At 47.1% G+C, this 56,614-nt stretch carries 57 protein-coding genes, 2 tRNA genes and 1 pseudogene (2 of these 60 cut by a window edge); 28 read left to right on the forward strand and 32 right to left on the reverse strand.

Annotation, left to right across the window (positions count from 1 at the left end):
• The 4 genes from ACM9J1_RS01035 to ACM9J1_RS01050 form a co-directional block, all read left to right on the forward strand.
• On the forward strand, positions 1-134 hold the end of the coding sequence (locus ACM9J1_RS01035) for a tyrosine-type recombinase/integrase (RefSeq protein ID WP_415579982.1). It extends 1,132 nt beyond the left edge of the window; the window shows 134 of its 1,266 coding nt (coding positions 1,133-1,266); the start codon falls outside the window, past its left edge; the stop codon is at positions 132-134.
• Positions 135-428: 294 nt separating this feature from the next.
• Complete coding sequence (locus ACM9J1_RS01040; protein ID WP_415579983.1) at positions 429-593, forward strand: helix-turn-helix domain-containing protein; 165 nt, start codon at positions 429-431, stop codon at positions 591-593.
• A 56-nt stretch (positions 594-649) separates the two neighbouring features.
• Positions 650-1,552 carry a hypothetical protein gene (locus tag ACM9J1_RS01045; RefSeq protein ID WP_415579985.1) on the forward strand — a complete coding sequence of 301 codons (903 nt, stop codon included), beginning with the start codon at positions 650-652 and terminating at the stop codon, positions 1,550-1,552.
• Between the two features lie 16 nt (positions 1,553-1,568).
• Complete coding sequence (locus ACM9J1_RS01050) at positions 1,569-2,054, forward strand: JAB domain-containing protein (RefSeq protein ID WP_415579986.1); 486 nt, start codon at positions 1,569-1,571, stop codon at positions 2,052-2,054.
• 57 nt (positions 2,055-2,111) lie between these two features.
• On the opposite strand, the gene ACM9J1_RS01055 is transcribed toward ACM9J1_RS01050, so the two are convergent.
• The gene (locus ACM9J1_RS01055) at positions 2,112-2,675 is read right to left on the reverse strand and encodes a hypothetical protein (protein WP_415579988.1); all 564 of its coding nucleotides are present in this window, start codon (positions 2,673-2,675) and stop codon (positions 2,112-2,114) included.
• Between the two features lie 301 nt (positions 2,676-2,976).
• Here ACM9J1_RS01055 and ACM9J1_RS01060 point away from each other — a divergent pair, with 301 nt between their 5' ends.
• The 8 genes from ACM9J1_RS01060 to ACM9J1_RS01095 all read left to right on the forward strand — a co-directional run bounded on the left by ACM9J1_RS01060 (position 2,977) and on the right by ACM9J1_RS01095 (position 16,481).
• Positions 2,977-4,287 carry a phage integrase SAM-like domain-containing protein gene (locus ACM9J1_RS01060; protein ID WP_415579990.1) on the forward strand — a complete coding sequence of 437 codons (1,311 nt, stop codon included), beginning with the start codon at positions 2,977-2,979 and terminating at the stop codon, positions 4,285-4,287.
• Positions 4,288-4,400: 113 nt separating this feature from the next.
• Positions 4,401-6,260 (forward strand): hypothetical protein, encoded by a 1,860-nt coding sequence (locus ACM9J1_RS01065; RefSeq protein WP_415579991.1) that lies wholly within the window; start codon positions 4,401-4,403, stop codon positions 6,258-6,260.
• 2 nt (positions 6,261-6,262) lie between these two features.
• A complete protein-coding gene (locus ACM9J1_RS01070; RefSeq protein ID WP_415579993.1) occupies positions 6,263-8,002 on the forward strand; it encodes a hypothetical protein in 1,740 nt (579 codons plus the stop codon).
• Positions 8,003-8,068: 66 nt separating this feature from the next.
• Positions 8,069-8,386, forward strand: coding sequence for a DUF6660 family protein (locus ACM9J1_RS01075; RefSeq protein ID WP_415579995.1), 318 nt, complete (start codon positions 8,069-8,071; stop codon positions 8,384-8,386).
• Between the two features lie 94 nt (positions 8,387-8,480).
• Positions 8,481-12,821 (forward strand): CusA/CzcA family heavy metal efflux RND transporter, encoded by a 4,341-nt coding sequence (locus ACM9J1_RS01080; RefSeq protein WP_415579996.1) that lies wholly within the window; start codon positions 8,481-8,483, stop codon positions 12,819-12,821.
• 1 nt (position 12,822) lies between these two features.
• Positions 12,823-14,142 carry an efflux RND transporter periplasmic adaptor subunit gene (locus tag ACM9J1_RS01085; protein WP_415579998.1) on the forward strand — a complete coding sequence of 440 codons (1,320 nt, stop codon included), beginning with the start codon at positions 12,823-12,825 and terminating at the stop codon, positions 14,140-14,142.
• 23 nt (positions 14,143-14,165) lie between these two features.
• Positions 14,166-14,522: a cation transporter gene (locus tag ACM9J1_RS01090; RefSeq protein WP_415579999.1), complete on the forward strand. Its 357-nt coding sequence runs from the start codon at positions 14,166-14,168 to the stop codon at positions 14,520-14,522.
• Positions 14,523-14,540: 18 nt separating this feature from the next.
• Complete coding sequence (locus ACM9J1_RS01095) at positions 14,541-16,481, forward strand: heavy metal translocating P-type ATPase (RefSeq protein ID WP_415580000.1); 1,941 nt, start codon at positions 14,541-14,543, stop codon at positions 16,479-16,481.
• Between the two features lie 32 nt (positions 16,482-16,513).
• Here the strand turns inward: ACM9J1_RS01095 and ACM9J1_RS01100 are convergent, their stop codons facing one another.
• The 3 genes from ACM9J1_RS01100 to ACM9J1_RS01110 form a co-directional block, all read right to left on the reverse strand.
• Positions 16,514-16,804, reverse strand: a complete 291-nt coding sequence (locus ACM9J1_RS01100; protein WP_415580001.1) for a hypothetical protein — start codon at positions 16,802-16,804, stop codon at positions 16,514-16,516.
• Positions 16,805-16,955: 151 nt separating this feature from the next.
• A complete protein-coding gene (locus ACM9J1_RS01105; protein WP_415580003.1) occupies positions 16,956-17,372 on the reverse strand; it encodes a VOC family protein in 417 nt (138 codons plus the stop codon).
• 36 nt (positions 17,373-17,408) lie between these two features.
• Entirely contained in the window at positions 17,409-17,654 is a 246-nt protein-coding gene (locus ACM9J1_RS01110; protein ID WP_415580005.1) for an XRE family transcriptional regulator, read from the reverse strand.
• A gap of 101 nt (positions 17,655-17,755) precedes the next feature.
• Between ACM9J1_RS01110 and ACM9J1_RS01115 the strand changes: the two genes are divergently transcribed.
• Complete coding sequence (locus ACM9J1_RS01115; RefSeq protein ID WP_415580006.1) at positions 17,756-18,220, forward strand: hypothetical protein; 465 nt, start codon at positions 17,756-17,758, stop codon at positions 18,218-18,220.
• Positions 18,221-18,777: 557 nt separating this feature from the next.
• Here the strand turns inward: ACM9J1_RS01115 and ACM9J1_RS01120 are convergent.
• The 4 genes from ACM9J1_RS01120 to ACM9J1_RS01135 form a co-directional block, all read right to left on the reverse strand.
• Positions 18,778-19,602 carry a hypothetical protein gene (locus ACM9J1_RS01120; protein WP_415580453.1) on the reverse strand — a complete coding sequence of 275 codons (825 nt, stop codon included), beginning with the start codon at positions 19,600-19,602 and terminating at the stop codon, positions 18,778-18,780.
• Positions 19,494-19,781 (reverse strand): helix-turn-helix domain-containing protein, encoded by a 288-nt coding sequence (locus tag ACM9J1_RS01125; protein WP_415580007.1) that lies wholly within the window; start codon positions 19,779-19,781, stop codon positions 19,494-19,496. The genes ACM9J1_RS01120 and ACM9J1_RS01125 overlap by 109 nt, the downstream gene beginning before the upstream one ends.
• Before the next feature lie 172 nt (positions 19,782-19,953).
• Positions 19,954-20,883 carry a hypothetical protein gene (locus ACM9J1_RS01130; RefSeq protein WP_415580008.1) on the reverse strand — a complete coding sequence of 310 codons (930 nt, stop codon included), beginning with the start codon at positions 20,881-20,883 and terminating at the stop codon, positions 19,954-19,956.
• 93 nt (positions 20,884-20,976) lie between these two features.
• Positions 20,977-21,061 (reverse strand) — tRNA-Ser (locus ACM9J1_RS01135).
• 166 nt (positions 21,062-21,227) lie between these two features.
• Here ACM9J1_RS01135 and ACM9J1_RS01140 point away from each other — a divergent pair.
• Positions 21,228-21,917, forward strand: coding sequence for an alpha/beta fold hydrolase (locus tag ACM9J1_RS01140; RefSeq protein WP_415580009.1), 690 nt, complete (start codon positions 21,228-21,230; stop codon positions 21,915-21,917).
• A gap of 206 nt (positions 21,918-22,123) precedes the next feature.
• Here ACM9J1_RS01140 and ACM9J1_RS01145 read toward each other — a convergent pair whose 3' ends face one another.
• The 4 genes from ACM9J1_RS01145 to ACM9J1_RS01160 form a co-directional block, all read right to left on the reverse strand.
• Positions 22,124-22,429 (reverse strand): hypothetical protein, encoded by a 306-nt coding sequence (locus tag ACM9J1_RS01145; protein ID WP_415580010.1) that lies wholly within the window; start codon positions 22,427-22,429, stop codon positions 22,124-22,126.
• A gap of 141 nt (positions 22,430-22,570) precedes the next feature.
• Positions 22,571-23,233 (reverse strand): response regulator, encoded by a 663-nt coding sequence (locus ACM9J1_RS01150; protein WP_415580011.1) that lies wholly within the window; start codon positions 23,231-23,233, stop codon positions 22,571-22,573.
• Positions 23,233-23,994, reverse strand: coding sequence for a sensor histidine kinase (locus ACM9J1_RS01155; protein ID WP_415580013.1), 762 nt, complete (start codon positions 23,992-23,994; stop codon positions 23,233-23,235). Before ACM9J1_RS01155 ends, ACM9J1_RS01150 begins: the two co-directional genes overlap by 1 nt.
• A 637-nt stretch (positions 23,995-24,631) precedes the next feature.
• Positions 24,632-24,946, reverse strand: coding sequence for a hypothetical protein (locus ACM9J1_RS01160; RefSeq protein ID WP_415580015.1), 315 nt, complete (start codon positions 24,944-24,946; stop codon positions 24,632-24,634).
• A 380-nt stretch (positions 24,947-25,326) separates the two neighbouring features.
• Between ACM9J1_RS01160 and ACM9J1_RS01165 the strand changes: the two genes are divergently transcribed.
• The 3 genes from ACM9J1_RS01165 to ACM9J1_RS01175 all read left to right on the forward strand — a co-directional run bounded on the left by ACM9J1_RS01165 (position 25,327) and on the right by ACM9J1_RS01175 (position 28,010).
• Positions 25,327-26,496, forward strand: a complete 1,170-nt coding sequence (locus ACM9J1_RS01165; RefSeq protein ID WP_415580016.1) for a PAS domain-containing sensor histidine kinase — start codon at positions 25,327-25,329, stop codon at positions 26,494-26,496.
• Between the two features lie 98 nt (positions 26,497-26,594).
• Entirely contained in the window at positions 26,595-27,038 is a 444-nt protein-coding gene (locus ACM9J1_RS01170; RefSeq protein WP_415580017.1) for a response regulator, read from the forward strand.
• 60 nt (positions 27,039-27,098) lie between these two features.
• A complete protein-coding gene (locus tag ACM9J1_RS01175; protein WP_415580018.1) occupies positions 27,099-28,010 on the forward strand; it encodes an NAD(P)/FAD-dependent oxidoreductase in 912 nt (303 codons plus the stop codon).
• Positions 28,011-28,050: 40 nt separating this feature from the next.
• On the opposite strand, the gene ACM9J1_RS01180 is transcribed toward ACM9J1_RS01175, so the two are convergent.
• A complete protein-coding gene (locus ACM9J1_RS01180) occupies positions 28,051-28,509 on the reverse strand; it encodes a DUF1801 domain-containing protein (protein WP_415580019.1) in 459 nt (152 codons plus the stop codon).
• Positions 28,510-28,664: 155 nt separating this feature from the next.
• Between ACM9J1_RS01180 and ACM9J1_RS01185 the strand changes: the two genes are divergently transcribed.
• The 4 genes from ACM9J1_RS01185 to ACM9J1_RS01200 all read left to right on the forward strand — a co-directional run bounded on the left by ACM9J1_RS01185 (position 28,665) and on the right by ACM9J1_RS01200 (position 31,936).
• Entirely contained in the window at positions 28,665-28,994 is a 330-nt protein-coding gene (locus tag ACM9J1_RS01185) for a hypothetical protein (protein WP_415580021.1), read from the forward strand.
• A 66-nt stretch (positions 28,995-29,060) separates the two neighbouring features.
• Complete coding sequence (locus ACM9J1_RS01190) at positions 29,061-29,828, forward strand: dienelactone hydrolase family protein (protein WP_415580023.1); 768 nt, start codon at positions 29,061-29,063, stop codon at positions 29,826-29,828.
• A 69-nt stretch (positions 29,829-29,897) separates the two neighbouring features.
• Positions 29,898-30,923: a DUF3667 domain-containing protein gene (locus tag ACM9J1_RS01195; RefSeq protein WP_415580025.1), complete on the forward strand. Its 1,026-nt coding sequence runs from the start codon at positions 29,898-29,900 to the stop codon at positions 30,921-30,923.
• Positions 30,923-31,936 (forward strand): M28 family metallopeptidase, encoded by a 1,014-nt coding sequence (locus ACM9J1_RS01200; RefSeq protein ID WP_415580027.1) that lies wholly within the window; start codon positions 30,923-30,925, stop codon positions 31,934-31,936. The genes ACM9J1_RS01195 and ACM9J1_RS01200 overlap by 1 nt, the downstream gene beginning before the upstream one ends.
• Here ACM9J1_RS01200 and ACM9J1_RS01205 read toward each other — a convergent pair whose 3' ends face one another.
• The 5 genes from ACM9J1_RS01205 to ACM9J1_RS01225 all read right to left on the reverse strand — a co-directional run bounded on the left by ACM9J1_RS01205 (position 31,937) and on the right by ACM9J1_RS01225 (position 34,896).
• Positions 31,937-32,197, reverse strand: coding sequence for a hypothetical protein (locus tag ACM9J1_RS01205; protein ID WP_415580028.1), 261 nt, complete (start codon positions 32,195-32,197; stop codon positions 31,937-31,939).
• Positions 32,198-32,577: 380 nt separating this feature from the next.
• A tRNA-His gene (locus tag ACM9J1_RS01210) sits at positions 32,578-32,653 on the reverse strand.
• Between the two features lie 64 nt (positions 32,654-32,717).
• Positions 32,718-33,434 carry a bacillithiol biosynthesis deacetylase BshB1 gene (bshB1, locus tag ACM9J1_RS01215; protein WP_415580030.1) on the reverse strand — a complete coding sequence of 239 codons (717 nt, stop codon included), beginning with the start codon at positions 33,432-33,434 and terminating at the stop codon, positions 32,718-32,720.
• Positions 33,431-34,477: an isochorismate synthase gene (locus ACM9J1_RS01220; protein ID WP_415580031.1), complete on the reverse strand. Its 1,047-nt coding sequence runs from the start codon at positions 34,475-34,477 to the stop codon at positions 33,431-33,433. Before ACM9J1_RS01220 ends, bshB1 begins: the two co-directional genes overlap by 4 nt.
• Positions 34,474-34,896, reverse strand: a complete 423-nt coding sequence (locus tag ACM9J1_RS01225; RefSeq protein ID WP_415580032.1) for a PaaI family thioesterase — start codon at positions 34,894-34,896, stop codon at positions 34,474-34,476. The genes ACM9J1_RS01220 and ACM9J1_RS01225 overlap by 4 nt, the downstream gene beginning before the upstream one ends.
• Before the next feature lie 168 nt (positions 34,897-35,064).
• Between ACM9J1_RS01225 and ACM9J1_RS01230 the strand changes: the two genes are divergently transcribed.
• From ACM9J1_RS01230 to ACM9J1_RS01250, 5 genes are all read left to right on the forward strand, one after another.
• Positions 35,065-36,576 carry a hypothetical protein gene (locus ACM9J1_RS01230; protein WP_415580033.1) on the forward strand — a complete coding sequence of 504 codons (1,512 nt, stop codon included), beginning with the start codon at positions 35,065-35,067 and terminating at the stop codon, positions 36,574-36,576.
• A gap of 244 nt (positions 36,577-36,820) precedes the next feature.
• Positions 36,821-38,515 carry a sensor histidine kinase gene (locus ACM9J1_RS01235; protein WP_415580034.1) on the forward strand — a complete coding sequence of 565 codons (1,695 nt, stop codon included), beginning with the start codon at positions 36,821-36,823 and terminating at the stop codon, positions 38,513-38,515.
• 12 nt (positions 38,516-38,527) lie between these two features.
• Positions 38,528-39,181: a response regulator transcription factor gene (locus tag ACM9J1_RS01240; protein ID WP_415580035.1), complete on the forward strand. Its 654-nt coding sequence runs from the start codon at positions 38,528-38,530 to the stop codon at positions 39,179-39,181.
• 80 nt (positions 39,182-39,261) lie between these two features.
• Entirely contained in the window at positions 39,262-40,011 is a 750-nt protein-coding gene (locus tag ACM9J1_RS01245; RefSeq protein ID WP_415580036.1) for a sensor histidine kinase, read from the forward strand.
• A gap of 284 nt (positions 40,012-40,295) precedes the next feature.
• The gene (locus ACM9J1_RS01250) at positions 40,296-41,267 is read left to right on the forward strand and encodes a fasciclin domain-containing protein (protein ID WP_415580037.1); all 972 of its coding nucleotides are present in this window, start codon (positions 40,296-40,298) and stop codon (positions 41,265-41,267) included.
• A gap of 331 nt (positions 41,268-41,598) precedes the next feature.
• On the opposite strand, the gene ACM9J1_RS01255 is transcribed toward ACM9J1_RS01250, so the two are convergent.
• From ACM9J1_RS01255 to ACM9J1_RS01305, 11 genes and pseudogenes are all read right to left on the reverse strand, one after another.
• The gene (locus ACM9J1_RS01255) at positions 41,599-42,168 is read right to left on the reverse strand and encodes an AraC family transcriptional regulator (RefSeq protein WP_415580039.1); all 570 of its coding nucleotides are present in this window, start codon (positions 42,166-42,168) and stop codon (positions 41,599-41,601) included.
• A gap of 75 nt (positions 42,169-42,243) precedes the next feature.
• Positions 42,244-42,528, reverse strand: coding sequence for a hypothetical protein (locus ACM9J1_RS01260; protein ID WP_415580040.1), 285 nt, complete (start codon positions 42,526-42,528; stop codon positions 42,244-42,246).
• Positions 42,529-42,627: 99 nt separating this feature from the next.
• Positions 42,628-43,755: a 3,4-dihydroxy-2-butanone-4-phosphate synthase gene (gene ribB / locus ACM9J1_RS01265; RefSeq protein WP_415580041.1), complete on the reverse strand. Its 1,128-nt coding sequence runs from the start codon at positions 43,753-43,755 to the stop codon at positions 42,628-42,630.
• Positions 43,756-44,305: 550 nt separating this feature from the next.
• Positions 44,306-45,724, reverse strand: a pseudogene (locus ACM9J1_RS01270) (LptF/LptG family permease); the annotation flags it as partial.
• 6 nt (positions 45,725-45,730) lie between these two features.
• Positions 45,731-46,396, reverse strand: coding sequence for an outer membrane lipoprotein periplasmic chaperone LolA1 (gene lolA1 / locus ACM9J1_RS01275; protein WP_415580042.1), 666 nt, complete (start codon positions 46,394-46,396; stop codon positions 45,731-45,733).
• 1 nt (position 46,397) lies between these two features.
• Entirely contained in the window at positions 46,398-48,896 is a 2,499-nt protein-coding gene (locus tag ACM9J1_RS01280; RefSeq protein ID WP_415580043.1) for a DNA translocase FtsK, read from the reverse strand.
• Between the two features lie 74 nt (positions 48,897-48,970).
• Positions 48,971-49,342 (reverse strand): diacylglycerol kinase, encoded by a 372-nt coding sequence (locus ACM9J1_RS01285; protein ID WP_415580044.1) that lies wholly within the window; start codon positions 49,340-49,342, stop codon positions 48,971-48,973.
• Positions 49,342-49,842 carry a thiol peroxidase gene (gene tpx, locus ACM9J1_RS01290; RefSeq protein WP_415580045.1) on the reverse strand — a complete coding sequence of 167 codons (501 nt, stop codon included), beginning with the start codon at positions 49,840-49,842 and terminating at the stop codon, positions 49,342-49,344. Before tpx ends, ACM9J1_RS01285 begins: the two co-directional genes overlap by 1 nt.
• 170 nt (positions 49,843-50,012) lie before the next feature.
• Positions 50,013-50,267, reverse strand: coding sequence for a DUF6952 family protein (locus ACM9J1_RS01295; RefSeq protein WP_415580046.1), 255 nt, complete (start codon positions 50,265-50,267; stop codon positions 50,013-50,015).
• A gap of 33 nt (positions 50,268-50,300) precedes the next feature.
• On the reverse strand, positions 50,301-50,609 hold the full coding sequence (locus ACM9J1_RS01300) for a thioredoxin family protein (protein WP_415580047.1): 309 nt from the start codon (positions 50,607-50,609) through the stop codon (positions 50,301-50,303).
• 76 nt (positions 50,610-50,685) lie between these two features.
• Positions 50,686-51,321 (reverse strand): peroxiredoxin, encoded by a 636-nt coding sequence (locus ACM9J1_RS01305; protein WP_415580048.1) that lies wholly within the window; start codon positions 51,319-51,321, stop codon positions 50,686-50,688.
• A gap of 155 nt (positions 51,322-51,476) precedes the next feature.
• Between ACM9J1_RS01305 and ACM9J1_RS01310 the strand changes: the two genes are divergently transcribed.
• A complete protein-coding gene (locus ACM9J1_RS01310) occupies positions 51,477-52,409 on the forward strand; it encodes a T9SS type A sorting domain-containing protein (RefSeq protein WP_415580049.1) in 933 nt (310 codons plus the stop codon).
• A gap of 3 nt (positions 52,410-52,412) precedes the next feature.
• Complete coding sequence (locus ACM9J1_RS01315) at positions 52,413-54,110, forward strand: amino acid permease (RefSeq protein WP_415580050.1); 1,698 nt, start codon at positions 52,413-52,415, stop codon at positions 54,108-54,110.
• On the opposite strand, the gene ACM9J1_RS01320 is transcribed toward ACM9J1_RS01315, so the two are convergent.
• The 3 genes in view from ACM9J1_RS01320 to ACM9J1_RS01330 are tightly spaced (at most 3 nt apart) and all read right to left on the reverse strand, a layout consistent with a single transcriptional unit that may run on beyond the window.
• Complete coding sequence (locus tag ACM9J1_RS01320; RefSeq protein WP_415580051.1) at positions 54,097-54,939, reverse strand: hypothetical protein; 843 nt, start codon at positions 54,937-54,939, stop codon at positions 54,097-54,099. The two genes, ACM9J1_RS01315 and ACM9J1_RS01320, sit on opposite strands and share 14 nt — an antisense overlap.
• The gene (locus ACM9J1_RS01325; RefSeq protein ID WP_415580052.1) at positions 54,936-55,772 is read right to left on the reverse strand and encodes a hypothetical protein; all 837 of its coding nucleotides are present in this window, start codon (positions 55,770-55,772) and stop codon (positions 54,936-54,938) included. Before ACM9J1_RS01325 ends, ACM9J1_RS01320 begins: the two co-directional genes overlap by 4 nt.
• A 3-nt stretch (positions 55,773-55,775) precedes the next feature.
• Positions 55,776-56,614, reverse strand: partial view of a T9SS type A sorting domain-containing protein gene (locus tag ACM9J1_RS01330; RefSeq protein ID WP_415580053.1) — the 3' portion only. It continues 406 nt past the right edge of the window; the window shows 839 of its 1,245 coding nt (coding positions 407-1,245); its start codon lies beyond the right edge, outside the window; it ends in the stop codon at positions 55,776-55,778.

The raw sequence follows: 56,614 nt of genomic DNA on the forward strand, positions 1-56,614 counted from the left end.
TTGACCCTGTCCGCAAGTCGGTCGAAGTGGCAACGCAAGCAATGCTCAAAGTTGCTGGTATTCGATTTCACTTTGCAAAAGCCTGTGTGCGAAAAAAATCCCAAAAAAATTTCTTTGCAACCACATTGCAATAAAAAATTTACTAATCCCTTTGTAATCTCAAATCGTCATTTGACGCTCGTGTGAGTGGTTCTTTGTTTACGGGCATTGTTTGTTTTTTATCAAACAAGTGAGTCAGCCCGATTTTGCAAAACCGATGCATAATAAGGATATGAGCCAAAGCAACAACACAGCTTTGGGTAGTTACTGATAGGGGGAAATAAATGCTAAAGACTAACAGGGAATATGAAACGACCGATTTAAATTTTGATGGCGGAAGTTTTGAGAGCAATCTTTGCAGAGAAGACGTAACGCAAAAAGATTCATTAATGAATCGAAAAGAAGCTGCACGGTATCTTAATTTCAAGCCCAACACGTTAGCGGTGTGGGACTGTACAAGGCGATATGATTTGAAGCCAATTAAGATTGGCCGTTCGGTACGCTACCGTAAATCGGTACTCGACCAGTTTTTGCTGACCTTCCTGACACCATAAGGTCAAAAGAAAACCAAATTTACTAAAATTATCAATCAAATTTATGAGGTATCTCCATGAACAGAGAAGAAGCCAACACTATTGTTATGTCTGAAATCCTGAAAAAGCTCGGTTACGAGCCAGTCAAAGACAGCGGAAACGAAACCTTTTTCATTTCGCCAATCAATGATAACAAGGCCGCCAGCTTTGTCGTCGATAAGCTGAATAATGCATGGTATGACCTGACGGAAGGGGCTAGCGGTGATGTTGTGGAGTTCGTGCGCTCCTACCTTAAATACAGCGGCGAAGATAACACAGATGCGGATATTTACCGCTGGCTCATGAATATGAGCGCACCGCAAACGCCAAGTGCGCCTGACATGTTTTCTTCGATAAATGACAATACAGCAATGCCAGCCCTTTGCTTTGAGAGAATTTCCGAACTTAGGTACCCTGCGCTTGTGAAGTATCTTGAATCAAAAGGTATTTCGATTGCGGTTGCCAAGAAATACCTGAACGAAATCTTGGTCAGAAACTTGCATACAGGTAAAAAATTCTATGCCTTTGGCCTCTCGACAGAGAGCGAAGGATTCGAGCTTCGCAATCGGGTATTTCGAGGCAGCATCGGTACGCAAAGCATTTCTTTTGTTCGCGGTACAAAAGTGCCAGCCGATGAAATCCATATTTTTGAAGATATGATGGATTTCATGTCAGCAGTCATGCACAATGGAGAAGACTTTCAAGGGGATGTGCTGATTTTAAACTCGGTATTCTGCCTGCCCATGTCCACCGCATACATCAGAAACTACTCGTACCGCAAAATCAATACATGGCTTAATAACGATACGGCTGGAGTCATGGCGACAAGAAACCTGAAAGACACAGCGGAAATTCTTAAAATCGGGTTTACACCAATGAACAAGATGTACGCACCTTTCAAAAGTGTCAATGCTTGGCACTTGCAAAAGGACTTACTTTAAGAGAGGAGAAAATGCGATGCCGAAACTAAAACAGGATTTTACGAAGGTGACTGAAGTACAACTTGTCTATCATAGCAAACAGAAACTGGAAGACAGACCTGTCATTAAGTCTTCGCTGGACGCATACAAACTTCTCTTTAATACTTGGGATGATGGTAAACTTGAACTTCAGGAGCAGTTTAAAATCGTCCTGCTGGATAGAAAAAACAGCGTCTTGGGCGTATCAACTATTGCTTGGGGCGGTATTTCCGAATGTGCTGTTGATTTAAGGCTTGCTTTTGCGACTGCATTAAAAGCAAGGGCGACCGGAATGATACTTGCGCACAATCATCCGTCAGGAAATAAAACCTTTAGCGACAGCGACAAATCCCTGACGAGGAAATTTGCGGAAGCGGGGAAGGTACTGGACATTTCTATACTTGACCATATCGTATTGACTCGTAACACCTATTCGTCCATGTCAGACGATGGGTATATGCCCACAGTTCAACTCAAGTTCTAAAGTTCGTCATGAAACTTAAACCCGCAAGATTAACGTCTTGCGGGTTCTTTTTTGCGATTACCAATGATGACCATATCTTTTGCAAGCCTCATGAATGACATCTAAAGCCTTCATCAATTCATTCAAATCAAGCACATCTCCCCAGTAAATCAGGGTATTATTAAATGAATTGTATCCCCGATGAATATTATCTAATGGTGATTTAAATTGTGATGCGAATTCTGACCCATATTGCAAGGCTAGTAAATGTTCGCTAAGAGAAGGATTCATCGCCAAATCAGTATAGTTAATACCGCCATTGCCTTGCTTATTAAAATAATCTTCAATCCGGCTATCGTAATGCTCAAAATGGTTGCGAAATTTACGTTCGGAAAGCATATTGTCTTTCTCGACGCACAGTACTTGCCGCAATTTTTCTCCACGCTCTTGATCTGCCTTATAAGGCGGCCAAAGAATCTTCGAAACATTTCCGGTTGCGACGAGAATAGACTGTATTGCACCCCAAACTTCGATGCTGTCTAAATTTTCATTGGCAGCTTGAAGACGTTCAGCCGCTTTTTTTGCGATTTTTGTTTGCAGCACAATTTCGCTGACAAAAGTCATTTCCAGTAATCCGTGCATTTCAATCCCTTTTAGTTAGTACCTGTAAAGTTGTACCTATGTTGTACCAAAAGAAAAGCCCCGTCTGTAATCCTAGACGGGGCTTGCTCTCATTCAGCGGAGAAAGAGGGACTACAACAGTTGTATTTCTTTAATCCTGTTTAATGACACCTGCAATACAAACCCTTACTAATACTGTTAAACTTTACATTTTAACAGTCTAAATAGGTTCAAATAAATTCAAACAGAATCAATGTATGTTGTCTTAATGTTGTCTAAATGGTTTTAATTTATACATTTGCCTTATACAAATTTTCATCCAATGGCGACAATTAAATTTATGCTGCAAAGCGAGCGCGAGAACGCACCGATTTACCTTCGGCTATCTGTCGGGAAGGGAAACACCCCAAAACGTAAAACAAGGGAATTTATCAATGCGAAAGCGTGGAGTAAGGCAAAGGGCTATCCGAACGACAAAGACGCAGACGGTAAAAATTTAAAATCAAGATTGCTTGACCTCGAAGCGCACGTATTGAAGCAATTCACCGACGACGACAAAAAAGGCCTGAAAATAGACGGCGACTGGTTAGAGAAAACCATCGACAAATTTCACGACCGTATTGAACCGACTAACTTGGATTACATCGTTGCGTACGGCGAGCATTACGTCAAGCGACTGCCGTATAGTATTTCGGCCAAAGGAAAGAAAGGTGTCAACGCATCGACGGTGACAAAGTACAATACGATTGTCGAAAAGCTTCGCGGTTATGAATCTCATTCTGGCAGGCCGTTGCTCGTTCGCGATATTAACTTGGCATTTCGGGACAATTTTCTTGAATATCTCGAAACTGTTGAGAACATTAGCGATAATACGGCGGGAAGGTATCTTGGCTTCGTTAAAACGATTGTATTGCACGCACGAAAAAACGGAATCAATGTAAGCCCTCAAATCGATGACTTTAGGGCATTTACCATTAAAGCACCTATTGTTACCCTTACGCCTGATGAAATCGAACAATTGAAGGCAACTGAGTACAAGGATGAGAAACTTGATGCTGCTCGCGATTGGCTCGTAATGTCTTGCTTTCTCGGGCAACGTGCGAGTGACCTGTTACGGATGAATGAGAAGATGATTGAAAAGCACGGCGGCCATAGGTTCGTCGTTCTCACGCAGCAAAAAACAGGGAAAACGGTTCAAATTCCGATACACTACGAGGTTGACGACATTCTGCGTAAGCGACACGGCAAGTTTCCGCCTGTGTTCGCAAAGAATCCGTCAAGCAACAGCGCTCTTTACGACAGATTGTTAAAAGATGTCTGCGCGATGGCTAAAATCGACGAAATGACCGAAGGAAATCTGACCGATCCTCAAACCAAAAAATACGGTACAGGAAATTACCCGAAATGGATGTTGGTTTCCTCGCATATCGGACGTAGAAGCTTTGCAACAAACTTTTATGCCCAACGGGAATATCCAACACCGCTACTGATGAGCGTGACGGGACACGCGACGGAAACTATGTTTCTTGAATACATTGGAAAGAAGCCGATGGATTACGCGATTCAGTTGGCGGAAATTTGGGCTGAAAAGTCAAAATCCGCACCACCGTTATTACGCGCTTTGACCGCTTAAACCAAGCCCTGACGTAATCAGGGCTTTTTTTAGCTTCACAAAAAAAATTGAGGAATACACATTGTTGACAAGTTTGGGACTGCACGGAAAGCAAAAATCATAAATTTGGGAATATGAAACTTACCGACGCCATTCCGAAATTATTGAACCACCATTTCAGGCATTATAGAAAATCGTATCCTGCTACTGACATTTCTGATGTTGCTACTTTGCTTCAAAATAATGTTGTCCTTCAAAATCCCGATAGAACATATTCGATTAACTTCGATTCGGCTAAAGTAAATGAAACTCTACTCGAAATCGCTCGCAATTTACTTTCTAAGCCTTTGCCTGATGATATTGAAGACGCCTTCGGGTACATCGCTCAGTTTAAAGACGGCCTAAAAATTTACGCATCAAATGCGCCAATTAACGCATACTCCGATTTAATAAAGGGGTTACGCAATTTTGTGTTGCTTCGAAGTAACCAAGGAACTGATGTCTACGATTTTTTGTTCGCATTATTGATTTCGAATAAAAAACGACCAAATCATCTTTTAAGTTTTGAATCGGCATATTTCCATTTTCTGCCTGTCTCGGGTTACCCAACCGAGATAATTTTTAAGTCCTGTTGCGAGGTGATGGAAAAGAACAAAGATCGCAGCAGCGACGTTTACAAATTTGCCCTTGCCATCGGCGGAATAAATGTTGAAATGGGAATTGACTTGTTTGCATTTGGGATGCATAATGACATATTACAGTTTCCCGGATTCGCGCCAAATATTTTAATCGGGTTATACAACGCTGGCAATAATGGTGCTTTCTCGCTGGCCGAAAGCCTTATCGAAAAGGATGTGATTGAGGGTTTGAAAGCATTTGCAGGTTTTGATTTTAAAACTTCGGTCGAAATACAAGCGGTAAGCAAAATTGCTACGTCAATCAGTGAAGAGCCAAATGTCATCAAGTCAAAATCCTGGCTGATCTGTAAAATTTTAAATAGTGCATTCTGTCCGGTGAATTTAAGGGATGAAAACTTAGAAAAGTTGCATAAGTTAATAGCGTCTGAAAATCAAGAAATCGCACACGCAGTTTTTGAAAACGTGATGTTTGCACTTGAAAATTATGAGGATGAAAAATATGAAATGCTAATATCGTATTTGAATAATACCCAAAATTTCAAAGTTTTTGAGAACTTCTTTTATCGGATAAAAAACCCAAAATATCTTTTCGGCATTTTGGTTGACCTATACCAAGACAAAGGGTTCAGGATTTCAATAGATCGTTTTGAACATTCGATTTTGAATTACTGGTCAGAATCGCAAACGGAGACAGAAAACCTGATTTTAAGCCTTTTCGAAGAAAGGAACCTGAGCTTTTTAGCCGTCAAAATAATGTTGGCAGGCCACGGCCACCCATTGCCGATTGACGTTACAAAATTAGTTGAAGAAAATGCACAATTAAACGCGGTCGAAAGTTTATGCGAGTACCCGCACTCGATTGAGAAGCTTGTCCCCATAGCATTAGATTTAAGAAAGTCGAAGTTCAAATCCGTACGCGAATATTTACAGCAAAAACTGGAACATTTAATTTTTAATACCTATCACGAATCACTTTTAAAAATTGCAGAGAATAAACTTTCGCCAATAGGTGACAAAAAGCTATTACAGTCGTTAAGAAATGCGCTTGAAAGCTATAAAAAAATGCGCGAATTTAAAGTGTCCGTCAAAGACTTAGACCCGAGAGAAAATGAGCAGGACTTAATGGATTTATACTACCGATTAGAACACGAAAATCAAGCGACACTAATGAAAAACACGAAAAAGGATGGCTTTTTATCAATGCTACGTGACGTGGTCGTTGTTCGTGGAAAAGCCTTCAAATCTGACGATGACAAACAAATTGTCCCTCTCCAACTAATTCAGTCGAGTGTATTGATAAACGGCGACGCATATAAAAACCCGCTTGCATTTGAACGAAAGCTTGAAAATCTTTAATTGTGGACATAAAAAACCTGATTGTCAAGGAATATCTCGAATCTTTGACGGAGCGAAATGAACTAAATTATATATTCCCAATGCTTCTTGAAGCGATGGGTTTCAATGTACTTTCGAAACCTACAGAGTTTGTTGGTCTTTCGGAATATGGTAAAGACATTGTAGCGGTTGGTGTCGATCCTGAAGACAATGTGAAACGACGTTTTTATTTCGAATTAAAAGGAGGGGCGGACAGAGATATTACGCAGAAGAATTTTTACGGCGATGACGGAATTCAACAGTCTTTGACCGAAGCATCTTATAATAAATTCGTATCGGCATTTCCTGAGTTTGAAAATTTGCCTCTTAAAATTGTTATCGTCCACAACGGGATAATCAAAGGAAACGTCCAACCAACGTTTGAGAGTTTTTTGACCAATTTGCAATCGCTAAACCCACAAATATCTTATGATCGGTGGGATATATCTCGCCTCACAGTATATTTTTCAGAAAAACTTTTCGGCGCATACTTGCTTGTCGATACTCGGACAACACGACTTTTTAATCGTGCTCTTCTCAACCTCAACGTGACCGACGGAATTTCAAAAGATTATTTCGAGTTACTCGATATTTTGTTAGGTGAACAATGGACACCGACCAAAAAGATTTCCAGAAAATGGCAACTTTTATTTGGTAGTTTAAAGTTAATCGGATTTGTTATCTACACTGAATCAAAAGAATATAATAACCTTGAAATTGCGAAGCGATACTGTACTCATCTGCTGATTAAATTCTGGCATTGGATACTTAAAAACAAACTTGAGGAGAATAAAAATGTCGTCATATACTTTGATCAGATTTTGAAGCAGTATTTTCAAATTTTGACAGAATATTTTCAAAGGACTATACCTATCGCGACTTTAAAGGACGGCGTGTTTTCCGAATTTGCTGGGCGCTACGAACAAATTGGCTTTACTAAAAGAACTTTCGAATATCTTGAATACTTTACTTTCTTTTACACCATCGTTCGATATTACGATAAGAAGCACGACGCGTCAATGCTTACTACGTTGATAAAAATTATAAACCAAAATACCGTTTCCGCGCGGCCGCTTATTGACCATCATTCAGTGGCTATAGTGAGTATATTGAATTTGTTTATTGAATGTAATAATATAGAAAGTGCGAGAAATTACCTTTCGGCGGTGATTGGGTCGATCATATACGCTAAAGAGAAATATGATATGCTGCCCGATGCAAATAACCATATTGAGAATGTAATTCGTTTTACGGTCACAGGAAGCAAACCCGTTTATTATTCTGATAGTACGTCACCATTGCTTGCGGTTATGTTTGAATATTTAGCTATACTTGATATGGAAAGCGAATATTTGAGGTTGCGAGACTTCGTGAAAAAGCACGAAATAGAATTGGGTGTGTTCGTGCCGTTCACGGGAAAAAACTCTTCGGCGTTACATTTGGTCACTGACAAAGAAAATGATCTTGACGAACAGTTGTTTTCGAAGTCAGTGAATGATGGCTATCAATCAGGTTTATCATTGACAAAAAACTTTTCTGAAGAATTGACTTTTCCTGATTTTAAAAACAAAATTGAAAAGCGGAAATCTGAGTTCGAATATGATTACAGGACTGATAAGGCAGGATACCCATTTTTGAGAAACTTAGCGCATATTTATTTTATGACGCCGTATTTTCCTGACAAGTGGAGAAACATAGGCTCAATCACGCAAGTCAAAGAATAGATTAATAAATTCAGTTGTTAACTTTAATTTGCGTTCTGCGTACATAAAAAACGTTATTTTTGACCTGTGAAACTTTTCGTCATCATCCTATCATTCTACTTCACAGCGCTTTCGGCATTGCCGTGCGCCGATGGCGATAACATTACGGCCACCGCCAAAAAGGAAATCACAAACCAAGAAAAACACGCTGACGACCATCAGGACTTATGTTCTCCGTTTTGCGTCTGCGCCTGCTGCGGAACGTATATGCTCAACTACGCACCGACACTTCCTTTTGTTGCAAAGCCAAAAAGCCAAGTGGTAACGCAGGCAGCGTCGTTGTACAAATCAACACTCGTTTCAAGCTACCAACATAGTATTTGGCAGCCACCACAACTTTCATAATGATGCCCGGATAATTTCCGGGAGACTTTTTACGGCCTTTTGCGCCGTGTTAAAGGGATAACCAATCCTTATCGTTTCATCATTATGCAAAGAAATGTTAGACAAAATCATCCATTTCAGCATCCACAACAAATTCATCGTGGGGCTGTTTACGTTGGTACTCGTCATTGCAGGCATTTATTCAGTATCGACGTTACCCGTCGATGCGCTGCCGGACATCACCAATAACCAAGTTCAAATTATTACGACCTCGCCGAAATTGGCGACACAGGAAGTCGAGCAATTCATCACTTATCCTGTCGAACAGGCCGTCAAGCCAATTCCCGATGTTGTGGAATTGCGTTCCATCAGCCGTTTCGGGCTTAGTGTCGTCACGGTAGTTTTCAAAGAAAACGTCGACATCTATTGGGCGCGTGCCCAAATTACCGAGCGGCTCAAAGAAGCCGCCGAAGTCATTCCCGAAGGCGCAGGCGAACCCGAACTCGCACCAATCAGTACGGGATTGGGCGAAATTTATCAATATGTAGTCTTTCCCAAAAAAGGCTACGAGGAGAAGTATGACGCGACCCAATTGCGCACAATCCAAGACTGGATTATCAAACCGCAGTTAATCGGAACGCCCGGCGTTGCGGAAGTCAACACGCTCGGCGGAAATCTCAAACAATACGAAATCGCCGTGCAGCCCGACAAGCTCAAAGGAATGAACACGACGATCACCGAAATTTTCGATGCGCTCGAAACCAATAACGAAAACACGGGCGGCGCGTACATTGACAAAAAGCCGTATGCGTATTTCATTCGTGGTGTCGGTATGGCTTCATCAATTGACGACATCCAAAAAATCGTCGTCAAGAACCAAAACGGCATCCCAATCCTGATTCGCGACGTGGCCGATGTCCGCATTGGTAGCGCGATTCGATACGGCGCAGTAACCAAAGACGGCAAAGGCGAAGAAGTATCGGGAATGGTAATGATGCTCAAAGGCGAAAACAGTGGCGAAGTCGTCCAACGCGTGACCGAGAAAATGGAACGCATCAAAAAGTCGCTTCCCGAAGGCGTGACCATCGAACCGTTTTTGGATAGGACAAAGTTGGTCGACAAAGCCATCCGCACCGTCGAAACAAACCTCATCGAAGGCGCATTGATCGTTATTTTCATCCTTGTGTTACTGCTCGGCAACTGGCGTGCAGGCTTGGTCGTCGCGTCGGTCATTCCGCTTTCTTTGCTATTTGCCATTGCGATGATGCGCATTTTCGGCGTATCGGGCAACTTGATGAGCCTCGGCGCAATTGACTTCGGGTTGATTGTAGACGGCGCGGTCATTATCGTGGAAGCGATTATGCACCGACTGCAAACCGTCAACAAAGGACGAATTTCGCAAGGTGAAATGAACAAACAGGTTTATAAAGCCGCCTCGAAAATCAGGGGAAGCGCCGCATTTGGTGAACTCATCATCCTGATTGTCTATTTGCCGATTTTGGCGCTTACAGGAATTGAAGGCAAAATGTTCGGCCCGATGGCGCAAACGGTATCGTTCGCTATTCTCGGCGCTTTCATCCTTTCACTGACTTACGTGCCGATGATGTCCGCGCTTGCATTGAGCAAGAACACAGGACACACGCGCAACATCAGCGATAAAATTATGGACAGGCTGCACGGTTGGTATAAACCATTGCTCGAAAGGTCTTTTAAAATCAAGAAAACAATTGTCGGCGTGTCGGTCGCATTGTTCATCGCGGCGCTTTTGCTTTTCAACAGTCTCGGCGGCGAATTTATCCCGACGCTTGACGAAGGCGATGTTGCGACGCACCTCATCATTGCATCGGGCAGTTCGCTTTCGCAGGAAGTCGATGCAACGTTGAAAGCCGAACGAATACTAAAGGCAAAGTTTCCCGAAGTCAAAATGGTTGTCGCCAAAATCGGTTCGGCTGAAATCCCGACCGATCCGATGCCTGTTGAAGCTGCCGACCTCATCATTTTATTGAAGGATAAAAGCGAATGGACTTCAGCCGATACCAAAGAAGAACTGATGGAAAAGATGGAAGCCGCGCTTAATGACATTCCTGGTGCAACCACCGAATTTTCGCAGCCGATTCAAATGCGATTTAATGAACTGATGACAGGTGTGCGCAGCGATGTCGCTGTCAAGATTTACGGCGAAGACATTGACTTGCTCGTTGGCAAAGGCGATGAAGCGCTCAAAATCATCAACACCGTCGAAGGCGTAAGCGATGCAAAGGCCGAACGCGTCGCCGGATTGCCACAGATAACCGTTCGGTACAATAAAGACAAATTGGCGCTCTACGGGCTTAAAATCGGCGAATTGAACAAGGTTTTGCGGATGGGCTTTGCCGGAGAATCGGCAGGCACGATTTACGAAGGCGAAAAACGTTTCGACCTCGTAGTGCGATTGGCCGAAAATAGCCGTGGCGATATTGCAAATATCAAGTCGCTGTTTGTCACATTGCCATCGGGCAACCAAATCCCGCTCGAACAAATTGCCGACGTGCAATACGAAGATGGCCCAATGCAGATTTCCCGCGAGGACGGCAAACGCCGTATCGTTGTCGGGTTTAACGTGCGTGGCCGCGACGTCGAATCGGTTGTCGAAGATATTCGCGAAAAACTCAATGCGCAACTCAAATTGCCCGCGGGTTATTACCTGACTTACGGCGGACAGTTTGAAAACCTCATCGATGCCAACAAACGTTTGGCCGTTGCCGTACCTGTCGCACTGGCGCTCATCCTTGTGCTGCTTTTCTTCACATTCAAATCGATGAAACAGGCGCTTTTGATATTCACCGCGATTCCATTGTCGGCAATCGGCGGTGTATTGGCGCTTTGGCTGCGTGGGATGCCATTCAGCATTTCGGCAGGCGTTGGCTTTATTGCGCTGTTCGGTGTAGCCGTACTAAACGGCATTGTCCTCATTGGCTATTTCAATCAACTCAAATCAGAAGGTATGGAAAACATATTCGACCGAATCCGCGAAGGCACGAAAGTCCGTTTGCGTCCAGTCATTATGACGGCAGCCGTCGCATCGTTGGGCTTTTTGCCTATGGCGATCAGTACAAGCGCAGGTGCGGAAGTGCAAAAGCCGTTGGCAACCGTCGTTATCGGCGGATTGATTACCGCGACATTATTGACGCTTATTGTTTTGCCGATATTGTACTATTTCGTCGAGAGCGGCATCAAAATCAAGCCAAAAGCTGTGACAATTTTGTTGTTATTCGCTTTGGCGTTGCCTGCTGTCGGTTCGGCACAGGAACAACCATTGAATGTAAATCGAGCATTGGAACTCGCTTATAAAAACAACCAAAGCGTCCGTGCTTCGGAGTTGGATGTACAAGCGCAAAACAAGTTGATCGGTTCGGCTTGGGATATTCCAAAAACGGAGCTTTCCGGCACGTTCGGGCAAATCAACTCGTCGGCGCAGGACAAAAACCTTTCGATTTCGCAAAGTATCAACCCGTTCAAAATTGGTGCAACGCGCAGGCTGCTTAAAGAAAACAGCGACGCAAGCCAACTGCGTTCGGCGATGACGAAACAACAGGTTGCATATTCCGTCCGCGAATCGTGGAATAACTTGCTGTATTATGGCAAGCTGAACACAATCTTATCGAAACAGTCTGCCGTGATGGACAAATTTGTCCGTTCCGCTGATGTGAAATTCCGCGTCGGTGAAACGAACTCACTCGAAAAGAATGTCGCGACGGCAAAGCAATTGGAATTGCAGCAACGCATCAAGCAAAACGAAGGGCAAATGAAAATTGAGCGAAGCCGTCTGAAATTGTTCCTAAATCTCAAGGATGATTTTGTTATTGCCGATACCGCTTTTATCCCGTTGCCTTCGGCAGCAATGACCGACACGACCGCAGTGAAGCAAAACCCCGAATTTCAATTGGCCGAAAAGCAGGTCGACATTGCAACAGCAACACGCAAGGCAGAACAGGCCGCGTTATGGCCGGATATTTCGGTGGGCTACTTCATTCAATCCATTACAGGGAATCAGGATGTCGACGGCACGCCACGATATTACGATGATGCTTTGCGCTTTCAAGGGTTTACGGCAGGCATTTCCGTCCCGATCTTTTTCGGCGGCAGTGCGGCAAAGGCCAAAGCTGCCAAAATCGGCATCGAACGCGAAAGGGAAAACGCTTCGTATGTACAAAACGAACTCAAAAGCCGACTGGTTGAACAAACCGAGCAACTTGCAACTTATCAAACGCTGATTGCATACTATCGCGACACCGCCGAACCCAATGCGCGAAAGATTACCGCCAATGCGACGAAGGCTTATCAGAACGGCGATATTTCGTACGTCGAATACGTGCAAAACCTCGAAACGGCCAATGGCATTTTAGTCAACTACGCCGACGCGATACGCCAATACAATCAGACCATTATCAACATCCAATACCTGACAAATCAATAAGATGAAAGCAAAATATATAACCATTAAAGCCTTTTTGTTCTTTTCGTTGCTCGTGGCTGCCGCTTGCGGGAAAAAGGAAGAATCCGCCAAAGCCGAACCCGAAGCGCATAAAGAAGAAGCGCACGCCGAAGGCAATATCAAAGAAGTAGAATTGAACGAGGCGCAGTATTCGTCGGCAGGCGTTGTTTTAGGCACTTTTACGCCGAAGAACCTCAGCGAAGTCATCAACGCGAACGGCTACACCAAATTGCCGCCACAAAATCAGGCCGATGTGTCGGTATTCGTTTCGGGCATCATCAAAAGCATTTCGGTTATCGAAGGACAAAACGTGCGCAAGGGACAAGTCATCGCGACGGTCGAAAGTCCTGAATTTACACGAATCCAACAGGAATACCTGACCTCAAAAAGCAACTTGGAATTTCTGAAACTCGAATACGAGCGCCAACGGATTTTAAGCGAAGAAGAAGTGTCGGCCAAAAAGATTTTCCAAAAGACAAAAGCCGAATACGACATTGAAAAAGCGCGTTATGCGTCACTGGCGAAGCAACTTCAAACAATGAACATCAATCCGAGCAGAGGCGCGGTTGCTACGGTTCCCGTCGTTGCGCCGATTTCAGGTTCGATTACCGAGGTCAATATCAAAATCGGCAGCACGGTTGCGCCGGGACAAGCTTTGGTCAACATCGTCGACAATTCGCAGTTGCACGTCGATTTGCTCGTTTACGAAAAAGACTTGCAGAAAGTCAAGACAGGCCAAAACGTGCGCTTTGTTTTGACCAATCAGGACAACACCGAAATCAGGGGCAAGATTTTCAGCGTCGGCAAGGCGTTCGAGAATGAAACGAAATCGGTAGCAGTCCACGCCGACATCGAGAACGAAAAACAACAACTAATTCCCGGTATGTATGTCAATGCGTTAATCGACGTTGGTGCGAATACGGTCAATGCACTTCCTGTCGATGCCATCGTAAAAGCCGAAGGCCGCGAGTTTATCTTTATCCTCGAAGGCGTTCACGAAGAAAGCGACAATCACGATGCCGAGGAAGGACATTCACACGATGACGGTCATTCGCACGAAGAAACAGCATCACACGATCAGCAGCAAGGCCATTCACACGACGACGGCCACGCACATAAGGAATCGGGCAAAAGCTACCATTTCCAACGCATCGAAGTCAAAACTGGAACGGCGCAATTGGGCTACGTTCAGGTTACGCCTTTACAAGAACTTCCCACGGATGCCAAAATTGTCGTAAAAGGCGCGTATTACATCCAAAGCCACTTGTTGAAAAGCGAAGGCGGCGGCGGTCACGAACATTAATCCATAAATCTAAAAATCATACAATGAAAAACTTAGTAAAAACCTTCATCTTCGTTGCTTTCCTGACTATAACCACTAACGTGGTCGCGCAACAGAAAACAATTCAGAAAGCCACCATCAAAACTGAAATTACCTGCGACCACTGTAAGCAATGTGAAACGTGCGGCGGCTTGCTCGAACAGACGTTATTGAAAACGAAAGGCATCCAAATGATTACACTCAATGAAAAGGATGAAACCATCGAAGTCATCTATAACTCAAAGAAAATCGATTTGCCGACCATCAAAACGGCCATCAGCAAATTGGGTTATGCTGCCGACGAAGTAAAGGCCGATCCTGCCGGATATGAGAAGTTAGACGGTTGTTGTAAGCCTTCATAATGAACAACTAAATTTCAAATGGAAACAGAACACGACCATAACCACGACGACGGACATTCGCACGATGGCGATGCCAATACCAATGCGATAGCAGCAGACAGTTCAGGTTGGAAAAGCCATTGGCAACTATTGCTTGCCGTGCTGATTTTATTTGTGATGCTGACGCTCGAATTCGGCTTTGATTACGTCCCGCCGTTTCCTGTGAACCTCATCATTTTCGGCATCGCGTATTTACTCGCAGGCTACAATGTCCTAAATCTTGCATTTCGCAAGGCGATTCGATTCGATTTCTTCAACGAATTTTTCCTGATGAGCGTTGCCACGATTGGCGCTTTTGCGATTGGCTCGTACAGCGAAGGCGTTGCGGTTATGGTGTTCTATTCGATTGGCGAATGGTTTCAGGAAGCGGCGGTCAACCGTGCCAAGCGCAGCATTAAAGCGCTGCTCGACATCAGGCCGGATGAAGTGTCCGTAAAAAGAAACGGTGCAGTCCAGGTCGTACATCCGAACGAAGTAAAGCCCGGCGAAACGATTCAGGTCAAGCCCGGCGAAAAAGTCGCACTCGATGGTGAACTCATTTCCGAAAAGGCATCGTTCAACGCTGCGGCGCTTACAGGCGAAAGCAAGCCCGATAGCAAATCAGCAGGCGAATCGGTTTACGCGGGAATGATTAACCTCAACACGGTCGCCGAAATCAAAGTGACTTCAGCTTTCACCGATAGCAAATTGAGCAAGATTTTAGAAATGGTTCAGGATGCGACAGCGAGGAAATCGCAGACACAATTGTTCATCAGCCGTTTCGCGAAAGTTTATACGCCGATAGTATTTGCATTGGCGATTATGGTTTGTCTCGTACCGTACTTTTTTGTCGATCCGTATGTTTTCAATGTTTGGTTTTACCGTGCGTTGGTGTTCTTGGTCATCAGTTGCCCGTGTGCGTTGGTCGTGTCGATTCCGCTTGGCTATTTCGGCGGCATCGGGCTTGCATCGCGAAACGGCATACTGTTCAAAGGCTCGAACTTCCTCGACGTAATGACTAAAATCGATACCGTTGTAATGGACAAAACGGGAACGCTTACCGAAGGCGTTTTTGAAGTGCAGGAAGTTGTGACACAAGACATCGAAGAACCGTATTTGGTAAAACTGACTGCGGCGATTGAAAGCCATTCGACGCACCCGATTGCGCAAGCCGTTGTCAAATACGCCGGAACTGACGCAACTAAGGAAATGACCGTCGGGCAAGTCGAAGAAATTTCGGGACACGGATTGAAAGGAACGGTCGACGGCAAAGAAGTGCTTGCCGGAAATGCAAAACTGCTACGAAAATTCAACATCGACTATCCAGCCGAAATCGAAAACGTCGTCTATACGATTGTCGTCGTCGCGGTCGATAAGCAATACAAAGGCTACATTACAATTGCCGATAAAATCAAAGAAGATGCGGCACACGCGATTCAAAGTCTGCACAAGCTGAACATCAAAACCGTGATGTTATCAGGCGACAAACAAAGCGTCGTTGATTTGGTGGCAAAGGAACTCGGAATTGACAATGCCTACGGCGATTTGCTGCCTGAAGGAAAAGTCGAAAAAGTTCAAGCCTTGAAAAATCAAGGCCGACACATTGCGTTTGTCGGCGACGGCGTAAATGACGCGCCTGTTGTAGCGTTGGCCGATGCGGGTATCGCGATGGGCGGCTTGGGAAGCGATGCAACAATCGAAACCGCCGACATCGTTATCCAAAACGACCAACCGTCAAAAATCTTTACGGCGATCAAAGTGGGAAAGGTCACGCGTAATATCGTTTGGCAAAACATCGTGATGGCTATGGTTGTCAAGGTGATTGTTTTGGCATTGGGCGCGGGAGGCATTGCTACTTTGTGGGAAGCGGTTATTGCGGATGTTGGCGTGGCTTTGTTAGCTATTTTGAACGCGGTGAGGATTCAAAACAAACGACTTTAAAAATCAAAGGGATGAATAATCATCCCTTTTTTTTACAAGCCAAGTTCGGTTTCAACGAACTCTTTCGAGCCGTTTTCACCTTTTATCTCCAACCAAATCTCACTTTTATCTCCGCTCACTGATAGATTGAAAGTGAAGAAATCGCAGCAAGTGCGTTCGGTTTTGATAAATTCGGTCAGTTCGTCAAGCACTTTGTCTTTTCCGTCGAACCTGAAAGCGAAACCATTCGGCAATTCCTGTTTCTCTAACACTTGCTTTTTGAGACTTGCAAGAACGGTTTCTTTGCGTTTCAGCAATTCGGGCGAACTCAGTTTACAGGCCATCGTCGCCGAGTTTTTGGCTTCGCAAGTTGTCGCGCAGTTTTCAGCGGTAGCTTTATTCGCTTTTTTTCGGTCTTCGCTTTTTTGGCAAGAAAAACAAATTGTCATCAAGACTATACACAAAGCATATTTCTTCATCGGGTCAAATTTTAGTTCATTCTAAATTTTCGTAAAACGTTATCAGGTTCCCGTGCAAATCGACAGTGTGAAATTCACGCGTTCCCCAATACGTATCTTCAATAGCCGATTTTTCGCTATGCAAAACGCCTGTCGCTTTCAGTTCGTCGAAAAGTTCATCAACGCCTTTGATCTCAATTCGGCAACTGTGCGTTCCGGCCAAAAAACTTTCCGCGCCGCTACTGATTGGTTTTAGAAAAAGGAAAATGCTTTTCCATTTCCAACTATGATTGCACGAAGCCCAAAGATGCAACTCGATTTCGTCTCGTACCAAGATGGCAAACGTCGCTTCCTTGTGACGGCAATCGAAATTGAGCTTCGCTTTGTAGAAGTCGACGGCCTCGTCGATGCGCGTTACGGGAAACGCCGGAATGGTTTTCAGCAGTTTTGCCATTGGGATTTTGCTTGTCAGTTACTAAGGTAGCAACAATTACGCTTCCGACTTCAAATCCAATCCTTTAACAAGTTCCGAGAGTTGGACGTCGAGTGCGTGAGAAAACCGTAGCAACAGGTTGAAAGTGATGCTTTGCTTGTTTTGGAAAACCTTGCGGACTGCGCCTTCTGAGCATTTTGAAGCGCGTGCAAAAGCCGATTTGTTTCCCTTGAACTTTACAAGGAACAACTCGTAAATTCTTTTGCTTAATTCGACTTCGTTTTGCTCAATCTGCTTCTGCATAAAGCAAAGAAAACAAACGTGCAGGGCAATATTCTTTTTATAATTCGTACTATAGCACGAATTTTATTATATTTGGCTATTGACTTCAAACACAATAGCAAATGAAAAAACTACTCTTACCCGTTTTGGCTTGCGCAATGTTCGGTTGTTCATCTGATGATGGCGGCTCATCCAATGACGGTATAATTAATTCTGCCGACGACGTGGCCGGGAACTGGCGGATGGTTGGCAAGTATGAACACGGCTCAACCACCAACACCGCAACGCCGTGTAATCTGCAACTGTCGACCTTGTTTTTTGGCGAAAATCACCTTTTCACGCTGAAGACAGGAAATACAACAACGTCCGGTACGTGTTCAACAACGACCTCATCGTATGATGAGTATTGGATATTGGTCGGGATTGTCCGCATCGAGCAGAACAGCACTAACAAACAGATTTATACTGCGGAAATGGTCGACGGCCACCTGCAACTTACGCAGACCTCATACACCAATTCAAGCGGCTTTCACGACATTGAAGAAGCCGATCAAAAGACGCTTGTATACGAGCGGTACGAAAATTAAAAAGCCTGTGTCCGAATTATCGCGTTGGTGCTATGTGCGTGTTTGCGAGAGCCTAAAAATTAGCCTACACGCGCGTACGCGTATACAGTCACATAAACCCCTGGGTTTTTTTGGGTAAATTTATGCTTGTTCAGGATGAAGTATTTTAAGTAATCGGTTATGGATAAAAATCAGAAAATCGACAAGCAAAAAGCGGTTATCCGTGATGGTATTATTCGCAGCCGAGCGTTGTTGAAGGTGATACGGGAAATGGCGCGTAAAGCAGCGAACGGTTCATATCCGTATGGTCAAGACCATACCCCTTTAAAAAAGTGAGCGACGAGTTTGGAAAGTCGTTTGTTTTAGGGGCATGGGGTGTAAGTTTCCTGTGGCGGTGAAATTTTTTTGGCTTTTTTGTCGCGTTGCGATGGCGTTTGCGGTCGCACAACGCTCGCAAAGCGAGTGAAATTCCGGGTACATTTTCTTTTTGATGGTTCTTTTTTTTTTNTTTTTTTGGATTTTAGTTACTGTTTGATAAATGCTTCTTTTTTTTAATACAGTAGTTTGGTTTAATAGTTTTATATAGGTCGAGAAATTCTTTGCTCATTTTTGATTCTTTCTCGGGCTTTTTGGGCCGCTAATTTCTTTTCGTTTTTCAACTTCAAACTTCTATATTTCTCCCGATTCATTTCTGCGATGTAAGCTAAGTCGTCGAGGGTCAGGTCAAAACTGACATAGAAGCCGCGAACGGCTTTACCGTACGAAACCAAGTGCCAGTTCAATTCCAATTCGTTTTTAATTTTGTTCAATTGGTATTCCTTTGCAAATTTTTGTACGGCAGGGGATATGTTGTTAGACACTTTTGGCTTGCCCTCCATTCTTGAGACGATGAACTTGTTGGTAATCTTACAGTAACGCTTGTTGCCGAGGATGCTTTTGATCGCAAGGAAGGTCAGCAGGCACGCTTTTTCGAAGTCAGTTTTTTGGTTGTCGTAATAGTCCCAATAGATGCGTAGGTTAAGGCCGGCATACGGGCAACTAACTGGCAGTGTTGCATATAATTTCTGTCCCCGTTCAAATGACGCGATTGGATCAGCAAGTTTTATATTATAAAATTTCATAGCCAATTTCATCCGTTGTACTATTGCCTCATCTTCATCATTATCATTGTCATCGAATTTCAATGTATGCTCATATAAACAATAGTCACAAATGTTATCAAGAACCTGCCGCGAGTTCACAAGGAAGCCTCGCAGCAGGTAAATTGGAAAGTTGAAGTAACGAATTCCTTTATTCATCGCGACTTCATCGATAGGGGTTGTAGGCAGCGTTCGACTTCGGAACGACGGAAGTAAACTCTGTTGCCAGTCCCGCATCCGATAATTTTGCCTGTTTTTTTCCATCCGTTAAGTGTCGAGAGACTGATTTTTAAAAACTGTGCAGCTTCCTTTCGAGTTAGAAGGTCGTCAGGCTGCAAGTTTTTGAACTCTTCGAGCATAAGTCTTAGCTCGGTTCTGACGGTAGCCGCAATCTCTTGTTTAAGTTGATGTGGCTCAATGGAGGTGAATTGAAATGTACTCATTTTGATAGGGATTTAAATTATATCGCAAATCTCCTATCGGGCGTGTCCTTTTGAAAGGACGTGCGTGTCCTTTTTATGGAACGTCAGTTGTAATGGTGTGCATTTAGGTATTAGCCAGTACGTTGTAATTTTCGAAGCAGTCCTTTATTTGACATATTTTCCCTTAGATGTACTACGACTGCTTGAGCCATTCCAGCGCGTCATAGTAATTACGTCTGCGATCAGGTGTTTCCAACTCATCAAGAGGTCTGAACTTCGTTACGCTGACATTATAATGCTCGAAGAACCAATCGCTGAAATCGACCTGTTTTCCGTGCATATAGTCGTCAACTTTCATCTTCTGGTAATAGTAAGCTACATCGGCGGCCAGCCCTTCGTTTTCCGCTTGTACGTAGTTTTCCATAATGTGAAGAAACAATCGATAGCCTGTAGGGGTAAAAGTCTTATAAAATCTTTCCGGCAGTACTGGTCTTTCAGATACTATGGTATCCAATTGGGTTGTTAAGTAGGCAATGTCATCACCGAACACAGCGTTATCTGACTTGTAGTCGAGTTGGCTTAAAACAGAAATAAGATTCTTCAAGTGCCGCCTTTTGTCAGGCTCATTAAAGCCATCGCCCAAACATTCCATTGAAGCAATAAATTTCTTTCGGACGAAATGGACGAGTTCGGGCAGGTTGTGTTTAAAAATGGTTTCGTCAACCTGTATTTGGAATTGCGGCAACTTTTCTGCGAATCCGTTAATGAGACTAACACTACTTAGATTGTTAATTTCCTCGTTAAACATTGCAAGATGCTCGCATATTAAAGATAAACCCGTAAGTGTTGATTTGATTTTGTGGTCAATATCCGGCTTGCCAATAGATGGAAAATTGAAACCTTCTAACTTTTCCAAAAATCCCTTTTGCCTCAAAACTGCCGTCACTTCCGTTAAGGTAGGCTCATCGGCAATTATTCCGATAAAATGACCGAAAGCGACGATGCGTTCTGTATCAGAAGCACTTTCCTTTTTCAACGGCAACTTCTTTACCCCGGCGATAATGCTCTCACTTGTCACTTCATATAAGTCTTCATTCAAATCAATGATTTTTACCTTTTCCATCTGAGTTTTTGTAAAAGTTGTCTAAATTTTACCTGAAAGCCCTAAAATGAAAACGCAACTATCTGAAATTCAAATAGTTGCGTATAACTTCTGCGGAGGAAGAGGGATTCGAACCCCCGGACCTGTTACAGTCAACAGTTTTCAAGACTGCCGCAATCGACCACTCTGCCATTCCTCCAATAAAATGCTTCCCTGCTTGGGAATGCGGATGCAAATATAACAACCTTTTTAAGGTTTGCAAAAACATTTTCAGTAAAAATACGCATTTTATTTTTTGCCGATGATTTTCAGTCCATTGGGCTAACATACACCTTATCTCGTACCTTTACCATTCAATTTTTTTTATGAAAAATCTGCTCTTGCTCCACGGCGCGGTCGGGTCAAGCCGGCAACTGGAAGGGCTGGCCAAAGCGCTGTCCAGCGAATACACCGTCCATACACTCAATTTTTCTGGCCACGGCGGGCGCGAATTGCCCGAAGTTTTTTCCATCGAGACTTTTGCGGACGACGTGTTATCATTCCTGGATGCGGAAGGCTTGACGTCCGTCTTTATTTTCGGGTATAGTATGGGCGGTTATGTGGCGTTGTTTCTGGCGCGGCATCATCCGGAGAAAGTGTCGTCGGTTTTTACCTTAGCGACCAAGTTCGAGTGGTCGCCCGACATCGCCCAACGCGAGGCCAAAATGTTGGATCCGGAGAAAATACAGGAGAAAGTCCCTGCATTTGCATCGGCATTGAAAGCAAGACATCAACCCATTTCCTGGGAACAAGTGCTGTCACGAACCGCAGCCATGATGTTGTCCATGGGCGCGCGCAACCCGCTGTCCACACCCGATTTTTCGGCGATAATGCAACCGGTTCGATTGGCCGTGGGCGATAACGATACCATGGTGAGCATTGCGGAGACAACCGCGGTCTGTCGTCAATTGCCTTGCGCCAGTTTGGCGGTGTTGCCGAATGTCCAACATCCGATAGAGAAAATCGTTATCGCCGATTTGGCGCGTGAAGTGGATTTGTTTTTCAGAAATCCTTAAACGCACGCCGGGCGCCGCTTTGCTGCTGGTGCCAAAGTTCCATCCGTTTAAAAACGTCATTGGCGCCGCTACTGCGGATTTTTTTCTTTTCCGGTTGGTGCGTAAAAAGAAGCAGGAAGAAAAATACGAATATGAACTTCGCTTTTTTTCTCATGAGATGGTGTTGTCCGGTGTTAAGACTTTGGATGCGTAGCCGCTAAAAACCGTCAAAGCCCTGCGTAGCGTCTGGCCGTTTCGTTAATGACATTCGAGAACGATACGATGTCGTCGATGCTGTTGATTGAGGTGCGCGTCTCGACTTTTCGTTCGCTGATTGTCCCGATGTATTTTTGCTTGGCGTTGAGATACAGCCTGCAGATGGTGCGGTGGCTGTTGTTGTCCATGATGATGGCCATGTACGTTTTGGCTTCGCTCACGCTCACGCGGTCGGGTTTCACGCTGCCGTCCAGGATGTTCTTGACCAGCGTGAAAGCTTCGTGTTGTTCCTCCTGAAAATAAAGATTTGCTTTCATGGTTTTCCGGGTTTAAGCAATATTTCACAAAGTGAATCAAAGCAACCCAGAAATCAAATACGTATTTATACTGAATTTTGTACGTAAAAATGCGTAACGCCTGGTGTTAAAACGGAAACAGGGAGTCTCATCCTTAACATTTCACGACAGTTCTTCCATCGTGATGAATTCGTGCCGCAGCGCGTACAAGACTACGCCGATGAAGTTCTTGGTGTTTGTTTTTTCCATGATGCGCTTTCGGTGCGTATCCACGGTTCGGATGTTGATCGACAACCGGTCCGCAATCTCGCCACTGCTCATTTCCTGCGCGGCCATGCGGATGATATCGATTTCCCGTCCCGTCAGCGCGGCAATTACTTCCACGGGTTTTGTGGGCTTTTTCTTTTCCCACAAAATGGCTTCCCGAAGGACTTTTCCGAGTTCGGTACCGAAGTAAAATCCGTTTTCGTGTAGCGTATTGATGGCGTGTTCGAGCTGTTCCGGGTCTGAGTTTTTCGTGAAATAACCGTCGGCGCCCAGTTCCATGATTTTGTGGATGCTTTCCTTTGTGGTCAATTGCGACACGACGAGTATCTTGATTTCCGGATAATACTGCTGCAGCGTCCGGCAGGTTTCAAACCCGTTCATTTCGGGCATTTGGATGTCCAGCAAAACGAGGTCAATCGGATTGTCTTCGAGCAGTTCCAGGAAAATGCGGCCGTTGGACGCCTCGATGACTACTTTTGTATTCTGGAAGGAATTGATCATCAGCGCCAGGCTTTTCCTAAAGAGTTGGTGGTCGTCCACGATGCCTACTCGTAACATTATTTCTTTCTTTTAAGGGTGATGAGAAAATCATTGCCGTTGCCCGGCGGCTGCTGGGTCAGCGTCGCACCAACCACTTTAAGCCGGTCGCGGATGTTTTTTAGCCCGGCGCCCGATCCCGTGGCCAATAGTGCGAAGAAATCGAAAGGCCGTCCGTCGTCCAGAATCCTTAGCGAAACCACGCCGTCTACATCGCGGCCTTCAACGGCAAAGAACGTCGCGTTGCCGTATTTGAGCATGTTGGTCGTGAATTCCTGTACAGTGCGGAAAAGCTCGTAAGCGATTTCCTGCGGCAGTTCGCCGATTTCCCCGTTGGCAGAGAAATTAACCGAAGTCTTGGGCGCCAATCGTTCAAAATAGTCGTTGATGGCCGCCATCAGCCCCAGCGTATCGAGTAGCGGCGGCATCAATTTATACGACACTTGCCGCGTGTTCTGCAGGGCATTTTCGACGCCTTCGCGCAGTTCGGCCCAAATGGCGGGTTCGACTGATGCTTCTCCCGTTTTCTGCAGGATCGACAAGTAATTCCGGATGGCCACCAAATCGCCCGATACGCTGTCGTGCAAGTCTGCGGCAATCCGCCGGCGCTCGGCATTCGCCGATTCAAGCGACACCAAGAGCAGGTTTTCGGCTTCTTCGCGCTTCATCCGGGTCATGTAGTTCTTGTAGAACGCCGCCAGGAAAATAAGTACGAAGGCCAAAAAAAGCATGATGCCCGTTCCTAGCCAGAGTACTGAGGTGATTTCTGTTGTCCGATCCAAATTCCGAAAATTATTAAAATGTCAGCTAATAGACTGAGTACAATATTTATGATCCAATACTTTGACATTTCTTTTGTACTGAATACAAAGTCCGTCATCAAAAAAAGAAAGAGTGTTCCAGAAAAATACAGAATGAAGGCCGAAATGAAAAAGAATTCCGCACTTTTCCATAGCGTGTCCAAATCCATATTGCTGAAAATGTTTTTGAACCAAATGACTGAACCAATATAAACCAAGATTGTCTCGAGCATTGACAACCATGAATCAGTCTTTGGCGTTCCGCCCATGATCCAATGTGTCTGCAGACCAACAAACGTCAGTAGAAAAGCCCACAAAAGGACTAAGTAAATTTTCTGGTATTTCTTAGCTGATATTCGACGAAAAAACAAAAATATACATACAAACTCCAACAGAACATAAATCTTAAACCATAGGGTTGTATGTATGTTAAGCCAGCGGGTGCCGATAATCTCGTACAGAGCGCCAAAGGCTATCAAAATAAAATATTCCTTTATTTGGGGAAATTTGACGACTTTATTTCTGCTATAATGCAGCCAGAGGTATATTGCTGGTATACCTGCGGCTAAAAACTGCACATCGATTACAACTTCTTTATACCAAGTCATCGCTACGGAGACTAATCACATAAAGGACTTGAGTGGTCGCACTCCGACGGACAGGCAATTGTCCGCTCCAAAATCAGCCCATCGGTCATATCCCGTTCGGCGGTATTCACACCTACAATTACGAGATTCGTTTTGTCATCGACGCAATCATATCCATTGTACATCCGGATCCCGATGCAGCCTTCCTGCGCCAGTATCGCACCCACTTTTTCACAACCTGCAAAGTAGCCTTTTATGGAATCGGGGTATTTTTTACGGAAATCGAAAACGAAAGTCTTTGCTTCTTCGAGTGTGATGAACTCGCCGGACGTAGGGGTAATTGCCATGGTGTTATGTTTTTAAGGTTTCAACGAATTTAATGGCTATGATACTAAAAAAAAATAAGTATTTCTACTGAATTTGTTACGTATTTTTACGTACAAAACCGCCCAAAATCGAATATTGCTGTCTTGCAAGTCGTTGCGTTCGAAAAAATGTTCGCTGTTTGAAATCATAGCGCTGGCGGGAGAAAATCCCTATCCTGAGTCGCTCGGTTTTAATTTTTGCACAATCGGAATTTGCGTAGCCGACTGATGGGCAGCTGCAACAATTCCTACAACAGTGTTTCGGGGTGTACGTAATTTTACGGATTGGGCTTTGCGATTAATTAACTGTTGCGGTATCGGCCGTTATCTTTTGTTTCCTATCTTTGGAATAAATCCTACTTATGGCCACGGCTGACGGCATCCGCAACGGTTCGCGCGAGTTCAATCAATCGCAGTCTTTCCTGCGTTCAATCCTTAATTCAACTTATTATGGCATCGCCAGCTATCAGGCCATTACCGATGAAAGCGGACGCATCGTAGATTTCCTGATTACCTACACCAACGCGGAGGTACCACGCAATTTTGGGCTTACGCCGGAACAAGTCATCGGGAAAACGTGCCGCAAGGTTTATCCGGGCATTTTCGAGAACGGTATTTTCGAGAAATTGGTCAAATGCATGGAAACCGGCGTCACCGAGCGCTACGAGATTTCCGTTTCATACCGCGGCGCGGACGTTTGGCTGGCGGCGGCGATAGAAAAAGTGAACGATTCGGTGACGGTCACCTCCAAGAACATCACCGAGGAAAAGCAAAACCAACTCTATCTGGAGCAGATGAAGCGCGCACTCGAGGAGAAGAATGCCGAACTGGAGCGTAAGAATAAAGAGTTGGAGTCCTTCAACTACATCGCCTCGCACGATTTACAGGAACCGCTCCGGAAAATCCAGTTGTTTTATAGCCGCATACTCGAGCGCGACAAAGGGCAGATGTCCGAAATGTCACTGGAATATTTTGCCAGCATCGGCAACGCGGCCAACCGCATGCAGAAACTCATCGAGGCGTTGCTGAGTTATTCCACGACAAATTTCAAGGGAATGGCTTTCGAGAAGGCCGATCTCAACGACATCCTGGCCGAGGTGAAAACGGACTTGGAAGAGGCCATTTGCGCCAAGAACGCCAAAATTACCTCCGAAACGTTGCCCAAAGTTTCCGTGATTGCTTTCCAATTCAGGCAGTTGCTGGCCAACCTGATTTCCAACGGCATCAAGTACAGCCAACAGGGCATTCCGCCGGAGATTTCCATTTCCTGCCGCGAAGTGCAATCCGAGGAAGGCAAAACCCGGAAATACTGGCAAATAGATGTGGCCGACAACGGCATTGGTTTCGAGCAAAAATACGAGCATAAGATTTTCGAGTTGTTCCAACGTCTGCATGGCAAGACCGATTTTGCGGGCACGGGCATCGGGCTGGCGATCTGCAAGAAGATCATCGAAAACCACAACGGCTACATCAAGGTGAAGAGCGAACCGGGGAAAGGGTCGGTTTTTTCCGTCTTCCTGCCAGCCAAATAATGTAATTCGACGGGCGAATAGATGCATTTCATCGATTAAATGTGACCGTATAACCCCCGAATGAGGAATATCGCTACTTTTAACGCCAAACACAAACCATGAATGCCAATGCTTCCATAGAAATCCTGTTGGTTGACGACGACCTCGACGACCGCAACACGTTTCAGGACGCGTTGTCCGACCTGAAAATCGCGACAAACCTGACGCTTCTGGAAGACGGCCGGCGTTTGCTGGATTACCTCCAAAACCACCGCAAACCCGATTTGCTGTTCCTGGATTTGAACATGCCGTATAAGTCTGGCCTGGAGTGTTTGATGGATATTCGCAAACACAGCGCGTTCGACGATCTTTCCATCGCCATTTATTCTACATCGTCCACCGAAAAAGATGTGGAAAATACTTTCATTTACGGCGCGAATGTATACATCAGGAAGCCCAACAATTTTGCGGAGCTCAAACGCGTGCTGGGCGAGGTCGTCAACATGAATTTCCAATTCCAGCATTCCGGGCTCAACAAAGACACATTCTTACTCAGTTTATAAAATTCTCTTAAGATTCAAACCGTATCCGCGTCACTTGCGCGGATTTTTTTATTTTTAGGTATGACCAATGAATCTTTTGACGTGGCCATCATCGGCGGTAGTATCGCCGGATTGTCGGCAGCCCTGACGCTCGGACGCTCGTTGCGCCGCGTTGTCGTCATCGATAGCGAAACCCCGTGCAACCGGACTTCGCCCTTTTCGCACAATTTTATCACGCACGACGGCAACACACCGGCTGAGATTGTCCGTCAGGCCAGGGCGCAAATCGCGGCGTATGAAAACGTGATGTTCCTGAAAGATTTGGCGGTCGATGCGAAATATGTTGATGCTGTTTTCCAGATCGTCACGCAATCGGGTACCGTCATCCGGGCCGCACGCGTCTTACTGTGTACGGGTTTGACCGATCAATTGCCCGACATCCCGGGGTTTCAAGACTGCTGGGGCATTTCAATCCTGCATTGCCCATACTGCCACGGCTATGAAGTCAAGGGAAAACGCACGGCTGTATTGGCCAATGGACAGGCGGCTTTCCACGTGACAATGCTCATCCGGAATTGGACGGAAGATATTGTGTTGCTCACCAACGGCAGATCTGAATTGCGCCCGGAGGAAAAAGAGGTTTTGGACGGTTTGGGCGTGGCGGTTATTGAAACCGAAGTGTCGTCGCTGGCGCATCGAGATGGCATGATTTCAAGTATACGTTTTGCCGACGATTCGGTTTTGGAAACCGTGGCCATGTATGCGTCAGTACCGTTTGCCCAACAAAGTAATCTCGCCGAAATCCTCGGTTGTAAAATGACGGCGAAAGGCCATATCGAAGTCGATGCGCTGGGCCGGACAACGGTTTCGGGCGTATATGCCGCCGGAGACAACACCGCCGAACACCGCGCCATTGCTGTTGCTTCCGCCGCCGGTACGGTAGCAGGTTTCACTATCAATGCCGACCACGTCGTTCCGCAGTTGCAATCATAGTTGAATTAAAGTCCGGACAAAGCAGTCCTTTCTTTCCGATTTACTTCTTCACGAAAGCTGCCTCGTAGGCCGCAATCCAATCGGCAACGGTGATTTTCTGCGCCAGTTTGGCAATCAAATCCAACGGGATGTCATCCACTTTCTTGAACCGGATGCAACTCTTGCCCATATCCAACTTGTGTTTGGCGTGTTTCGAGTAGGCGGCCACGAACCAATCGAGTAGCTCCTGATTGGCATATAAACCCATGTGGTACAGCGCGATAAAGTTTTTTTGCGATGCGATGCTGATGAACGGCAAGGGCAGTTTAGGGTCGCAATGGTAGCCTTTCGGGTAAAGCGCATGTGGCACCGAATAACACAGCATCCCGTAACCCATGCCTTCTGTAAAACCTTCTGGTAAGTTGTCCAAGATGGCTTGTCTTAACGAAAGCACAGCCGCTTTCCGGTCGTCTGGCAGGTTGTCCAGATAATCCTGAGGGGTTTTGGCGTCGGATGTCATGATTTAAAGTTTAGGTCGATAAAACTACATTTTTTTTACGATTCCCATAAAGTTAACGCCGTCCAAAAATCGGTTAAACCCAAGTTAAACACGTCGGAGCAGGACGTATGAACGCTTCGGAAGCGCTATCTTTAAGAAACACAAAATCCAAAGCCATGAAAAAAGTAATTTTTACCGCATGCGCCGTGATCGCCATTTCCTTGGCGGGCCATGCCCAGACCACTCGTGACGACGGCCAGGCAGACATTGACGATAAAATCCAACAGGAACCGCCGCGCGAGCCGCAACGCCAAGTCGAGAAAGCGGCCGCTCCGGCTACACCGGCCCAGCAGAATGCGCAAGCGCAACAGCAGGCCGAAGAGAAGCGGAAAGAGGAAGTGGAGCGTGCTACCGGCCAACCGGCAGAGAATCCGGCCAAAAAGACCAAGGTCGTCCCCGAAGCCCGATTGAGCCAGCCCGATTCTAAACGTTTGAAAACCAATTAAGCCTCATTTAGAGGCTTTTTTCTTGCGCGGTTGAAGCCGCTGCCTTATTTTTATAGAAAAACAAATATGAAGAATACCTTTCTTTTACTCGCTACCATCTTTGTTATTGAGGCGTACAGTCAGGAATTGAAACCCGTGGCGTACGCAGACGGCGCGCAGAAACTCAACGGCATGGCCATCGTGCCGCAGAAGTCTAAGGCCAACAAACCCGGTGTCTTGATCCTTCCGGCATGGTACGGCATCCAGCAACACGAAAAAGAGGTCGCCAAAAAATTGGCTGAACTGGGCTACTATGTTTTCATCGCCGACATCTATGGCGAAGGGAATTACCCTAAAGACAACGCCCAAGCCGGGAAACAGGCGGGGTATTACAAACAACATTATGAGGATTACCAACACCGTATCGGCTTGGCGCTGGACCAGTTGGTGGCATCAGGCGCGGCCAAAGACAATATTGCGGCCATCGGGTATTGCTTCGGCGGAACCGGCGTGCTTGAGGCCGTCCGCGGCAAAATACCGTTGCGCGGCGTGGTATCGTTCCATGGCGGGCTCGGGAAAGATGCGACCCGGAAAACAGAAGAGACATCGGCAAAGGTACTTGTCTGCCACGGTGCCATCGATCCTTACGTGCCTGCGGAAGAAGTCGCGGCGTTCCAGAAGGAAATGAATGAATCGGGTGCAGACTGGCAAATGATTTATTACGCCGACGCCGTTCATGCGTTCACCGAGCCGGCGGCCGGGAATGACAATTCTAAAGGCGCAGCTTACAACGAAAAGGCCGACAAACGTTCCTGGAAACACATGTTGGCGTTCCTGGACGAAATCATGAAGTAATCCTGATGACTTTTATTTGTGATGGTGTGCTGATTTTTTGTTAGTTTTATCCGCAAAGCATTTCCCTTTATGTCGAGAAGCCCGGTTAGAACAGACAAGACCTGCCTGAATTGTCACCATGTCGTGCAAGAGCGTTTCTGCCCGAATTGCGGACAGGAAAACATCGAGACCCGGAAAACCTTCCATCATTTGTTCATCCACTTTTTCGAGGATTTAACGCATTACGAAAACGCGTTCTGGAAAACCATCCGCAACCTGCTGCTGCGGCCCGGAGCGCTCACGAAAGTTTATTTGTCGGGGAAGCGCATGTCTTACCTGGCGCCGGTCCGGTTGTATATCTTCATCAGTTTCGTTACGTTTTTCATTGTGGCCATGTTGCCCGAGGAAAAGCGCGATGATGTGGTCAAGGTCAAGAATGACGGGAAAGGCTGGACGTTCGATTCCGGCACTGAGGAGGAAAAACGCCAGCGGGATTCCATCACCAAAGCCGTGCAGAAATCCATCAAGGGATTTGGCGGGGAAAGCGCCGACCGAGATATTTTCGGGTACAAATCGCTCCGGGAATTGGATTCGATCCAGAAGTTCGGCAAGCCAGACGAAAAGCTCACGGAAACCGAATACGGCTACCTGCGGAAAGTATTCGAGTTGATGCAAAACAACACCCGTAAACAACTCAAGGAGAAGTTCTTTGATGCCTTGTGGCACAATTTCCCAAAAGCGCTGTTCATTTACATGCCGATTTTCGCCTTTATCCTTTGGCTTTTCCAGAACAAACGGCGTTGGTATTATTTCGACCACGGCATTTTCACGTTGCATTATTTTTCGTTCCTGCTCTTGATTTACCTCATCGCAGAATTGGTCAACTGCATTTTGGGCCTGACCGATTTCTGGTTGCTTGATGTGCTCAATAACTTGATTGCACTGGTGTTGTTCGTTTACGCGTTCTATTATTTCTTTCCGGCGCACCATCGTTTTTATGAGGAAACACGCACGATGACCGTCGTCAAAGGCGGCTGTATTTTCGTCATTAACATGATATTGTCCGGGATATTGATGCTTTTCCTTTTGGTCTATACGTTTTTAAATCTTCACTAATGAGAAAGACATTCACCATTGCGTTGCTGCTGTTTTTCGGCTTCGGCGGTTTCGCACAAGCTAAGTTTGACGCAGCACCCGCAAAATATATGGAAACCATTACGGGAGCCGATCTTAAGAAACACCTTGAAATCGTTGCTTCCGATGAAATGGAAGGCCGCGAAACGGGCTCGGCAGGGCAGAAGAAGGCCGGAAAATATTTGATTTCACAATACCAGGCCAACGGTATTTCGCACCCGAAGCCTGCCAGGGATTTTTACCAGTTGGTGCCCGCAGCGTTCCTCAATGCGAAATACAACGAGAATCTGCCCGATTCGGAAAACATCTGGGCGTTTATCGAAGGTTCCGAAAAACCTGATGAAATACTGGTCATTTCTGCGCATTATGACCATGTCGGGATGAAAAATGGCCAGGTCTATAACGGTGCCGACGACGACGGTTCCGGAACGGTGGCGCTCTTGGAAATGGCACAGGCGTTTGCACAGGCTAAAAAAGACGGACGCGGCCCAAAACGCTCCATCCTGTTTTTGCATGTCACGGGCGAAGAACACGGCTTGCACGGTTCGCGTTATTATTCCGAAAATCCCTTATTTCCGCTGAAGAATACCATTGCCGACATCAATATCGACATGATCGGACGCCGCGACACGATCCACAGCGGCACCAACAACTATATTTATGTCATCGGGTCGGGAAGGCTTTCCACGGATTTGTACAACGCCGTAGAATTCGGCAATGCAAAGTCGGGCAACCTAATGCTCGATTACAAATACGACGACCGCAACGATCCGCAACGGTTTTACTTCCGGTCGGACCATTACAACTTCGCGAAACACGGCATTCCGTCGGTGTTCTTTTTCAGCGGTGTGCACGAGGATTACCACCGCCCCGGCGACGATGTGGAGAAAATCGAATTCGACGCCTTGGAAAAACGTACCCGTATGATTTTTGCCGTGGCTTGGGCGCTGGCCAATGCAGACAGCCGTCCGGTCGTGGACAAAGACGGAAAGTGATTATTGGTTTAAATGTTCATTCTTGACGATTTGGATTTTCCCGACTTCAACGTCTGCCGTATTGTCTTTGGCGATGATGACGCCGAGTATTTTCATCGGGATGGCAATGCCTTCGGGCGACTTCCGGGCTTCTTCTACTAAATGTTCAAAATTCATTGGGTTGACGACGATGCTGTCGCCGGGGTTGACCTTGTGTTCGATGATGTAGTCGCGCAATAAGCGAACTGATATTTCCTTTCCGAGGGTGAATTGTTGTGACATGGCTGTTGGTTTTCTTATGAAGTTAGCCATAAATCATCGGAGGTTCATTCAGTTTAAGTTATTATTAATAAAAAAGCCCCGGATAAACCGAGGCTTGTAGGCGCATGCGAATCCCAAATATCCGCAAGGCTTTTATTTAGCGGCGCTTGGATCCGGCAAAAATCAGGATCACCAACAGCACGATGCAAACAATGATTGCGATTTCCATAAAATCGTCGTCTGGGGTAATCAAAGCTAATATATTGCGGCATCGTAGGAAAGTCCAGCATCAAAAAAGCAGTATTTTTACCGACAAAATTCAGTAGAAATACGTACAGAAAATACTTACATCGAGATGTTGGAAAACAAAAAAGCCCTGAGTTTCCTCAAGGCTTCTTTTCGGGTGAATGACCGGGTTCGAACCGGCGACCCCCAGAACCACAATCTGGTGCTCTAACCAGCTGAGCTACAATCACCGTCTGGTTTTATGGGCGCAAATATATTGCAAAAGGTTCAGTTGGCAAAAGGAAAAATGCAAAAATTAAATCAAATCTCCTAAACTCTTGACGGCCACGTGCCTTTCTGTCATGAAGCCTTCGGCGTGATCAGTGCCAATCAATCTGCCAAGGTCTTGCGTGCGGTAATGCAGGCTGTCGAGAAAGTTCTTGGTGGCGATCGGCGTTTCGGGTTCGTTGGTTTTCGGATCATAGAATTGCGAACTGTACGCCAAGATGGCCCGCTGTTTAATATCTGTGAAACCCGTAATGTCCACCACGAAATCGGGTGTCAGGTTTTTCCACTGGATATAATGGTAAACATGTTTCGGACGCCAGGTTTCCTGCGGTTTTCCGTCGTCCTCGGTTTCAATTCTCCGGAGCCCGGATAGGAAGCACGCGTCGGACACCAATTGGCTGCCTTTCGGATGATCGATGTGGCGGTCGTCCACGGCATTGCACAGCACGATATCGGGCCGATATTTCCTGATCATGCCGATGATTTTTATTTGGTGCGCTTCGTCGTTTATAAAAAAGCCGTCGCGCATCCGTAGGTTTTCACGGACAGACACGCCCAGGATTTCGGCCGATTTCGCAGCTTCCGCATCGCGGATGTCGGCGCTACCGCGTGTACCAAGTTCGCCGCGTGTCAGGTCTACGATGCCGACTTTCTTCCCAAGGGAAATTTCTTTTGCGATGGTGCCGGCGCAGCCCAATTCCACATCGTCGGGATGCGCGCCAAAAGCCAGTATATCGAGTTTCATCGGAGTATTTTTTTCATGGTTAGCGCCTTGTTGGCGGTTTCTTCAAATTCCTTTTCGGGGTTGCTGTCCTTAGTGATGCCGCAACCGATGTACAAATGTGCAGTTTTTTCGTGTAATTCCATGCACCGCAGATTCACGTACAAATCGGCTGAATCAGGCGTAATGGTGCCGAGAAAACCGCTGTAGAACTTGCGATCATAGCCTTCGTGCTGGGCGATGAATGCCATCGCCTCGGCTTTTGGATAACCGCAGACGGCTGGCGTCGGGTGCAGCACTGTGACGATGTCCCGCAAATGGGCATGCGGCGCGAGTTGGCCTTCGATATCGGTTTTGATGTGCCACAGATTCCCAGCCCGCGCGGTGTATGGTGCCGAGGTTTTAAGGTCAGCCGTGTGTGGCTGCAGTCCGTCGATGATGAAATCCGTGACGAATTGTTGTTCGGCACGTTCCTTTTCTGCCCATTGGACTGACTCGTTGCCGAGAAACGCCTGCGTACCGGCCAATGCTACGGTTTTAAAATTTCTATTTTCGATCTGGATCAGCCGCTCCGGCGTGGCGCCCATCCACATTCCGGTTTCCGGATGGAACCAAACATAACGGAAAGCGTTCGGGTAAGCCGCGAACATTCGGGTGAAATTAGACTGAAATCCATCGGAAATGGCCACAGTTTCGCGGCGTGACAACACGACTTTCGCGAACGTGCCTTGCTGGATTTCAACGACGGCCTTAGAAACGATAGATTCAAAGGGCGCTTTGGCTTCAGTCGGTTCAGGCCATAGGATTTCTTCGAATACTCCGGATTCAGCCACGATAGCCGTCGAATAGACATCTGATGCATCGGCAGGAATAAGCAGCCGGCTATTGCCATCGAACGAACAAAAAATAAAACCGGATCGGGTAAAATCTTCAGCAAAATGGATATTTGCGTCGCGCTGGAAATACGCCGTTACGGTATTGTTTCCCGGAGTGGCGTACATCGTGAACGGTTTATTCAACTGCAGGCATGCATCGGCCTTTTCCCAAATCCAGTCCAATACGCTCATGGCTTTTTCGGTAAGACGATGTTGGTGAGTTTGCAGTGCGACACGAGATTGTCCTGTTCATCTACGATTTTTATTTCCCATAAATGCACCGTTCGGCCTTTGTGCAAGATTTGTGCGGTGCCGAAAATCATGCCTTCGCGTTTGGCCTTGACGTGGTTCAACGATAGCTCAATACCACGCACTTCCTCGGTTTCCGGGTCGGCATACATCATGGACGCCGCGCTACCCACGCTCTCGGCCAATGCCGCCGATGCGCCGCCGTGGAGCAAACCCATCGGCTGGTGCACGCGCGAGTTAACGGGCATGCTGGCTTTCAGGAATCCGTCGCCCGCATCTATGAATTGAATGTCAAGGGTTTCCATCAGGGTGTTCTCGCACCAGCGGTTGCATTGCTGCAGGATTTTTTCTTTGTTGGACATGGCGTTTGGGCTAGTGGCGTAAAATTACAAAAAGCTTGTGGGTTGCACAACGCATCGGCAAATTGGGATATATTTGTATTTAATCGTTATTTTCGTCGGGTGAATCAGCCCAATGCGGTTATACTTTAAATCCACTTTATGCGTTCTGCCTTTAAAACCATTCACTTTATGCGCCTGATATTGACTTTGTTCATTGCCGGCTTCATCGTTTCACTGTCGTCGTGCCGCAAGGATTTTGACTTTGAACCAAGTTCTGGAAACCTACGTTTTTCACGTGACACCGTTTATTTGGACACGGTGTTCACGAACATCGGTTCCAGCACCTACACGTTAAAAGTGTATAATAAGAGCGACAATGACATCAGCATCCCGCAGATTAAATTGGGCAAAGGCGTCGATTCCAAATACAGGATTACCGTGGACGGCATGACAGGCGATGACAACCGTTTGTTCGAGAATGTGGAGTTACTGGCCAACGACAGCATGTACGTGTTCATCGAAGTCACCGCCGACGTGGCTTCGGCTAACCCGACGGACTTTTTGTATACGGATCAGATCGAGTTCGGCGTTGGTACGGGCATCCAAAAAGTTGAGTTGGTGACGCTCATTCAGGATGCGGTTTTCCTGTATCCGCAGCGTTTTGACGACGGATCGACCGAAAGCATCACCATCGGTGAGGACGAAATCTACGGGTTTGTGCTGGATCATGCAGACCACAACGACGAATACCATTTTACCAACGATAAACCATACGTCATATACGGTTACGCTGCCGTTCCCAATGGCGAAACCCTGACGATCGATCCCGGCGCGCGTGTGCACTTCCATGAATCTTCGGGGATTTTGGTCGGGCAGGGCGGCGCGATACAAGCGAACGGTGATTGGTCTTTGACGGATGCGCAGGAAAACCAAATCATCTTTGAAGGTGACCGGCTCGAACCAGGATTTGCAGACATTCCCGGCCAATGGGGAACAATCTGGATTTCTCCTGGCGCTGCGGCGAGTTCGTTTAACCATTGCACGATCAAGAACGGCATCATCGGGTTGTATGTGCAGAACAATCCGGCGGGCGTGTCCATTAAGAACACCCAGATTTATGACCATTCGCTTTATGGCATCTGGGGACAAACTGCCACGATTACGGGGGAAAACGTCGTGGTCAATACCGCCGGCAAAGCCACGTTGAATTGTTCTTTCGGCGGAAATTACCAGTTTACACATTGCACTTTCAACAACAATTGGCCGAGTTCGAGCCAGTTTGCCGTGGCCATAGACAATTATTTATTGGACGCCGATGGCAATCCGGTGCCGCAGGACTTGATACTGGCCGAATTCCGGAACTGCATCGTCTGGAGCTCGAATTCACGGGCGTTCGCGTTGTTCAAGAACAGCAATGCAGCATTCAACCCGAAGTTTGACCATTGCCTGTTGAAGTTCAACAACACCGGGTTTGAAAGCGATCCTTTGTACCAGTTCAACGACAATGTATTCTATGTGAATATCGTGCGCAACCAAAACCCGAATTTCTGGGATGTTACCCGCAACCAATTGAATATCAATGATAATTCAGGCGCCATCGGTGTCGGAAAACCGGAATATACGGCGCTGGTTCCCAACGACATTTTGAATGTGACGCGCGTGGGCAGCGATGCGGGTGCGTACCAAAATGCCGCGCCGTAAAGTGATTAAATTTGTAGTACATATTCTACAAATCAAATCAACAAAGTACTACGATTCCTATGGGCATAAACACTAACTTTGCCTTAGGTTTTCGCAGGAAAGCCAAGTCACACGGCAGGTTTCTGCGTGTGGTACGCCCCAAACTTACACGACATACTACGCGCTTTCGAGCGGTGCCTTTGGCTTTGCATGATGCTTTACCCTTGACGGAAAAGTGTCACGGATAACCCTAAATCTCGCGCACTTGGAACTATTCAAGTTTGAACAAAGGAAGGCCATCCATTATGCCTTGTTGTCGGCCATCATTTTGTTGCAGTTGCTCGTTGTGGCCACATGGTACAACGAAACCCGTTTGTCTGAAGCCTTCAACAAGATGGCTGCCGCAGACAGTATGTTGAGCAACTCCAACAAGGTGAACTTCGCCCTGATTGCTTCGCAAAAACATTTCAACGATTACATTACCCATAAAGATGACGCTGCTTTGGCCCGCTATGCACAGGAGTTGGGCAAGGCCGATTCGCTGATGGCCACATTGGGCCATACCATTAAGGACAATCCTGATTTCCGGCGGTTGACGCGTCAGAAAGACAGCGTGGCATCCGAACTGCGCAGGTTGAAAGCTTCGATAGATTCTATCGTGGACGGGCATATCGGTGGCCGTGGCGGCGACTATCCGCAGCGTTTTGACCTGCATGATTTCGGGTCGAAAAAAATCCTGGACGACATCGAAACCAAAACGTATGTCAATGTAAAGGAAGCCCAGCGTAAGGGTTTTTTCTCGCGCATTGCCGATGCGTTTTCCGGGAAAACCGCTGTCAAGCAGGAATACATCAATACCGTCGTCAAGATCAAATACAACGATAAAATCCTGACGGGCGACGTCGAGAAACAAATCGGGACGGCGATGGAGCTGTCTGAAGCGCATTACCGGAAGGAATTTGCAAGGCTCAAACAAAACTTCTCGAACGTCCGCCAGTCTGACCTCGCCCTGATGCGCATCAACAACCAATTGCTGGTGCTTACCGCAAAGCTCGCTGCGGATTACAACGCATCAGGTTTGCTGCCGAACGACGGCAAAGATGTGCGGTCACAATACGCATCGGCGCGTTCGATCCGAAATTATTCAATTGTGCTGATCATATTGCTGATGATGGCGATTTCGGTCATCTTGTTCAAGTTCACACGCATCGCGTTCGACTATGAGGCGCGTTTGCGGGAAGCGCAGGAAAAGATCAGCCGCAGCCTTGATTTCAAGAACAGGATTACGGGCATGATCAGCCATGAAATCCGGTCGCCGCTCCACATCCTGTCGTTGTACAGCCGGAAGGCGCGCGAACGGGCCAAGGACGATGCGTCGGCTGAAGTATTCCGCGACATCGAATTCACTACGCAATCCTTGCTGATGCTCTCGCAACAAATCCTCGAATATTCCCGGGATGAAAATCGCCCGCTTGCCTTGGCCGAAAAACCTTTCCACATCAAGGCCGAGTTGCAAAACATTATGGAATCTTTGGCGACGATGACTGAAACAAAAGGCAACCAATTGAAAGTCGACTACAACTTGATGGAGTACGAGGTGACGTCCGACGCCGCTAAAATCCACCAATTGTGTTACAATATCGTGGGCAACGCCAATAAGTTTACCGAGGGCGGCGTGATTTCGGTCGGCATCACAACGCAAAGCGTGACGGATTTCGAAGTTGACCTGAAGGTTGTGGTGTCGGATACCGGCGTTGGCATCGCATCCGACGATCTGGCGCACATTTTCGATTCGTATTATCAAGGTACGGTTTCTAACGACGTCAATGATCTCGGCGTTGGCTTGGGCTTGAACATCTGTCGCGAAATCGTGGAATTGTTCGACGGCAACATTGCCATCAGCAGCGAAGAAAATAAGGGGACGATTGTGACGCTTAATCTTGTACTGGCGCGTACGTAAACCAAATTTTCCATGAAAGCAACGGAATCCTACCATTTTTTGATTGCCGATGACCACAGCGTCGTGCGGCAAGGTTTGTCAGTCGTCATCCGGGAATTGTACCCGACGGCCAAAATACTGACATCGTCCAATTTCCGCAATACGCTGCAAATCGTCAAGGACATGGCCATCGATTTGCTCATTCTGGACATCAGTTTCCCCGAAGGCAGCAGCCTGAACATCATCGGCGAAATCAAGAACCTGCAACCCGACTGTAAAATCCTGCTGTTCACGGGCCACGACGAAGACATTTATGCCATGCGTTTCCTCAATGCGGGCGCCACAGGTTTCCTGAACAAAGGCGGCAGCGAGGAAGACATCCGTCAGGCGTTGCACAGCATGATGGTTTCCGGGAAGTATGTCTCGACCAACGTGCGCAATAAAATACTCGATTCGTACATCAACAAATCCCCGATCAATCCGCTCGAGAAACTTTCGGCGCGGGAAGTGGAAGTGGCGCGCCTGCTCGTGAAAGGCTTCGGCAACCTGGAAATCTCCGAAATGCTCGACATCCGCAAAACAACGGTAAGCACTTTCAAAAACCGCATTTACGAAAAACTCATGATCGACAACCTGGCCGCACTCATTGAACTTTTCAGGCTGTATTCCGGAGAGCAATCGTCGTAATAATTCTACAAAACGCGGTGAAGAATGCTACAAATAATACCGGCGGCAGGGTATATATTTGACCTACCAAAACAACAACCGTGAACAACCCTTTGGCCAGAAATCCGCACCGGGAAACTGATGTGCCGGCGCTGAAAACCGACCGCGAACAACAACTGGTGAATTTATTCCAGACGGTGTTCCACAATTTGCGGACGCACGTCGGGAACATCCGGGTTTTGTCTGACATGGCGCGTAATGAACAACATCCGGACGAACGCGACATGGCGCTCATCCATTTGGGTGTCGTTACCGAGGATTTGACAAAGACCATAGACGACATGGCCCGGATTGCCTTTGTATGCGATGGTGGCGAAATCGAGACGGAAAATCTGTTGCTCAAGGATTTTATCGACCGGATGGATTTTGTCTTCAACAGCCATGGCCGTCCGGCCCAAGTCGCGATTGTCAATCGGGTGCCGCGGGAAGTGACGGTGCATTTCAACCGGGCGTATCTGGAGAGCATTTTACTGAATTTGTGTGCCAATGCCATAAGGTATGCACATCCGGATCGCTTTCCGGAAATTGTGTTCGGTTGGTCTGAAGTAGATCACAACAAGGTTTTGTCTGTTGCCGACAACGGTTTAGGGATCGACCTCAAGCAGCACAGCCAAACCTTGTTCGGTCTATACAAGACCTTTCACCAACATGTGGACGGTGGCGGATTGGGTTTGTATATCACAAAATACCAAGTGGAAGCCATGGGTGGGCACATTCATGTGGAAAGCGAAGTTGACCAAGGGACAACTTTCTATATAAGGTTTCGCGCGCTTAACGAAACTTTTGTTTAACGATGAGGTAGTTATTTCCGGGTAAGTGGCTTGAAAAGGTGGTTTTTCACTAGGGTTAATTCGCACTTTTTGCTCCTTTAAACAAGCAACGGATCTTGAGACAATCCTATTCTTACCCGGATTCACTGCCACTAACTCTAACCAAGCCAAAAGCCATCGTCACGATGGCTTTTTTATTTGCTCAACTTCAACAAAAGTTAATTTTGTCTAATATTTTCATAAAAAGGTTAAACAAAAATATTTTTAGTTTTAAGTTTACATCACTAATCCAAAAACAATCATTTATGAAGACGATTAAACAAAAGGCAATTGCTCTTGTCGCTTTCCTGGCCTTAGGCGTAACAGTAGGCTGTAGCGACGATGACGAAACACAATCAAACTCGATCACAGGCATCGCGTCAAGAAATGCCAACTTGACTTCGCTGGTGGCTGCGTTAGAAAAAACAGGGTTGGACGAAACGTTGGACGGATCGGGTCCGTTTACGGTGTTCGCCCCGACCAATGCAGCATTTGACGCGTTCCTCGACGCAAACGGATTCGAAACACTCGATGACGTTCCAGTAGCGACTTTAAAGGAAGTCTTGCTGAACCATGTTTTGTCTGGGGAAGCCACATCGGGCTCGTTGACAACTGGCTATGTAAAGACGTTGGCCAAAGGCAGCGCTTCATCGACCAACACATTGAGTATGTTCATCAACACCAGTGGCGGCGTGACCATCAACGGTGGCTTGAGCAACAATGGTGCTGCTGTAACTACGGCTGATGTAGATGCAAGCAACGGTGTCATCCACATCGTGAACGGCGTCATCGGTTTGCCGACGGTAACCAACCATGCCATCGCGAATCCTAACTTTTCGATTCTGGTTCAGGCCTTGACCCGTAGCGATATGCCTGACTTTGCTGGAATTCTGGGCGGCACTGCCAGTTCACCGTTTACTGTTTTTGCCCCAACCAACGAGGCGTTCGGATCGTTGCTGACCGAATTGTCATTGCCAGGGTTGAGCGCCATACCGCAAGCTACTTTGGAAGAAACTTTAAAGTATCACGTCGTGACCGGTGCGAATGTTTTGTCGACGGCTTTGACCGACAACATGTCTGTGGGCACTTTCTCAGGCGAGAGCTTCACCATCAACCTTGAAGGTGGCGCGTCAATCACTGATGCCAACGGCCGCGTCTCCCAAATCATCGCTACAGATGTACAGGCAGCAAACGGTGTTGTACACGTAGTCAACAAAGTCTTGCTTCCTACTTTATAATATAGGAGTTTGGTTTATGTGAGAAAAGGGGGAAGAAATTCTCCCTTTTTTGTTTGGTGTTCAACAATAAAAAAGAGGCCGTGAAGCCTCTTTTCGTTTGGTAAGCCGATAGGTAATCAGCAGCGATTACAATTGCAGTTGTCGCCACATTGGCAGTTTTCACAAGTGCAATTTGAGTTGCTGCATCCGTTGTTGGCGTTTTTCTTCCCGAATAATTTAATTGTTGTTTTCATGTGAGTTGAATATTATCGATTATTACAAGGCAAAGATACGTGTGCGAAACCGCGGGCGCAGTACGCAATTCGGGGGAAGATGTATATAATTTTTGGATTTAGATCTTGTCCAGCGGCCGTCGTCTCGCCGCACCCACGGCCTTGAAATGCGATGGCGTCAATCCAGTGACCTTCTTGAATTGTGCGGACAAGTGATGTACGCTGCTGAAACCGAGCTGGAATGCGATCTCCGTGAGCGAAAATTGGTCATACACCAACGACTCCTTGACTTTTTCAATTCTGAGCAGGATGAAGTACTGCTCGATGGACTTGCCTTCGACCGAGGAAAAAACATCGCTCAAATAGCTGTAATCGTATGGGATCGATGCCGTAATGAACGCCGACAGGTTGGTTTTTTGTTGTCCGATGTCGCTCAGATATTGTGCAATCAGCCGGCGGATGTCCTCCACGAGTTTGTGCAATCGCGTTTCAATGACCTCAAATCCGGCATCGGCGAGTTTTCCTTTCACTTCATCCAAAGAGGTTTCGTCGGGCATGGTTTCGAAGGCGACTTCGCCCAACGCAACGTGCAAAACAGGAATGCCCGATTGAGCAAATATTCGTTCTACCGACGAAATGCATCGCGGGCAAACCATGTTTTTCAAGACGAGTTTCGCGGTCGTGGCCATGTTGTGTGATCTTCAGCAAAGGTAAAGATTTCTACAAGGCCGAAATAAAATGGCCCGCTTTTCTGCGGGCCGGTGTTACAATGCGAAATTGACGATGGCAAGGATGAGATTCACCATGATGCTCGCCAGCAGTAAATTGTAAATCGTCTTCGGTTTTTGCTGGGACAGGATAGAACCGTTGAAGCCAACGCTCATCATCACGACCACGAACAATTGCACCATGTTGATGATGCTGTTCCCGTTTTCCAGAATGGCCATCGCAGCAATGCCGCCCACGCAACTTTGTACCAGTACGGCTATCGCGCAATTGGCGAAGAACAAACGCTCAAATTCGTCGAAGTATTTTTCATAAGTGCTCATCACATCAGTTTTTAAATTATCTGATGTAAAAGTACTTACGGCTTTGTTCGTGCTTCCTGATGTTTATCAGGCCGGCCAAAATTTAACGATGGCGAAAAATCAGTAGTTAACGTATTCGGTAATTTCCAATCCGTAACCAATCATGCCCACGCGTTTTCCGTGTTCGCTGTTGGAAATCAGCCGGATTTTAGAAATGTCGATGTCGTGCAGGATTTGCGCCCCGATGCCGAAATCCTTTAAATCCATCTTGATTTGCGGCGCTTTGTAGATGTTTTGTTCTTGTAACTCCTTCAGTTCGCCGAGCCTTGAGAGTAAATCGCCGGGTTGCAGTTCTTGGTTGATGAAAATTACCGCGCCCGCGCCTTGGTCATTGATCAGCCGGAACATGTCGTCGAGTTTTTGGTCGGCATTGTTGGTTAGCGTACCCAGTATGTCGTTGTTGACCGCTGTGGAGTTGATGCGCGTCAGCACCGGGTCGCCGATATTCCAAGTGCCTTTGGTCAGGGCGATGTGGATGTGTTTGTTGGTGGTTTGCTGGTATGCCCGAAGCCTGAATGTACCATATCGCGTCTGGATGTCAAAGTCTTCTTTCTTGACGATAAGGCTGTCATGCTGCATCCGATAGGCCACGAGGTCTTCGATGGAAACCAATTTCAAGTCGAATTTCCGCGCCACTTCCAACAACTGTGGCAAACGAGCCATGCTGCCATCCTCATTCATGATCTCGACAATGACACCGGCTGGCTTGAACCCGGCCAATCGGGCGAAATCGATGGCAGCTTCGGTATGTCCGGTACGCCGCAACACGCCGCCCTGTTTGGCAATCAACGGGAAAATATGTCCCGGACGCGCCAGGTCATGCGCCTTCGTATTCTCATCAATCAACGCCAGGACAGTCTTGGCGCGGTCGGCTGCCGAAATCCCGGTCGTGACGCCATGTCCGCGCAAATCCACCGATACGGTGAAGGCGGTTTCCATGTGGTCGGTGTTGATGTGTACCATCGCGTTCAACCCCAATTCCTTACAACGGTTTTCGGTTAGCGGTGCGCAAATCAAACCGCGGCCGTGCGTGGCCATGAAGTTGATCATTTCGGGCGTGACCTTTTCGGCGGCGGCCAAAAAGTCACCTTCGTTTTCGCGGTCTTCGTCATCGACAACGATAATGACTTTGCCCTGACGGATGTCTTCGATGGCTTCTTCTATGGTATTCAATCGGATTTCAGACATAAGGCTTGAGGGTTTTCTTGAGCTGAACCCTGTCATAAAAGTAAATAAAAAGGTAAATCGGCGCCAGCACCAAGCTGATCCAGCGGTTGACGCCAATGTTTTTTTGGAGTAATCTGGAGATTATTGACAGGTGCCGTCCGGCTTCGAAAATCGTGAAAAGCAATACCGCTGCGGCGATGACCACCAAGGACATGAACGCCGGATTTTGCTTTGTCAGCACCAATCCGGCCAACAAAACCACATTGGAAAACAGTGCGACAGCGCCATAGAACTTTTGGATTCCGGCCAGTTCTTTCACTTTGTCAAGTTGCTTGCTTTCAATCGGGTTGACGGTTTCCGGCGTGGTTTCCGGCTCAAATATATGGCCACGCGCCTCAAGGATGTTTTGCGCTTTCGCCTGATAGGCCGGCGTGTAATGCATTTTTTCCGGATTTCGGACAATGTCAAACAACTCCGTATCGGCCAGTAAGTCCAACTTCCGCCAATCTACATCTTCGCCGGTGTCTTTGCCTGCGGCTTCAGGTGTCGCGAAGACCAAGTCATTCTGCGGGAATATTTTTTTGAACGGTACGGTAATCCAATCGAAACCAATGGAAACCGACATGTCTTTGGTGGCCCGATACGTCAGCATGATGGCCAGCGGCGCCAATACCAGCGTAGACATCCAAGTGCCTAGGAACGGCGTGATGCCATTTTCCTGCGCGACTTTCTTCCCGAAGGTATTGATGAAGTGGAAGACGATGAAGATCAGCACCGCGAAAACAATCGGCAAACCGAGACCGCCTTTGCGGATGATGGCACCCAATGGCGCGCCGATGAAAAACATCAAAAAGCAGGAAAACGCAATCACGAATTTGTCGTACAAAGCGATGTAATGGTTGTTGATGTTCTTGAGTTTGTTGTCCATTTCGATTTTCGCGCCGTCCACGGTAAACGCCGTTCCCGATACGTTGCTGGCGGCCACACGGACGATTTCTTCCCTTTCGGAACCGCCAACCAGACTCAACAAATCGGGTGTTTTCTCTGCAGCCGGATTCGGTGCGGCCAGCGGCATTTTCCGCAACGCCGAAATGCCCGTACGTTGGTAGATGTTGTCGGTGAACGATACCACGTCTTTGTCATAATTCTGCCGCAACGAGTCAATCGTGTAGTTGAGTTCAGACACGTTGAGCATGGTATTGGTGTTGGTGATCTGTTCGTTGTCCAGGTCGGTTTTGTTCAATTTCGACAAATCGATATTGATGATATATTTCTTGAATGCGCTTTTGGCGAACGGCATTTTCTTGCGGTCTTCGACTTTCTTCGGCGTGATGTCTTCGTAATAATAACCGTTGTTGAGCACCATCTTCAGGATGTTCGAGTCTTCGTTGCTGATGAGTTCGCCGTCCTTGGCTTGAATGACAACAGCGTTGGTGCCCGAAACCTGGCTTGATTTCTTATGGATTGTAATTCCCGTGAGTTTGTTTCCGTTTTCGCCCGATTTCTTATCAACCTTGATGTTATAGCTGCCCACGTCCGAGAATTGTCCTTCGGCGATGGCCATGGCGGGTTTCACCTGCGCGATGTTGCGTCGGAAATTGATGAACTTGTATTCGGCATACGGAATGACGTTATTGGCAAATGCGAATGTCGCCAGGCTGAGGATCAGGATAAAAACCGAAAGCCCGCGCATGGCCCGCATCAGCGAAATCCCGGCGGACTTCATGGCAGCAAATTCATAATTTTCCGCAAAGCTGCCGAAAGTCATGATGGACGCCAAAACGATGGAAAGCGGCAGCACCAGTGGCACGACGCTAGGCATCTTGAACAAAAGAAATTTGAAGATCAACGACAGATCCAAATCTTTACCGGCCAATTCCCCGATGAAAAGCCAAACGGTTTGCAGGATGAAGATTAAGAACAGGATTACAAATACGGTCGTAAATGTAACGATGAAGCTCTTGAGGATGTATCTGTCGAGTATTTTCACCTAAAGTTAGTCTATTCTGTTGATCAGGTAGTTCGGATACTTGGCCTCGACAAAGGTAAACTGATTTTTAGACAGCGGCTGGTTGGTTTTAAAAGAATTAACAGTGAGTGTGGTTTTGGTGCCGCTGCGTCCGACCTCAATGAGGTTGTAGATGTTCTTGGTTTGGGTATCGATGCCCAGCAGGATTTCCTTGCGTTGGTCTTTCGGATTGGTCGGGACCAGTTTGATGTATTGGATTTTGCGGCCTTTCACGTTTTGGAGAATGTCCCAGGAAAACTTGTAGCCTTTATTGAAGAACGTCAGCATTTTGCTGGGTGTGATGGCATTGTCATCGTTCGCATCGAATTTGGAGATTGTGATTTCCTCGTCTTCGGGATTGATGGTGTAGGTTTTTGCGCCGTCAAATATTTTCGTGACGCCCATCAGGTTCAACACGTATTTGTTGCCTTGCAGCACGACGTTGCCCTTGCTTTCCTGGTTGATGTTTTCCTTGAAATTGTTGAGCGTGTATTTAAAATCGATAGAGATGTTTTGGTAAGATTTGATTTTCGCCGTTACCTGGTCGAGCAGGTCCTTGGCTTTTTTGTCCTGCGCCTGCATGGAAACCGACGCGAGGAGCAACAATAGGGTAGCGGTGAGGAAGTTGTTTTTGAAAAGGTTTGGGAATTTCATGTTACAAGTCATTTTGTTCATTGTTAAAAAACTGATCGAGAGATGCCAGATCGGAGATATTGACACTTCTGGCTTTGCTGCCTTCAAACGGACCTACGATTCCGGCGGCTTCGAGCTGGTCGATAAGCCTTCCGGCGCGGTTGTATCCGAGCTTCAGTTTCCGTTGCAATAATGATGCCGAGCCCTGCTGCGCGCCCACGATGACCTCGGCAGCCTCGCGGAACAACGGGTCGCGGTCCGAGATATCGATGTCAAGGCTGATGCCGTCGCCGCCTTCGCCCACGAATTCCGGAAGGAGATAAGCGTTTGGATAGGCTTTCTGTGCACCAATGAATTCCGTGATTTTTTCCACTTCAGGCGTATCGACGAACGCACACTGCACCCGGACGATGTCGTTGCCGTTGGAATAGAGCAAGTCACCGCGCCCAATGAGCTGGTCTGCGCCCTGTGTGTCGAGAATCGTACGCGAGTCTATTTTGGAAGTCACGCGGAAGGCGATGCGCGCCGGGAAGTTCGCTTTAATGATACCCGTGATGACGTTCACCGACGGGCGTTGCGTGGCGATGATCAAATGGATGCCGATGGCACGCGCCAACTGGGCCAAACGCGCAATTGGGGTTTCCACTTCTTTGCCGGCGGTCATAATCAAGTCGGCAAATTCGTCCACGACCAAAACGATGTACGGCAGGAACTGGTGTCCGTTCTCTGGGTTGAGTTTCCGCGCCTTGAACTTTTCGTTATACTCCTTGATGTTGCGCACCATGGCGTCTTTCAGGAGCGAATAGCGGTTGTCCATTTCCACGCACAGCGAATTGAGCGTGTTGATGACTTTTGAATTGTCGGTGATGATGGCGTCTTCCACATCCGGGAGTTTCGCCAGGTAATGCCGTTCGATTTTGTTGAAAAGCGTCAATTCCACTTTTTTTGGATCGACGAGCACAAACTTCACTTCGGCAGGATGTTTCTTATACAAGAGCGACGTCAGCACGGCGTTCAACCCGACAGATTTACCTTGTCCGGTAGCGCCCGCCATGAGCAAGTGCGGCATTTTCGCCAAATCGACCACGAAGGTTTCGTTGGAAATGGTTTTGCCCAGCGCAATCGGCAGTTCCATTTCGGCTTCCTGGAATTTCGTGGAACCGATGGCACTTTTCATGGACACCATCGTCGGGTTTTTGTTCGGGACTTCGATACCGATGGTTCCTTTGCCCGGAATCGGGGCGATGATGCGGATGCCGAGTGCGGATAATGACAGTGCGATGTCGTCTTCCAGACTCTTGATTTTCGAGATGCGGATGCCGGCTTCCGGGACAATTTCGTACAACGTGACCGACGGCCCGACGGTGGCCTTGATCTGGGCGATCTCTATCTTGTAATTGCGGAGCGTTTCCACAATCGTATTCTTGTTTTCCTCTAGTTCTTCCTGGTTGATCGTGATGCCGCCGGACGAATATTCCTTGAGCAGGTCCAGCGTCGGGAATTTGTAGTTCGAGAGTTCCAGGGTAGGGTCGAACAAGCCGAAATCTTCCACAAGTTTTGCAGCCAGATTTTCTTCGATGATGTCTTCTTCTGCCGCCTGCTCGATCACAAAAGCCTCGTCGTTGGTCTGGATGATTTGTTTTATTGGTTCAGGCTGCGGCGTAACCGGGGCAACGGGTTTCGGGGTCACGTCCAAACTGATTTCCGAAGCGTGCCCGATGGTCGGTTTCAAGGCTTCGCGGTCGATCTCGAATTTGGAAACCGGTTTCAGCTCAGGCTCGGGAATGTCTTCTTCGTCTTCTTCCGGAAGCGCCAATTCAGGCTTTTCGTCATCATTGACGGCATATTCCTCAAGGTTGTATTCATTTCCGGGTTCGGCCGTAGCCATCGGTTTTGCCGAAGCCAAATCGTCATTGACTTGTTTCTTCGTGCGCTCGAAAAATGACTTGACGGTATCGGGCGAAATCTTGATTTTGAAAATCAGGTAAATCACGATGCCGAAAACCAGCAACAGCATCGTTCCGGTCTTGCCCAAATAATCCTGCAGGAACAGGTTCATTTCGTAACCCACGACGCCGCCGAGTACGGGCAGCGAAGTCGCAAAAAAGCCGAACAGGATCGAGAGCAATACCACGGCAAACAAATCCCAGAACCAAATGTTCCTGAGTTTGCGAAGCGGCACGTCGAGCACCATAAATGCGCCCGTCAGGAAAAATAACTTGACAAATAAAAATGAGGCCGCGCCAAAGCCACGGTAAATGAAGAAGTCCGCGAGCGCAGCGCCGAATTTCCCGAGCCAGTTACGAGTATGTTCGCTGCGGTCGGCCAGCGCATCCACGGCACTTTGGTCGTCCTGTCCGTAAATGAAAAACGAGATGAACGACAGCAACATCGCCACGGAAACCAACACGAGCAACGCGCCGAGCAACATTTTGTGCTGGCGTGTAAATTTCCAGGATTTTTTCTCCCCGGTGTCGGCGGTTTTCTCGTCTTGCTTCGGATTCTTTACCGTTTTAGCCATAGGTCGGTGTATTTTACTGCCCGTTTTACGTGGTTTCTCAGGTTTCCAAAAATAGCGAATTTACGCTTTAACGGTTAAAATTTTGGGATGTAAATGATGGCGCCGATTGTAATGGCCGTCACTGCAGCGAAAAACACTGCACCGGCCGCAATGTCTTTGATGAACCCGATTTTCTCATGGTATTCCGGATGGATGAAATCGGCGACTTTCTCTACGGCAGTGTTCAACCCTTCGATGCAAAGCACCAGCCCGATGGCCAGGATTTGCAGCATCCATTCGGTGGCCGAGATCTTGAAATAAAACCCAGCCCCAACCATGAGTACACCGATAAAGGTCTGCACCATGACGCTGTGTTCGGTCGTGACGAGTTTCACGGCGCCCAGCACGGCGAAGCGGATGCTCTTGAGTCGGCCCTTAAAAAAAGTATTGTCTTTTTCGAACGCCATTATTGCAGGGCATTGAGTGCGGCTTCGTAATTGGGTTCATTGGCGATTTCCGGAACCAGTTCGCTGTGGATTACTTTGCCGTTTGCGTCAAGCACCACAACGGCGCGCGCATGCAGACCGGCCAGTTTACTGTCAGTAAGTTCCACGCCGTAATCCTTGCCGAAACTTCCTGTTTTGAAATCCGACAGGTTCACGACATTCTCGATGCCTTCCGCCGCACAGAAACGCTTCTGGGCAAACGGCAGATCGCGTGAAATGTTGAGTACTTTGGTGTTGTGCATGGCGGCTGCTTTCTGGTTGAACGTCCTGACCGATTGCGCACAAGTAGGCGTATCGATGCTCGGGAAGATGTTCAGCACCAAGTTGTGGCCTGCAAAGTCTGCGAGTGATGCCGTAGACAAATCTTCCTTAGACAATTGAAAATCTTTTGCGTGGTCGCCTTTTGCAGGCAATTCGCCGTTGGTATGGACGGGATTTCCGCCGAGCGTTACTGTAGCCATAACTGTATTTTCTGTTGGCGCAAAAATAGTTAAATAATGCGCAATTGTCGCCCGCCGGATAAATAAAAATTATTGCATCATCCAGACACTTTTTCATCGGTTATCGCCAAAAAGAAAACGCTTCCGTGGGTCGAAAGCGTTTTCAGCATTAGGGTTAAGGAGGTATCTTTTTAGTTGATGGCGCCCATGACACGTTGCATGAACGCGTTCAACGCTTCTTTCTTGCTGGTGCCGTCCTTGACCATTTTGTGGACTTCGAGCGCGCCGTACATATTGGAGATCAGTTCGCCGATGACGTCGAGTTCCTCATCCTTGAGCGAAGACACTTCGGTAAGCGCTTCGAGGACTTCAATGGTTTCCACGAGGTAATCTTCGTCGTTGGCCTCGATGAACTGAGTAAGGTGCTTGATGATGGGAAGCTTCATGTCAACTAATAATTAATAGTTAATAATTAATAATTAGAGGATTTCGCTAACCAGTTCGTTCAATACCTCGGCTTTGTTGGTCTGGGTTTGATTGACCAATTGTCCGTTCACAAATGTTGCGAATGTCGGCAGATTGCTCACATTGGCGAGTTTGCGCGATTCGGGCGCGGCTTCGGCGTCGATGTACACAAAAGTGACCGGTTCATTTTCGCCGGCCAATTTCTTGAACTTTGGTTTCATGATGCGGCAGTTGCCACACCATGATGCAGAATATTGCACCACAACTTTATTGTTGGCGTTGACTACGTCTTGCAACGTATCGGAGTTGAGTTCGATCAGCATATTCAATTGACAATTGACAATTGGCAATTGATAATGGAACACCGTCCATCATCAATTGCCCGTCGTCCATTAATTTTTAGTTGCTCAGGTATGTAGCGACGCCTTCACGTGTGGCGAACATCGCTTCCTTGCCTTCTTCCCAGTTGGCCGGGCAAACTTCGCCCTTGGTTTGTACGTGCGTGTAGGCGTCGATCAGGCGCAGGTATTCGTTGACGTTGCGGCCCAGCGGCATGTCGTTGACGCTTTCGTGGAATATTTTTCCGGTCTCGTCCACTAGATACGTGGCGCGGTAGGTCACGTTTGAGCCTTCGATGATGACCGAATCAGATTCTTCGTTGTAGGTTTCAGACTGGATGTCCAAAATACCGAGCATACCCGATAAGTTGCGGGCAGTGTCGGCCAAAAGAGGATAGGTGACGCCTTCGATCCCGCCGTTGTTTTTTGGGGTATTCAACCAGGCAAAGTGGACTTCGTTGGTGTCGCACGACGCGCCAATCACGATGGTGTTCCTTTTGTTGAACTCTGGAAGCGCGGCTTGGAAGGCGTGCAATTCAGTCGGGCAGACAAACGTGAAATCTTTCGGATACCAGAACAGCAATACTTTTTTGTTGTTTTTAGTGGCTTCTTCGAAGATGTTGATCTTCAGGTTGTCGCCCATTTCAGAGATGGCGTCGATGGCAATGTTCGGGAATTTTTTTCCTACGAGTGACATATTTTGAGGGTTTATGATTTCGGGTGCAAAGGTAGCCCGAAGAAACGCGTATAAAAATGATTGTCATTACAATTTCCTATCAGAAGATAACGGGCAATTATTTATTTAATATATTCGAACCGTAATAACCGCGTAAGCCCATGGCCCAAAACCCGATGTGTAAGATTTTGGTATTGCTGCTCCTGTCGTCACTCACATGGGCACAAAATATGGTCAACAACCCGAGCTTTGAGCAATACAGTTCCTGCCCGACGACACAGGGAACGCTTCAGGCGCTCAACTGGACCGTTACCCCGAATTCGTCACTGTCGTCGCCAGATTATTTCAATACGTGCGCAAATCCCGGAAACAACAGCCAGTGTATCCCGATAAATATCTGTGGGAACCAAACCGCCTATGAAGGTAATGCGTATGCCGGTATTTTTTGTTACGGCAGTAATTCTGATCAGCGGGAATACATCCAAACCCAGCTCAGCACGCCCATGGTGCAAAGCCATGTCTATACCGTTTCTTTCTGGGTTTCCCCGGCCGACAAACATCGTTTTGCGGTGGCAACCTTGGGCGCAAGGATCACTGTAAACCAAGTGTCGGGAAACGGCGGTTACCTGATTACTGAAACGCCGCAGATCCAATCCAATTCATTGATTTCCAACTACGATACCTGGACGAAAATACAAGGCACGTATACGGCCGCGGGCGGGGAAAAGTTCCTGACCATCGGCAATTTTTTTAACGACGCGAATTCCGGTGCCGTTGAAGCGAATTTCAACGGGTTGTTTTCCTGGGGTTATTATTACGTCGATATGGTTTCGGTCACTGACAACAGCCTCGGTACGCCCGAAAATGTCTTCGCCGACGCGGTTTCAATTTATCCCAACCCGGTAAGACACTTTGCCCAACTCCAAGTGGATGGTAACTTTGCGATTGCGCACGTAGCCTTGTTTGACATCCACGGTAAAGCACTCCGGACGCACTTTAACAGCCTAACCAACACACTTGATTTTTCAGAAGTTTCGGCCGGCGTCTATCAAGTAGTTTTGACAAATGCCGAGGGTACCAAAATTTCAAAACGAATCATAAAAATATAACAGATGTTATCATCACTTTTCCGAAAAAAATCCACCACAACAGTACTTAAACAAGGCGGCGACGGCGAAAGCCATGGCAGCATGCACAAAGTGCTCACGGTACGCGACCTGACTTTTTTCGGGATTGCGGCCGTTATTGGAGGCGGTACGTTCAGCGCCATCGGGAACGCCTGTTTTGAAGGCGGGCCGGGTGTGACCTTGCTGTACATCATTTGTGGGATTGCCTGTGGCTTTACCGCCATGTGCTACGCCGAATTCGCCTCGCGCGTACCGGTTTCCGGGAGTGCGTACACGTATGCTTATGTGTCGTTCGGGGAATTGTTCGCCTGGATCATTGGCTGGGCGCTCATTATGGAATATTCCATCGGGAACATTTACATCGCATTTTCCTGGAGCGGCTATTTCACGAATCTGCTCGAGAGTTTCCATTTGCACCTGCCGGAATGGCTCACCATCAACTATCAATCTGCCTGGGACGCGGTCGAGGCAGCGGCGAAAATGCCTGCGGACGCCAAACTGAAATTGTCTGAAGGTTATCTCGCCTGGCAAAATGCCCCGATGGTAGGCAGCCTTCGAATCATCATGGATTTGCCCGCTTTTGTGATCAATGTGCTCATCACTTATCTGGTGTATCGCGGTACGAAAGAGTCCAAGAATTTCTCTAATGCGATGGTCATCACCAAATTGGCCATTATCGTTTTGGTCATCGTCGTTGGTATTTTCTATGTAGATATCGACAACTGGACACCGTTCATGCCCAACGGTTTCGGCGGCGTAATGGCTGGTGTTTCGGCGGTGTTCTTCGCCTATATCGGTTTCGATGCCGTATCGACACTGGCCGAAGAAAGCAAAAATCCGCAGCGTGATTTGCCGAAAGGCATGATTTATTCACTGGTGATTTGTACGGTCATTTACATCATCCTCGCATTGGTCTTGACCGGCATGGTGTCATATAAACTCTTAGGCGTGAGCGATCCGCTGGCCGAGATCTTTGCATTGAAAGGTGTGAAGTGGATGTTGTTCATCGTATCGATTGCCGCTGTCGTGGCCATGACCAGCGTGTTGCTCGTGTTCCAGATGGGCCAGCCGCGGATCTGGATGACCATGAGCCGCGACGGTTTGATGCCGAAGAAGTTCGCGTCCATCCACCCGAAGTACAAAACACCCGGCTTTGCAACCATCGTGACCGGACTGGTCGTGGGCTTGCCGATTTTCTTTACCGATGAGAATTTCGTGTTGGACTTTACCAGCATTGGGACATTGTTCGCTTTCGTGCTGGTTTGTGGCGGCGTGCTCATGCTCTCGCCTCATAGTGAAGCCGAAGCCGAACAAACAAAAGGCAAATTCAGGATTCCGTACATCAATGCAAAATACATTTTCCCGCTGATGGTCTTGGTTTCGGGTGTTGTCATCTACAACTATGTCCCGGGATTCTTCGCCGAAGCCTGCGATTACTCAGGCGAGAAATGCGCCACCAGCATCCCGATGAGCATCTTCATCATACTTTGCGTCGTGATGTCCGTCTTGTCGTTCCTGAAAAACCTGTCGCTTATCCCGTTGCTCGGCCTGATTTCTTGTTGCTACCTGTTAACGGGCATGGCCGCATCCAACTGGGCTTGGTTTGGCGTTTGGCTTGTTATCGGGTTGGTGTTTTATTTTAGCTACGGATACCGGAAAAGTAAGTTGGCTAATCAGGGATAGTGTCGCCCTGGTAGTAATAGATTGCTGAAACATAATCAGATTCAAGATCGTCAAAATAATAGTACCTGCGATGTTTGACCTGCGGCTTGCCCTGCGCATTCAATTCATAGTAAAATTCATCGGTGTCGGGGTCGAAAAGTCCGTAATCCTGCCGCGATTCCAATTGCCCCGAAGCAAATTCGGCACCGGCCATTTTGCCTGATGGTGAATCAAAATGGGTGAACAGCGCCGCGCGGATATTGGGCAATAATTGCGGTCTCAACGGATTATCTATCGTAACGTGCGTCCAGTTGCCTTGCCAATTTGCGTTTCCGGCATACAACCTGACAAGATTCCCGTTTAAATAAAGACCGGCAGAAATTCCGCCGTCATAGTCAATATCGTCCGGTGCAAAAGTGAATGTACGGCTTTCGGCGACAATCAAACCTTCCAAATTTACCGTATAGTAGTACGCCTCCGAGTACCCATTGTTCCCATAAATGGTATAGGTATATAGGTTTGTGACCGGGTCAAAAGTCACCGGTATTCCGTTGTACGACGCAATGCGGTTGTTGGTATCGTAGGTGAAAATATGGTTGCCCGCCATGAACGGGCCTGTTGTCTCGTAAATGTTCCAGGTGACCATATTGCCGTTGGTGTCATAGGTAAAGTCGGCAATGACTGCATCGTTTGCATGACGGATGTCGGTCAGTTGCCCGACGGCATTGAAATTCCAATGTCTCTCGGAGGGCGTTCCCGGAAACTCAATCATCTTTTGCAACAGCTGCGCATGGCATTTAACAACGAATGCCACGCAAATAATAACGGATTGCAGTAATAGTTTTTTCATGGGATAACATCGCCTTGGTAATAATAAAGTGCCGAAACGGATTGCCCTTCATATTGACCCAAATAGTAGTCTTTTCGGATGGTCTTGACTGGAAGACCCGCGGCGTTCAATTCGTGAAGGTAGTCGGACGACTCCGGATCGCTGATGTCATATCGAAGGGTGACCGGTAGATGATCTGAACAATAGTCGGCATAAGCCCACTTATTATGGCTACTGTTGAACGAATAGATGGCGAGCGCCTTTAGCACCGGCATCATGGCTGCTTTCAAAGGATTGGTTACTGTTACATGTTGCCAGCTCATAATGGTAAAATTGCTCATAAAGCTTTCCGTATTATATGTTACGGTGAGGTTTCCGTTTACATAACCACAAGACACGCCTGAATCTGTTACATATTGCTCTAAGTCTAAATCGTAATAATGCAATTCCTCATTTTTTAAAAGACCTTCAGAGGTAAGGTAACAGCGCTTGTACGAATCGGAAAGGTCACCAAAAAGATAAGAATTTGTAGCGTTCTCATAGCTGTAAGACGCACCGTTCATTGTTGTGATGTGATTGTTGGCGTCATAAGTGTAAGTCAGCGTTGGCGGAAATTCATTCCATATTTCGATGTAAACATTCATAACGGTCATATTATGGTTGCCGTCGTATGTAAAATCGCGCATGATTTCGCCGTCTGCATTTCGAATGTCCGAGAGCAAGCCGTCAGGATTAAAATTCCATTCCTGTTTCAGGGCAGGGTTGTCGGGATAGAAAATGACCTTCTGTAGGGGTTGCGCGACAGCCGAAACCAAACAAAACAAAGCGATTGCGAACGTAGAGTATGTTTTCATGGCTCACATTTTTACCAGTTTCTGTGTCAGTTGTCCGGATGGCGTATCCAATTTGATGATGTACGTTCCTGTTGCAAGCCCAGTGAGATCCATCGGTTGCCCGTCCGAGAGGTTTTCAAGCTGCATCACTTTCTGCCCGAGTTGGTTGAAGATTACCGTCGCAAGCACCGTTTCAGTGGTGTGGATGTAAAGCAAATCCTTCACTGGATTAGGGTAAAGTGTCACGATGTTTTGTGCGTGGTTTGGCGCGCCTAGCGCATAATTGACGATGACGACCTTGTCGGCGGTGTTGAACGCATAATAATTGGCGCCGCATCCAACCAAGTTCTTAACACTGCCCGTTGCTTGCGGGATCGGGATTTCGTTGAGGAGTGCCTGTGTGTCAGGATTGAAAAATTTCAAGGAGATGTTTCCGCCCATGTCATACGACGCATAGCAAACCGTATTGGTGGTATTGTCATAAATCACGGGGCCGAACGCGTTTTCGAATGTTCCGGACGCGATGGGTATTGCCGAAAAATCGACCATTTTGCCATTGCTGAAGAACGCTTTCGTGCCGTTGATGACAAATTTATTCGGACCGCCGATGGCTGCAGGCAAATTACTATTGTTGTTGGATGAAGTAAGTGCAATGCCGCTGGCGTTTACGCCCCATTTCCTGAACTTATACTCGGTGCTCTCATTGTTGAACCCTACCACCTCAGACGCCGATACGAATTCAATGTCATTGCTGCCCGTATGGCTGCGCGTGACATTGGTGCGCGCCACGCCGTCATCATAAATGGCAACACCTTCGTGCTTGGGTGCGAAGTTAAGGTTGCGCCTGGCTACCGCAATCGTGT

It is taken from the genome of Flavobacterium longum (assembly GCF_965137575.1).
Classification (GTDB): Bacteria; Bacteroidota; Bacteroidia; order Flavobacteriales; family Flavobacteriaceae; genus Flavobacterium; species Flavobacterium longum.

Excerpts from the sequence above, each read along its gene's own strand:
- ACM9J1_RS01160 (WP_415580015.1), bottom strand. The coding sequence starts at position 24,946 with ATGGCAATTACCCCTACGTCCGGCGAGTTCATCACACTCGAAGAAGCA.
- ACM9J1_RS01180 (WP_415580019.1), bottom strand. The coding sequence starts at position 28,509 with ATGACATCCGACGCCAAAACCCCTCAGGATTATCTGGACAACCTGCCA.
- ACM9J1_RS01185 (WP_415580021.1), top strand. The coding sequence starts at position 28,665 with ATGAAAAAAGTAATTTTTACCGCATGCGCCGTGATCGCCATTTCCTTG.
- ACM9J1_RS01315 (WP_415580050.1), top strand. The coding sequence starts at position 52,413 with ATGTTATCATCACTTTTCCGAAAAAAATCCACCACAACAGTACTTAAA.
- ACM9J1_RS01130 (WP_415580008.1), bottom strand. The coding sequence starts at position 20,883 with ATGGAAAAGGTAAAAATCATTGATTTGAATGAAGACTTATATGAAGTG.
- ACM9J1_RS01055 (WP_415579988.1), bottom strand. The coding sequence starts at position 2,675 with ATGCACGGATTACTGGAAATGACTTTTGTCAGCGAAATTGTGCTGCAA.
- ACM9J1_RS01125 (WP_415580007.1), bottom strand. The coding sequence starts at position 19,781 with ATGAGTACATTTCAATTCACCTCCATTGAGCCACATCAACTTAAACAA.
- ACM9J1_RS01230 (WP_415580033.1), top strand. The coding sequence starts at position 35,065 with ATGCGCCTGATATTGACTTTGTTCATTGCCGGCTTCATCGTTTCACTG.
- ACM9J1_RS01195 (WP_415580025.1), top strand. The coding sequence starts at position 29,898 with ATGTCGAGAAGCCCGGTTAGAACAGACAAGACCTGCCTGAATTGTCAC.
- ACM9J1_RS01110 (WP_415580005.1), bottom strand. The coding sequence starts at position 17,654 with ATGCAGAAGCAGATTGAGCAAAACGAAGTCGAATTAAGCAAAAGAATT.
- ACM9J1_RS01190 (WP_415580023.1), top strand. The coding sequence starts at position 29,061 with ATGAAGAATACCTTTCTTTTACTCGCTACCATCTTTGTTATTGAGGCG.
- ACM9J1_RS01050 (WP_415579986.1), top strand. The coding sequence starts at position 1,569 with ATGCCGAAACTAAAACAGGATTTTACGAAGGTGACTGAAGTACAACTT.
- ACM9J1_RS01225 (WP_415580032.1), bottom strand. The coding sequence starts at position 34,896 with ATGTCCAACAAAGAAAAAATCCTGCAGCAATGCAACCGCTGGTGCGAG.
- tpx (WP_415580045.1), bottom strand. The coding sequence starts at position 49,842 with ATGGCTACAGTAACGCTCGGCGGAAATCCCGTCCATACCAACGGCGAA.
- ACM9J1_RS01115 (WP_415580006.1), top strand. The coding sequence starts at position 17,756 with ATGAAAAAACTACTCTTACCCGTTTTGGCTTGCGCAATGTTCGGTTGT.
- ACM9J1_RS01250 (WP_415580037.1), top strand. The coding sequence starts at position 40,296 with ATGAAGACGATTAAACAAAAGGCAATTGCTCTTGTCGCTTTCCTGGCC.
- ACM9J1_RS01255 (WP_415580039.1), bottom strand. The coding sequence starts at position 42,168 with ATGGCCACGACCGCGAAACTCGTCTTGAAAAACATGGTTTGCCCGCGA.
- ACM9J1_RS01045 (WP_415579985.1), top strand. The coding sequence starts at position 650 with ATGAACAGAGAAGAAGCCAACACTATTGTTATGTCTGAAATCCTGAAA.
- ACM9J1_RS01085 (WP_415579998.1), top strand. The coding sequence starts at position 12,823 with ATGAAAGCAAAATATATAACCATTAAAGCCTTTTTGTTCTTTTCGTTG.
- lolA1 (WP_415580042.1), bottom strand. The coding sequence starts at position 46,396 with ATGAAATTCCCAAACCTTTTCAAAAACAACTTCCTCACCGCTACCCTA.
- ACM9J1_RS01325 (WP_415580052.1), bottom strand. The coding sequence starts at position 55,772 with ATGAAAACATACTCTACGTTCGCAATCGCTTTGTTTTGTTTGGTTTCG.
- ACM9J1_RS01300 (WP_415580047.1), bottom strand. The coding sequence starts at position 50,609 with ATGCTGATCGAACTCAACTCCGATACGTTGCAAGACGTAGTCAACGCC.
- ACM9J1_RS01100 (WP_415580001.1), bottom strand. The coding sequence starts at position 16,804 with ATGGCCTGTAAACTGAGTTCGCCCGAATTGCTGAAACGCAAAGAAACC.
- ACM9J1_RS01150 (WP_415580011.1), bottom strand. The coding sequence starts at position 23,233 with ATGTTACGAGTAGGCATCGTGGACGACCACCAACTCTTTAGGAAAAGC.
- ACM9J1_RS01065 (WP_415579991.1), top strand. The coding sequence starts at position 4,401 with ATGAAACTTACCGACGCCATTCCGAAATTATTGAACCACCATTTCAGG.
- ACM9J1_RS01200 (WP_415580027.1), top strand. The coding sequence starts at position 30,923 with ATGAGAAAGACATTCACCATTGCGTTGCTGCTGTTTTTCGGCTTCGGC.
- ACM9J1_RS01320 (WP_415580051.1), bottom strand. The coding sequence starts at position 54,939 with ATGAAAAAACTATTACTGCAATCCGTTATTATTTGCGTGGCATTCGTT.
- ACM9J1_RS01095 (WP_415580000.1), top strand. The coding sequence starts at position 14,541 with ATGGAAACAGAACACGACCATAACCACGACGACGGACATTCGCACGAT.
- ACM9J1_RS01280 (WP_415580043.1), bottom strand. The coding sequence starts at position 48,896 with ATGGCTAAAACGGTAAAGAATCCGAAGCAAGACGAGAAAACCGCCGAC.
- ACM9J1_RS01310 (WP_415580049.1), top strand. The coding sequence starts at position 51,477 with ATGTGTAAGATTTTGGTATTGCTGCTCCTGTCGTCACTCACATGGGCA.
- ACM9J1_RS01140 (WP_415580009.1), top strand. The coding sequence starts at position 21,228 with ATGAAAAATCTGCTCTTGCTCCACGGCGCGGTCGGGTCAAGCCGGCAA.
- ACM9J1_RS01220 (WP_415580031.1), bottom strand. The coding sequence starts at position 34,477 with ATGAGCGTATTGGACTGGATTTGGGAAAAGGCCGATGCATGCCTGCAG.
- ACM9J1_RS01260 (WP_415580040.1), bottom strand. The coding sequence starts at position 42,528 with ATGAGCACTTATGAAAAATACTTCGACGAATTTGAGCGTTTGTTCTTC.
- ACM9J1_RS01305 (WP_415580048.1), bottom strand. The coding sequence starts at position 51,321 with ATGTCACTCGTAGGAAAAAAATTCCCGAACATTGCCATCGACGCCATC.
- ACM9J1_RS01175 (WP_415580018.1), top strand. The coding sequence starts at position 27,099 with ATGACCAATGAATCTTTTGACGTGGCCATCATCGGCGGTAGTATCGCC.
- ACM9J1_RS01120 (WP_415580453.1), bottom strand. The coding sequence starts at position 19,602 with ATGGAAAAAAACAGGCAAAATTATCGGATGCGGGACTGGCAACAGAGT.
- bshB1 (WP_415580030.1), bottom strand. The coding sequence starts at position 33,434 with ATGAAACTCGATATACTGGCTTTTGGCGCGCATCCCGACGATGTGGAA.
- ACM9J1_RS01090 (WP_415579999.1), top strand. The coding sequence starts at position 14,166 with ATGAAAAACTTAGTAAAAACCTTCATCTTCGTTGCTTTCCTGACTATA.
- ACM9J1_RS01240 (WP_415580035.1), top strand. The coding sequence starts at position 38,528 with ATGAAAGCAACGGAATCCTACCATTTTTTGATTGCCGATGACCACAGC.
- ACM9J1_RS01145 (WP_415580010.1), bottom strand. The coding sequence starts at position 22,429 with ATGAAAGCAAATCTTTATTTTCAGGAGGAACAACACGAAGCTTTCACG.
- ACM9J1_RS01285 (WP_415580044.1), bottom strand. The coding sequence starts at position 49,342 with ATGGCGTTCGAAAAAGACAATACTTTTTTTAAGGGCCGACTCAAGAGC.
- ACM9J1_RS01060 (WP_415579990.1), top strand. The coding sequence starts at position 2,977 with ATGGCGACAATTAAATTTATGCTGCAAAGCGAGCGCGAGAACGCACCG.
- ACM9J1_RS01040 (WP_415579983.1), top strand. The coding sequence starts at position 429 with ATGAATCGAAAAGAAGCTGCACGGTATCTTAATTTCAAGCCCAACACG.
- ribB (WP_415580041.1), bottom strand. The coding sequence starts at position 43,755 with ATGTCTGAAATCCGATTGAATACCATAGAAGAAGCCATCGAAGACATC.
- ACM9J1_RS01165 (WP_415580016.1), top strand. The coding sequence starts at position 25,327 with ATGGCCACGGCTGACGGCATCCGCAACGGTTCGCGCGAGTTCAATCAA.
- ACM9J1_RS01295 (WP_415580046.1), bottom strand. The coding sequence starts at position 50,267 with ATGAAGCTTCCCATCATCAAGCACCTTACTCAGTTCATCGAGGCCAAC.
- ACM9J1_RS01105 (WP_415580003.1), bottom strand. The coding sequence starts at position 17,372 with ATGGCAAAACTGCTGAAAACCATTCCGGCGTTTCCCGTAACGCGCATC.
- ACM9J1_RS01170 (WP_415580017.1), top strand. The coding sequence starts at position 26,595 with ATGAATGCCAATGCTTCCATAGAAATCCTGTTGGTTGACGACGACCTC.
- ACM9J1_RS01205 (WP_415580028.1), bottom strand. The coding sequence starts at position 32,197 with ATGTCACAACAATTCACCCTCGGAAAGGAAATATCAGTTCGCTTATTG.
- ACM9J1_RS01080 (WP_415579996.1), top strand. The coding sequence starts at position 8,481 with ATGTTAGACAAAATCATCCATTTCAGCATCCACAACAAATTCATCGTG.